This is a genomic window from Kitasatospora sp. NPDC091207, assembly GCF_044768625.1.
Taxonomy (GTDB): domain Bacteria; phylum Actinomycetota; class Actinomycetes; order Streptomycetales; family Streptomycetaceae; genus Kitasatospora.
The window spans coordinates 57,672-115,342 of record NZ_JBIVVS010000008.1 but is presented as its reverse complement, the minus strand read 5'-3'; the positions used below and the strand labels follow the sequence as shown (position 1 = coordinate 115,342).

The following is a 57,671-nucleotide window of genomic DNA, read 5'->3' as shown; positions in this document are numbered from 1 at the left end:
TCACCCGGGTGCACGGCCGGGGCGCGGCCGAGGTGCACGCGCTGCGCGGGGTGGACCTCAAAGTGCGGGCCGGCGAGTTCGTCGCCGTGATGGGCCCGTCCGGGTCCGGCAAGTCGACCCTGCTGGCGCTCGCCGGCGGCCTGGACACCCCGAGCACCGGCCAGGTCCTGGTCGAGGGCGTCGCGCTGGGCGGACTCAGCCGCAAGAAGCTGGCCGCGGCGCGGCGGCACTCGATCGGCTACGTGTTCCAGGACTACAACCTGGTGCCGGCCCTCACCGCCGCCGAGAACATCGCGCTGCCGCGCGAACTCGACGGCGCCCCGGCGAAGGTGACGCGCCGTGAGGCGCGGGCCGCGCTGGAGGAGCTCGGCATCCCCGAGCTCGCCGACCGCTTCCCCGACGACATGTCCGGCGGCCAGCAGCAGCGCGTCGCCATCGCCCGCGCCCTGATCGGCGACCGCCGCCTCGTCCTCGCCGACGAGCCCACCGGCGCCCTCGACTCCACCACCGGCGAGGCCGTCCTCGCCGTGCTGCGCGCCCGCTGCGACGCCGGCGCCGCCGCGATGATGGTCACCCACGAACCCCGGCACGCCACCTGGGCCGACCGCGTCGTCTTCCTCCGCGACGGGCTGATCGTCGACGAGGGCTTCGGCCGCAGCGCCACGAGCCTGCACACGATGGCCGCCCGCCACGGGAACCGGACGGAGGCCACCGGATGAAGCTCGGCCCCCTGAAGGTCGCCCTGCGGATCGCCCGCCGAGACGCCCTGCGCGCCAAGGGCCGCAGCGCCCTCGTCATCGCCATGATCTCGCTGCCCGTCCTCGGCGTCGCCGGCGCCGACATCGTCTACCGCAGCGGCCAACTCGCCCCGGCGGAGCGGGTCGAACGGCTGCTCGGCGGGGCCGACGCGCTCGTCACCGCCCACGAGCCGGGCAGCACGGTCGAACAGCTCCCCTTCGCCGAGGACGGCACGCTCGCCCTCGGCGTCCGGCCCGGCCAGGCACCGAGCGCGGAGCAGACCCGCAGCGCCGGCGCCGACCCGGCCGCCCTGCTGCGGGAGCTGCTGCCCGGCGCCACCCTGCTGCCGGCCGCCTCCGGGCTCAACGCGAGCGCCGGCTCGCCCAACGGCCTGCTGCGGACCGAGACCGCCGAGGCCGACCTCACCGATCCGGTCTGGAAGGGCCGGCTGGAGCTGGTCGAGGGCCGCACCCCGAACGCTCCGCACGAAGCGGCCGTCACCCGGGAGTTCCTCACCGAGTCCGGCCTGCGGCTCGGCGACACCACCACCCTCAAGGGGCTGGAGAAGACGCCGTTCACCGTGACCGGAGTCGTCGAGCACCCCGGTGACCTCGCCAAGGTCGAGATCGTCGGCCGCCCCGGCGAGGTCCTCGCCCAGCTCGTCGCGGCCGCGCCGGCCGCCGCCAAGCCCCCGACCGGGGCCGGCGAGCGGTCCACGCCGGGCAAGCCGGCCTGGCTGCTCCGGCTGCCCGGCGGGAAGACCCTCGACTGGGAGGGCGTCAAGGAGCTGAACCGCTACGGCTTCAGCGCGACCTCGCGCGCGGTGGCGCTCGACCCGCCCGCCGAGTCGCAGGTGCCGTACAACAACCACGCCCCGCTGACGTTCGGCTCCGGCAGCGCGCTGCGCTCCGACAGCACCGTCGTGGTGGCCACCGTCGCGGGGATGGCCCTGCTGGAGGTCGCCCTGCTCGCCGGGCCCGCCTTCGCGGTCGGTGCCCGCCGCTCCCGCCGGCAGCTCGCGCTGGTCGGGGCGAGCGGTGGCGACCGGGGCCACATCGCGGCCATCGTGCTCGGCTCGGGCGTGGTCCTCGGCACGGTCGGCGCGGTCGCCGGCGTGGTGCTCGGCACCGGCCTGGTCGCCGCCCTCCGCCCGTGGATCGAGGAGACCGCCGGCACCCGGTTCGGCCACTTCGGCCTCGAAGCGCCGGACCTGCTCGCGATCGCCCTCGTCGGCGTCCTCACCGCCCTGCTCGCCGCGGCGCTGCCCGCCCTGCAGGCCGCCCGGCAGAGCGTCGCCGCGGGCCTCACCGGCCGCGACACCGTCAAGCCGCCGAGCCGCTGGACCACCGCCGCCGGCCTGGTGCTCTTCGTCGCCGGCGCGGCCACCGCGCTGCTCGCGGTGGGCACCGACGACGGCACCGGACGCGGTCTGCCGGTCTTCGCCGGCCTGGACGCGCAGACCCTGATGGTGCTCGCGGGATCGGCCGTCGCCGAGTTGGGCCTGCTCGCCCTCACCCCGCTGCTGATCGCCCTGTGCGGCCGGCTCGCCCGCTTCCTGCCGCTCGGCGGCCGGCTCGCCCTGCGCGACTCGGCCCGTCACCGCGGCCGCACCGCCCCGGCGATCGCGGCCGTGATGGCCGCCGTCGCCGGCTCGGTGGCCGTCGGCCTCTACACCGCCAGCAGCGACGCCCGGGACGCGGCCGCCTACCGGCCGCACAGCCCGGTCAACTCCGTCTCGCTCGGCGTGCTCACCGACACCCCCCAGCTCCCCCGGCTGCGCGCGGCGATCGAGCAGGACCTCCCGGACCTCGGCGAGCGCGCCGATCTCTCCACCGCGGTCTACTCCTGGTGCGCCGAGTGCTCCAGCAGCGTCACCGTCAAGGACGGCCTGGGCCGCGGGCCGCGCCCCCTGGTGGTCGGCGACGCGGTCGTCCTGCGCAACGCCTTCGCCGTCCGTGACGCGGCCGCCGAACAGGCCCTGGCGGCGGGCAAGGCCGTGGTCTTCGACCGCGCCCAGCTCAACGGCGACAAGGTGCTGCTCCAGCTGACCGGCGGCTTCACCGCCCCGCCGCAGCCGGGTGTCAACCCGACCCAGGAGGTCCGCGAGATCGCCGTCGACGCCGTCCTGGTCGACAACCCGGCCGCCGCCCGGTACGGGGCCGCCGTCATCAGCCCCCGGACGATCACGGGCCTGCACCTGACCGTGCGGCCCACCGGCTCGGTCTGGCTGCCGGCCACCGCGCCGGACCGCAAGGCGACCCAGCGCGCCGGGGCCACCGCCGACCAGATCCTGCCGAGCGCCTCGTTCGACGTGGAACGCGGGTTCCAGTCGAAGAGCGACCTGCCGACCCTCGCCCTCACCGGCTTCGCCGCGCTGGTCGTGCTCGGCGCCGCCTGCATCGCCACCGGCCTCGCCGCCGCCGACTCCCGACGGGACCAGGCGACCCTCGCGGCCGTCGGAGCGCCCCCGGGGATCCGCCGCAGCCTCTCCGGCATCCAGTGCGCGCTGATCGCCGTGCTCGGCGCCGCCCTCGGCACCGTCAACGGGTTCGTCCCGGCGGTCGCCCTGCTCAAGGCCCGCGCCGTCGACTACCCCGGGGCCACCGACCCGATCGTGGTGCCCTGGACGGACATCGCGCTCACCACCCTCGCCGTCCCGCTGGTCGCCGGGCTGCTGGCCGTCCTCTTCACCCGCTCCGACACCCCGCTCACCCGCCGGCTCAGTTGAGTCCGCGGTCGCCCCGGGCGCCGTCCCCCCGCACGCCGCGGGGGCGACGGCGCCCGTCGTGCGTCCGCCTCCCGGACCGCCCGGCCACGCCCGGCCGCCCCGGCACCGTCGTACGCTGACGATCACCCTCTCCCGGCCTTCCGAAGGTGGCGCAGTGAACCGACCGACCCCACCCGTGACCGCCCGCACGGCGACGCCCGCCGACGTCGACGCGATCGTCGCCACCCTGACGACCGCCTTCTTCGACGACCCGCTCTGGGGCCCGCCGTTCCCCGACCGCGAGCGGCGCGCGGCCCAGGCCTCCGCGATGTGGCGGCTGTTCGCCACCTCGGCGCTCCGCTACCCCTGGACGCTGGTGACGCCGAACGTCGAGTCCGCCGCGCTCTGGATCCCGCCCGGCGGCACCGACCTCAGCCCGCGGGAGCAGGAGACCTTCGAGGAGTTCCTGGTCGGCATCACCGACCGGGCCACCGCCGACGGCCTGCTCGAAATCTTCGAGGTCCTGGAGGCGGCCCACCCGAGAACCGAACCGCACTTCTTCCTGAGCCTGCTCGCCACCCACGGCGACCATCGCGGCCACGGTCTCGGCATGGGCCTGCTCGCCGAGAACCTCGCCCGCGTCGACGCCCTCGGCGCCGCCGCCTACCTGGAGTCCTGCAACCCCGCCAACAACGAGCGCTACGCCCGGGCGGGCTTCCACGAGCTCGACCGGGTCACCGTGCCCTCGGGGCACGTCGTCTCCACCATGTGGCGCCCGGCCCGCCCCTGAGCCGGCCTCCGGGGGCCGGGCGCCGCCCACCGGCCCCCGGCGGCGGAGGCCGGCATCGAGCCGGAGAACCGGGCGGCCTCGGAGAGCGGGATGCCCCGGGTCACCCGGCCGAGACCATCGGCCGGGTGGCCCGGCGACGGCGACGGCGACGGCGACGGCGACGGCGACGAGTACATCGTCACCACCGGCGGTCCGAGGAATCCGCGCGGCCGCTTCTCCCGTGCCGCGAGCGGCACGGTCGGCGGGGTCGGCCTCGCCGGGCGTCAGTCCTCCCGGGTGCCGGCCGCCGGCCGGGACCGCGTCCGGCGGGACGCGGCTCCGGCCGGGCCCGGGGGCTGTGGCCCCACCCGCCCGGTGGTGGCAGAGTGGCGCCCATGTGCGGCCGCTTCGTCTCCACCACCACGCCCCAGGGCCTGCTCGGCCTGCTCGGAGCGGCGGGCCCGCCCCCGGCCGAGGCCCTCGCGCCGAGCTGGAACGTGGCCCCCACCGACCCGGTCTGGACGGTGCTGGAGCGGGTCGACCACGAGACGGGCGAACTCGCCCGCCGGCTCCGCCCGATGCGCTGGGGGCTGGTGCCCTCCTGGTCGAAGGACCCGGCCACCGGGGCCCGGCTGATCAACGCCCGGTCCGAGACGGTGCACGAGAAGCCCGCCTTCCGCTCCGCCTTCGCCAAGCGCCGCTGCGTCCTGCCCGCCGACGGCTACTACGAGTGGGTGCGGGTGGCCGCCGCCGACGGCCGGAAGGCCTACAAGCAGCCGTACTACCTCCACCCCCGTGCCGGCGGCCCGCTGGTGATGGCCGGGCTGTACGAGTTCTGGCGCGACCGCTCGCTGCCCGAGGACGACCCGGCGGCCTGGCTCACCACGGCGACGATCATCACCACCGACGCCACCGACGCGGCCGGCCGGGTCCACGACCGGATGCCGCTCACCATCGGCCCGGACGACCTCGACGCCTGGCTCGACCCCGAACACACCGACCCGGCGGGGCTACGGCGGCTCCTTCACACACCGGCCGGCGACGAACTCGCGGTGCGGCCGGTCTCCACCGCCGTCAACAGCGTCCGCAACAACGGCGCCGACCTGCTGGCGGCCGTGCCGGACCCGGTGGGCCACGGAGACGGACCGGGCTGACCGGGCCCGGCCCCCTCTACCCCGGACCTCCCTGCCCCGGACCCCTCTGCCCCGGCCCCCTCTGCCCCGGGACCTGCGGCCCGGCCGCGGCCGCGGCGCCCGGGACCGGACCCGGGCGCCGCCGGACCGGCGCCGGGCGGAAGAGACGACCCGTGCCCCAGGCGGCCGGGACAGCGGGCGGCGGACCTTGGGTGACAGGCCCGGTACGCCGGGCGACGTCATCCGTTCCCGCCACCCGATGGGGATCCCACCATGTCCGCACAGTCCCCGCAGCTCACCCGCCACGACACCCGCCGCGCCCGCTGCCTGCCCGACCTGCTCGACCAGCACGTGGCCGCACGGCCGGACGCCATCGCCGTGACCGGCGCCGGCCTGCCCCTCACCTACCGTGAACTCGGTTCCGCCGCAGCGGAGTTGGGTGCCCACCTGCACCACCTCGGGGTGGCGGCGGACGACTGCGTCGGCCTCTACGTCGAACCCTCGCCGGACCTGATGGTGGGCGCCTGGGGAATCCTGTACGCCGGGGCCGCCTACCTGCCGCTCTCTCCGGAGTACCCGGAGGACCGGATCCGCTACATGATCGAGGACAGCCGGACCGGGGTGATCGTCACCCAGGAGCGCCTCCGGACCAGGCTGGCCGGGCTCGCCCCGCCCGGCACCCGGATCGTCACCTCCGCCGACCCGTACGGCGTCCACGAGATCCGCGACGCCGGAGCCGACGGCGCCCGCCCGTTCCCGCACCAGAGCCAGGGCCCGGGCGACCCCCCGCCGAGCCCCCGACCGGAGTCGCTCGCCTACGTCATCTACACCTCCGGCAGCACCGGCCGCCCCAAGGGCGTGATGATCGAGCACCGCGCCATCGTGTCCCAACTGCGCTGGCTGATCGACTGCGGCCACCTGGGGACCGACACCGTCGTGCTGCAGAAGACCCCGATGAGCTTCGACGCGGCGCAGTGGGAGATCCTGGCGCCGGCCGGCGGCGCCCGGGTCGTCATGGGCGCGCCGGGCGTCCACCGGGACCCGGAGGCCCTGCTCGACACCGTCCGGGAGTACGGGGTGACCACGCTGCAGTGCGTGCCCACCCTGCTCCAGGCGCTGCTGGACACCGAGCGGCTGGGCAGCTGCGGCACGCTGCGGCGGCTCTACTCGGGCGGCGAGGCGCTCTCCCGCCGGCTCGCCCGCGCCCTCACCACCGAACTGCCGTGGGCCACGCTGGTCAACCTGTACGGACCGACCGAGTGCACGATCAACGCGACCGCCCACGCCGTCGACCCCGCCGCGGTGGACGGGGAGGCCGGGTCGGTGCCGATCGGGGTGCCGGTCGACCGCACCGGTTGCTTCGTCCTCGACCGGGAGCTGGCGCCGGTGGAACCCGGCGCGACCGGCGAGCTGTACATCGGCGGCGTCCAACTCGCCCGCGGCTACCTGAACCGGCCCGACCTGACGGCGGAGCGCTTCACCGCCTCGCCGCACCTCCCGGGCGAGCGCCTCTACCGCACCGGGGACCTCGCCCACTGGAACCCGGACGGCACGCTCCAGTGCGCCGGCCGGGTGGACAACCAGGTCAAGCTGCGGGGCTACCGGGTCGAGCTGGACGAGATCGCGCTCGCCATCGAGGAGCACACCTGGGTCCGCCGGGCGGCCGCGATCGTCACCGACGACCCGCGGACGGGCCACCGGAACCTGGTGGCGTGCGTGGAGCTGAACCCCAAGGAGGCGGCCCTGATGGACCAGGGCAGCCACGGCGGCCACCACCGGTCCAAGGCGAGCCGGCTGCAGGTCCGGGCGCAGCTGTCCGATCCCGGTGTGCGGGACGCCGACGAGTTGGCCGGCCGGCCGGTGGTGGCGCTGCCCGGCCGGCGGGAGAGCGGGCGGCAGCGGCGCGAGACCTTCGCCCGCAAGACCTACCGCTTCTACGAGGGCGGACCGGTGACCCGGGCGGACCTGCTGGCACTGCTCGCGCCGCCCACCGTCCCGGAGCCGGCCGAGCCGGGCGCCGCCGCACCGGGCCTGGCCGAACTGGGCGGGATCCTGCGGTGGTTCGGCCAGTTCCACAGTCCGGAGCGGCTGCTGCCGAAGTACGCCTACGCCTCCCCCGGCGCGCTGTACGCCACCCAGCTGTACCTGGAGACCGGCGGCGCCGACGGTCTCGACGCCGGGGTGTACTACTACCACCCGGTCGAGCACACCCTGGTGCGGGTCGGCGACGGTGCCGGGCGCCCCGGCCTGACCGTCCACTTCCTCGGCAAGCGGCGCGCGATCGCGCCGGTGTACCGGAACAACATCCTGGAGGTGCTGGAGTTCGAGGCCGGCCACATGGTGGGCGTGTTCGAGGAGGTGCTGCCCGCCTACGGGCTGGCCGTCCGGCCGCTCGGCATCCTGCCGTCCGTCCGGGCCGGGTTGGACGTCGCCGAGGAGGACCACTACCTCGGCTCGTTCGGGATCGGCCCCGCCGACGGCCGGCCGCGGCCGGACCGCACCGAGTTCTACGTCCAGGCCCACCCCGGGCGGGTCGTGGGCCTGACCGCCGGCCAGTACCGCTACGCGGACGGCGCGTTGACGCGGATCTCGGACGAGCTGGTGCGGTCGCGGCACGTGATCGCGATCAACCAGCAGGTGTACGAGCGGGCCGGCTTCGGCATCACCGCCGTCAGCCGGGCCGACGAACCGTGGCTGGAGTACATCGGCCTGGGCAAGGCACTGCACCGGCTGCAGCGCGCCGGGCTCGGCCTCGGCCTCGGGTTCATGTCCTCCGGCTACAGCTCGCGGACCGGGCACCCGCTGCCGTCCGCGCGGCGGATCGACTCCGTGCTGGCCTCCTGCGGGATCGAGCCGGGACCGTCGTACTTCTTCCTCGGCGGGAAGGTGAGCGAGGAGCAGATCCGCAGCGAGGGCATGATCGAGGACGCCGTCCACATGAAGGGTCCGGCCGAGATCGTCCGGGACGAACTGGGCGCCGTCCTGCCCGACTACATGCTCCCCAACCGGGTGCTCGTCCTGGACGGGCTGCCGCTGACCGCCAACGGCAAGGTGGACACGAAGGCGCTCGCCGCCGATCCCGCGGTCCGCGACGCGGGCCCGGGCGGCCCGGACGTCCCGCCGTCGACGCCGACCGAGCACCGGCTCGCCGCGGCCTGGGGCGGGGCGCTGAAGTACGAGAACGTGTCGGTGGCGGACGACTTCTTCTCCGCCGGCGGGAACTCGCTGATCGCCGTGGCGCTGATCAACCGGCTCAACCGGGAGTTCGGCACCCGGCTGCCGCTGCAGATCCTGTTCGAGAGCCCGAAGCTGGCCGATCTGGCCGCCCGGATCGACGGGGACGCCGGCGAGCCCGGCTCGCGGCTGGTGCCGCTGCACCGCGAGGGCGCCGGCGGCCCGGTGTTCTGCTGGCCGGGGCTCGGCGGCTATCCGATGAACCTGCGCCTGCTCGGGCGCACCGTGGGCCGGCCGTTCTACGGCGTCCAGGCGCACGGCATCAACGCCGGGGAGACGCCGTACCCGACGATCCGGGAGATGGCCGCGGCCGATCTGGCCGAGATCCGCCGGGTGCAGCCCACCGGCCCCTACACCCTGTGGGGGTACTCCTTCGGCGCCCGGGTCGCCTTCGAGACGGCCTGGCAGCTGGAGCGGGCCGGCGAGCGGGTGGCGGACCTGCTGCTGATCTGCCCCGGCAATCCGGAGCTGCGCCGGGTCGGCGGCGGGCGGCACGGGCGCGAGGCCTCCTACCGCAACCCCGCCTATGTCGCGATCCTCTACTCGGTCTTCGCCGGCTCGGTCGGCGGGCCCGGCCTGGAGGCGTGCCTGGCCGAGGCGCACGACGAGGACGGCTTCACCGCCGTCGTCCACCGCCTGATGCCGGAGCTGGGCGAGGAGCTGATCCGCCGGATCACCCGGATCGTCGGGGAGACCTACGAGTTCGACTACAGCTTCGGCGAGCTCGCGCGGCGGCGGCTGGACGCGCCGGTGACCATCGTCAAGGCCGCCGGTGACGACTACTCCTTCATCGAGGGGAGTTCCGGCTACTCGGCCGCGCCGCCGCTCGTGGTCGAACTGGCCGGCGACCACTACGGCGTGCTGAGGGAGCACGGCATCGCCGAACTGGTCGCCGCGATCCGGGCCCGGCCGGCCGGCTGAGCGGCCGCCGGCGCCTCCCGCTCCGCCGAGCGGGAGGCGCCGACACCGGGGAAACTAAACCGCTCAGTTCATTATGTCAACCAAACGGTTCAGTCTTGACAGTGAACTGAATCGTGTAGTTCATTGGAGCCATGACCACCACCACCGCCACGCGGTCCACCGTCCGAGTCGTCCGCCCCGTCCACACCTACGAGGGCGCGGGCTTCCCGGTCCGCCGCCCCTTCCCCACCGCCGACCTGCCCTTCCTCGACCCCTTCCTGATGGTCGACCAGGTCGGCCCGGTGGAGCTCGCCCCCGGCGAGGCCAAGGGCGCCCCGCCGCACCCGCACCGCGGCTTCGAGACCATCCAGTACGTCATCGACGGCGACATCGCGAACGCCGACTCGCGGGGCCACCACGCGGTCGTCCGCGCCGGCGGCGTGCAGTGGCTCACCGCCGGCTCCGGGATCGTCCACGAGGCGCTGCCCACCGAGGAGTTCCTCGCCGCGGGCGGCCGTCAGCACATGCTCCAGATCTGGGTCAACCTGCCGGCCGCCCTCAAGACGCTCCCGCCGCGCAGCCAGAACGCGGAGGCCGCCGACCTGCCCGTGGTGACCACCGACGACGGCGCCGAACTCACCGTGATCGCCGGCAGCACGCACGGCGCCACCGGGCCGTTCACGACCCACACCCCGGTCCTCGTCGTGCACGCCCGCCTGGCCGCCGGCGCCCTGGCCGAGTTCACCGCCCCCGCCGGGCACAACGCCCTGCTGTACGTCCTGTCCGGCGAGGCCGCGACCCCCGACGCGCAGTTGCCGGACGGCCATCTCGCGGTGCTCGCCCAGGACGGCGAGCGCTTCACCGTCGAGGCGCCGGGCCGGGCCGCCGAGGTCCTGGTGCTGGTCGGCGAACCGATCGGCGAGCCGGTCGCCCGCAGCGGTCCCTTCGTGATGAACACCGTCGCCGAGCTGCACCAGGCCCAGCGGGACCACAGCCTCGGCCTGATGGGGCGGCTCCCCCGGTGACGCGCCCCCGGCCCCCGGGCCGGCCGGCCCCGCCGTCTTTGCGTACCGAACGGTTCAGTTCATACACTGGGCTCCCCCGCATCCAGGACCAGAACCCGGAGGACACCGCCATGGGCGCCGACACAGCGGACGCGACGGACGAGTACGGCATCCCGGTCATCCCGGACCCGACCGACGCCGCCCAGCGCAAGCGCCGGGCGATCATCGAGGCGGCGCTCACCGAGTTCCTGGCCGAGGGCTACTCGGCCGCGTCCATGGACGCGATCACCGGTCGCTCCGGCGTCTCCAAGGCGACCATCTACAAGCACTTCGGCAGCAAGGAGCGCCTGTTCCTGGCCGTCATCGGCGGTGTCCTGCCGCAGACCTACGCCGGGCTCGAATCCAGCACCTCCACCCTGGTGGGCGCCGCCGACCTGCGGGCAGCCCTGGTCGACCTCACCACCGCGTGGGCCCACGTCCTGCTGCGCCCCGACATCATGTCCCTGCGCCGGCTGGTCATCGGCGAGACTGAGCGCTTCCCGCAGCTGGGCCGGCTCTGGTACCGGCTCAGCTACGACATGATCAACGGGCCGCTGACCGAGGCCTTCACCGAGCTCGACCGGCTCGGGCGGCTGACCGCCCCCGAGCCGGAACTCGCCGTCCAGCAGCTGGTGGCGGCCACCCTCGGCGTCCCGCAGCTGATGCGGACCTTCGCCCCCGACGAGGAACTCGACGACGCCCGGCTGGCCGTCCTGATCGGCTCCGGTGTGGACCTCCTGCTCGCCCGGTACGCGGGGCCCGGCCCGGCCTGACCGGGGCGGGTGACCCGGGACCGGTCCGCGGCACCCTAGGCGACCGAGGCCAGGTAGGCCGCGGTCGACTCCGGGGTGGCGAGCCAGGCGGCGTGGTCGGCCGGCTCGGCATAGGTGTTGGCGAGGCGGCGGGCGACCGCCGGGTACGCCGCGGCCGCGGCGAACACGCCCCGCAGGTGCTCCGGCATCGCCAGCATCGCGGTGGTGAAGTCGACGGTGTGGCGCGCGTGCTCCTGCCAGAACCGTTCGAAGGTGTCGTGCATCCACGCGGGCGTGAACGGCTCCCCGCCGTGCGCGGCGATCGCCCGCAGGTAGGCGTCGGCGGCCCGCGCGGCACTGTTGGCGCCCTGGCCGGTGATCGGGTCGTTCAGCACCACCGCGTCGCCGATGCCCAGCACATGGACCTCCCCGCCGCTCCCGTCCAGCCGGGCCACCGGCCGGCGCACCGTCGGGGTGAGCGCCCCGTACAGCCCGGCCCCCGCGTCGGTCGGCTCGGCGGAGCCCCACAGCTCGGCCTCCCACGGGAGGTACGCGCCCAGGACCTCGCGGATCCGGGCCAACTGCGCGGCGGGGCCCGGGCGGTCGGGGAAGCAGTCCAGCGGCCCGCCGGGAACCGCCTCCCAGAGCAGGATCTCGCACGGCCCCGAGAGGGTCAGCGCCGGCTGCAGGTACAACTCCCCCAGGCCGGGCAGCGCGTGCATCCGCGCACTGGGTTCCGTCGCCGGATCGGGCGAGCCGACCCCGTGCACGTAGAGACAGGACAGCGACCGCTGCGGCGCGTCGTGCGGCGAGCGCCGCCCGTCCCGCTCGAAGATCCCGGCGAGTCCGCCCCGGCCGGCGGCCACCACGGTCAGCTCGTGCCGCCCGGCCAACTCCCGCAGGGCCGCGCGGTCCAGGGTGCGGTACTCCACCCGGCCGCCGCGCTCGGCGACCAGCTCCAGCCAGCGGGCCGTCTTCAGCCGCTGGTCCACCGACTGGGCCGGGTCGTCCAGGGTCATGGTGAACTCCAGCGCCCGCACCCCCGGCGGCGCCGCGAGCACCGAACGGACCGCGGAGACCGCGGGCGCCCGATCGGCCCACAGGTCCAGCCCCGCCGCCCGCTCGATCCGCAGCGCCGGGCCGAACATCGCCTGGGTGGAGAGCACCCGGCCGCCGCGCACCTGCGCCGCGGTCCGCTCCGCCACCACCGTCACCTCGTACCCGCCCGCGAGCAGGCCCAACGCCAGCTGCAGACCCGCCTGGCCCGCTCCGACAACGGCGATCCGACGCATGAACACCCTCCGGGGACGAAGGCTCTGATGGTAGGTCAGCCCACCGCCCCGGGCCCAGTGGGCCGATCCCGGACGCCCGCGCCACCGGGCGCGGCGCCCCGCCCGGACAGGACCCAATGCGCTGGCGCGACCAGCCGCACACCTGATAGCAATGTGACATGCTACACACCACCAAGGTCGCCCTCCGGGCCAGACACGAGGCCGACGTCCCCGTTCTGCAGACCGAGCTGTACGACGACGTCGTCACCCGCTCCCGGGCCGACTCCCGCCCCTGGCAGCCCATCGCGCCGGGGGCGGCCGAGTCCCCGTACGCGGTGGCCGCGCCCTCGGAGGACGCGGCCTGCTTCTCCGTCACCACCCTCCCCTCGGGCGAACTGGCCGGCGAGGCCCTGCTGTGGGGCATCGACACCCACAACCGCACCGCCCACCTGGGCATCTCCCTGCGCCCGGCGTTCCGCGGCCGGGGCCTGGCCCGCGAGGTCGTCACCCTGCTGTGCCACTACGGCTTCACCGTCCGCGGCCTCCACCGCCTCCAGGTCGACACCCTCGCCGAGAACCTGCCGATGATCGCCACCGCGACCCGGCTCGGGTTCACCCTCGAAGGCACCCTGCGCCGCTCCGCCTGGTCGTACGGCGCCCACCGCGACGAGGTCGTGCTCGGCCTCCTCGCCGAGGAGTGGACCGCCCCGGGCGACGTGCTCTCCGGACCGGCCCGACCGGACCGCTGACCCCGTCGCCTCCCCGGCCTTACGGGCCCGGGCCCGGATGCGGTCCGGGGGCTTTGCTGCGAGGGTGCCACCGTGGGCCACGCCCGACCGGGCGGGTGGGCCCGGCAGCGCGCTGGAGGAGTCGGAGATGGACCTGCACCTGTCGGGCAGGACGGCCGTGGTCACCGGGGCGGGCAAGGGCATCGGCCTCGCGGTCACCCGGGCCCTCGCCGCCGAGGGCGTCGGCGTACTGGCCGCGTCCCGCACCCTGACCGAGGACCTCGCCGGGCTCGGCCGAACGGCCGACGTCCTGCCCCTGCAGGTGGACCTCACCGCCGCGGACGGCCCGGCCCGGGCGGTCGACGCGGCGGTCACCCACTTCGGCGGGCTCGACCTGCTCGTCAACAACGTCGGCGCCGTCCGCCCGCGCCCGAACGGCTTCCTGTCCGTCACCGACGCCGACTGGGAGCAGGCGCTGACGGTCAACTTCCTGACCGCCGTCCGCACCACCCGGGCCGCGCTGCCCCATCTCCTCGAACGGGGCAGCGCCGCCGTCGTGACCATCAGCTCGGTCAACGCCGCGCTGCCCGACCCGGCGGTCATCGACTACAGCGCCGCGAAGGCGGCACTGGCCAACTTCTGCAAGTCCCTCTCCAAGGAGGTCGCCGCGCGCGGCGTCCGGGTGAACACCATCAGCCCCGGCCCGGTCTCGACCGCCCTGTGGCTCGGCGCCGGCGGCGTCGCCGCGACCGTGGCGGAGGCCGGCGGCGGCAACGCCGAGGAGGTCGTCCGGCAGGCCGCCGCCGAGTCGGCCACCGGCCGTTTCACCCGTCCGGAGGAGGTTACTGGTATGCCCGGCTATTCGAAGTTGAGGAGTGTCTGGGTTCCGGGCTGCAAACGGACGGACCTATGCCAGCTCAGGGTGACTTGCCCACGCACTTCGGCGTCGATGCCGAGGACCTGTCCGGTCACTCGTTGACCCACCGTCACAGTCTCTCCGCAGGAGGAGAGCCACTTCCACGACACCTCCAGCGGCGGGATGACCCATCGCAGGCTCAGGTGCTCCAAGAATCGACAAAAACACCGAACTGATGGATGGAGGCAACCTCTCCCGAGCACGCGTCACCACGATGAAACGTCGCCAAAAAGTCCTTGACACAGAGAGGGAGCGGATAGGTTACGACCGTGGCCCTACGCGCCCTTGCCACCCAGGTCACGCTGTTCAACCCCGTACTCCCGGCACCTCCTGTGCAATCTGGACTCGATGCCCGTCTTGAACGAGCCAGGGAAATCAAAACTCGGCACTGTGGATCGCCTGGCAGCCTGCATGATGACTCCCCCTATATGGGCCCTGTTCCCGCATTAATCGATCGGAGAGAATGGGCGGGGTCGTGGTCGGCGCCGCCCTCGGCCTGGCTGGTGGTGAGGCCGTACAACGCGTCGATGACGCGAAGACCGCTGGCGCCCTTGTGACCCCCTCGGCCGCTCGCCTCGCCCTGGCAGGATAGGGCGAGGCAGCGGGTTGAACCAGTGCGGCAGCAGCCGGGCAGCCCCAGCGCCTAGGCCACTCAGCACCACTCCTTCGGGTGAAGGACCGGCGCGTTTGGCCCCGTCCTGGCGTGCGATCGAGTATTACTGTTCTTGCCGTGATCACTTCGTAATTGGAGGAGCCTCCATGTCCCAGCCCACGCTGGAGCAGGCCAAGAGCATGTTCGACCGCATCGATGCCGACAAGGACGGCCGCGTGACCTGGGACGAAGTCGGGGCGTTCTCTGAGACCTTTGCTGCGGCTGGCTTTGTGGTGAAGATGGGAATGGAAAGCAAGGGTGTGAAGAAGGACGAGGCGGTCACCTTCGAAGAGTTCAAGGCTTTCTTTGGGCTCTAGCCTCCTGCGCGACGGACCTCCCGCACCCTTCTGGGTGGCGGGGGGTCTTTGTCGTTCTGCGGTGGCGTTATGTTGCGGATTGCAAGAAGGGTCAGTTCTAGAGAACGGAACCCCGGTGCGAGGGGCGTCTTGTAGCCCGTTTGGGTGGCGTCCGCCCGGGGGTCCGTGCGTGGGATCGGCTCGGTGATCGGGTCGAGATCCGCGCCAGCGATGTCGCTGACCTAACCTATGAGCGCATCGTGAGTCAGGTCCGCGCCGCCGACTACTGACCGCGCAGTGACCGGCTCACCGGTTCGCCACCGTCGGGTCCTGGGGCGGGGTGCTGGTCGAGCAGCGCGCGGGGCCGCCCGTAGAAGAGGCGGGCCGGGCCGGTGTCCGGGCACGCGAGCCGTCTTCGAGGATCAGCGGGCGGCCCGCGCCGGCGGACAGAACCAGGTAAGGGCCCGCACCGGGCCGGGCGCTCAGCGGCCGGCCCGGCGCGAGAGCTCCGCTGCGTAGCCGGGGCGTGTGTTGCCCGCCTCCTGTGTCCAGCCGGTGGCGGTGCGGATGCTGATGCCGAGGAGGTCGCTGAGGACGGAGGCGGGTAGTTCGGCGGCCAGGTCCAGCAGGGCGGTGGACCGACCGGCCCGGGTCTTGATGCCGAGCTCGTACAGCCTCGCCGCTTGGCGCTGGGCGCTGAGGGGGCGTCCGGCGCGCACGCCGGGCAAGAGCCAGTGGTGGTCGTCGGTGTGTCCGAGGGCGCCGTAGCCGCGGCGGGTGCGGACCAGGTCGCGTATCAGGTCGCTCAGTGGTGAGGGGACCTCCAGTGGCTTGGTGCCAAGGCGCAGGCTGAGGACGGTGCCGTCGTCCTGGATGTGGCTGGTGGTCAGGTGGGTGATCCTGCTGACGGGCTGGCCATACAGGAGGACGAGGCAGCCGGCGACGCGGTCGCCGGTCGCCAGCTTGGTGTCGTGCAGCAGGCGCTTGCTGATGCTCCAACGCAGCTCCGCGTCGGCGAGCGTGTCCTGGGCACGTGTTCCCCGGCGGCCGGGGGCGGCCAGCCGGCGGCAGTGACCGTGCTGGGCGGACCAGATCAGGAAGTTCCGGACCAGAATCCGGCCTGCTTGGTCGGAGGTGAGCCAGCGGTCGATGTCGGCCTGGGTGCAGGCGGCCAGGGTGATGTCGTGCTCGCGCAGCCAGGTGAGCAGGCGGATGGCCGCCCGGATGTCATTCTTCGCTGTCTGGGGCTGGCCGTGGGTCAGCGGCCGTCGCCTGGCTCGTCGCCGGAGCTTGTTCAGGTGGAACCAGGTCGCGAAGCTCTTGATGACGACCCGGTCGTCGCGGTCGTCGATCGCGGCGAGGGCTCGGGGCAGCCACTGCTCGAAGGCGGCCAGGTGCTCGTCGCGGCTGGGCAGGACGCTGTGGGCTGTGAGTGCGGCCCGCAGGTGGCTGATGGCCTTGGGCGGCGTCATCTCATCGAGCGTGGCATGGGTGAGGGGCTGCGTCATGTCGCGCAGGCTCGCCACCAGCTCCCGGCCGCCGGGCCGTTTCAGCCACAGCAGCAGTGAGGACCCGGGGCCGGCGGTGAGAGCGGCGGCGATGGGCTCGTGGCGCGGGTGCACGTGGCCGTCCGGGCCGGCGAGCAGGGCGCGCAGCTGGCGCCTGGCGGCGCAGGCCGGGCAGAGTCCGTGGTGGTGGAGGCGCTCCAGGCTGCCGCACCGGGAGCAGTGCCGGAAGGAGATCGGGTCCTTGGCGTAGCAGGTCTTGCACAGGGCTTTGCCGTCGGCGCAACGTGCGCCGACGTACCGGAGGTGGCCGCACGCCGAGCACGCTTCGCGGCGGCGGATGCAGGGGGTGCACAGCGCTCCGCCGTCGGGTCCGCGCCCGGCGACGATCCGGTCGGTGCCGCAGTTTGAGCACTCGGTGCGGTTGTTCAACCGGGTGCAGTTCGCGCACCGCGGGGCGTCGGTGTCGGCGAAGTGGCAGGGCTTGCGGATCTGGCAGACGGAACACACCGCGAGAGGGGGCCTCTGGCACCTTCCGCACACGGCCTGGCCGTTCGCGTCGCGGTAGGTCAGGGTGACGCGGCCGCACGGGGTGCAGGTCTCGTGGTTGACCGGGTCGCGGCGTACGCACGGGGCGCACAGGGGCTCGCCGTCGGCGGTGCGGGTCGTCACCGGCGAGGGCACCTTGCAGGAGGCGCACGGCTGCAGTCTGGCCTGCTCGTAGCACCTGCGGCAGCAGCGCGCGCCCGCGCGGGCGTAGTTCAGCGCGACCACGCGCCGGCAGAGGGGGCAGGGCGGCACGATGATGTTGCGGGCGCCGCGCGAGGCCAGAGCGGTGATCAGGGCGAGCACGCGGGGGGAGCCGTCGGCGCCCTGCCCGGTCAGCAGTTCGGGCCGGCGCGTCAAGTCCCTGAGCATGGCACTCTGCTGGGCCGGGAGCGGTAGCACCTGCGCGACGACGGCGGCCAGCTCGTCGCCGTTCAGGCCGGTGCCGGCCCGGCCCAGCAGTCGGCAGACCTCGGCGGGTGCGTCCACCGGCGCTGGGCGGTGCCGCTCACAGCGGGGCTGGCCGTCCTGGTCACGGCCCGCGACTTTCCGCTTCTCGCCACAGACCGCGCACGGCTGCCGACCGCTGCCGGTGGCCTTGTTGCCGCACGTCGAGCACAACCGCCGCGCGCCGTCGACGCGGTTGAGGACGCTCTGCTTGCCGCACCCGGCGCAGCGGGGCAGTACCAGGCGGGTTGGGCCGTGCGGCAGCAGTTCGCGGACCAGCAGCTCGATCAGGCGCGGGCCCTGTGGGCGGCCCGAGGTCAGCAGGGCGGGATCGGCGGCGAGGGCCTGGGCGAGGCGGCGCTGCTTGGCCCTGGTGTCGGCGACCCGTTCCACGGCCAGGGTGATGGCCTGCGCCGGGAGGCCCGGGTCCGCAGCGGCGACCGCTTCGGCGATCACCGACGTCGGCTCGGTCAGAAACCGCGGAGCCGGTGCGGTGGCGGTCACTGCGGACCGGGAACGATACGGGCCCGCTTGGGCCGGAACGCGCCCACGCCGGACTCCGGCCCCTCCCCGCCCGGGACGGGGGCCGCGTCCGATGCCGTCCGGCGGCCGTGTGATGCGGCGCGGACCGGCTCGATCAGCTCGTCCATGCGGCAGCCCAGGATGTCCAGCACGGCCATGAGCGTCTTCATGCTCAGCCGCTCGGGCTTCTCCACCACCAGGCGGTAGGTCTGGCTCGGCGACAGGTCGACGCCGCGCTCGGCCAGCAGCGGCCGCAGGTCAGTCGTGGAGAACATGCCGCGGGCGGCCATGAGCTCCCGAAGGTGCCAGCGGTAGTCGAGCTTGGCGGTCATACCATCTCCCGTTCGGTGCTGAAGGCGCGATCCAGCGCCTTGCGCATCATCGTGTTCATGAAGTCGGTGCTGACCCCGGTGTAGATCGCGGTGGTGGAGGCGAACCGATGGCCGACCTGCTCCTGCACGAACTTCGGGTCGGCGCCGTCTTCGATCAGGTGGGTCACGTACGAGTGCCGCAGGCAGTGCGGGACAAGCTCTTTGTCCATGCCCAGCGCGTCCCGGTAGGCGGCGAACCGCTCCTCGATCTCTCTGGGCTGCAGCCGCCCGCCCCGCTCGGTCAGCCACACCGCCCGGTGGCCGGCGTGGTGCCGGAACCGGGGCCGGATGTTGAGCAGGTAGTCCTCCAGCGACTCGACCGCCCACGGCATCACGCTGGCCACCATCCGTCGCCGCGGCCCCGAGCCCTTGCTCGCCTTGCCGTACCGGACGTGCATGTTGCCGTAGCGGCCCAGCTCCGGGGCCTTCGGGTTGCGGTAGAAGTCCGTGACGTCCAGGCGCGACACCTCACGGCATCGCAGGCCCCAGCCGTAGATCGTCTTGAAGACGGTGGCGTCCCGGTAGGCCGGCAGCGCGCCCTTCCTGCCGAGCCGCACCGCCTCGTCCACACGGTCGTCCGCGTAGTCGAACAGGGCCTGGACCTCCTCCCTGGTCATCGGTCGCCGGTCCGGGTCTCCCTCGTAGTCCTCCAGGTGGACCGCGGTGTTCCACTCATGGCAGATCTGCACTGGGTGGGTCCCGAATCGGACCTCGCACTCCTGGGCCCAGGCGTAGTGGGGTGAGGTGATGAAGTCGCAGAACAGGCGTATCGCGCCCTGGTAGGAGCGGATCGTCGACTTCGCTCTCCCGTGCTCGGCTATCAGCGAGTCGGTCCACTCGTCCATGTGCGCGGCAGTCCACTGCCATGGGTACTCGCCGCTGAACACGGTGAACCGCCTGACGATGCGGCGCCGTTCCTTGATCGTGTCCGGCTCCAGTCGCCGGCCGTGCTGCTGTCGCTCCCAGCCGCTCAGCATCGCGTCGAGCACAGCGTCCTCGGGGTGCAGCAACGAGACACCGTCGACCAGCTCCAGGCGTGCGGAGCCCTGGGGTGCCTCATCCTGCTGAACCACTCGACCCTCCCTTGCATCAGATGGAAGGATCATGCATCAAATGACTGATCGATGTCATCTTGCCTGTTCAGGGGCCATTAGCTCATGCACTACGGGCTGCTACGGTGAGCCGCAGGTCACCCTGCTGCATGGCCCCAAGGCATGCATCCGATGCAATTCCCCGGCCTTCGCCGACCTGGTCCTGTTCCTCGCCGGGGACCGGGCCGGCAATGTCACCGGCGCCGACTTCCGGATCGACGGCGGGCTGATCACCACCCTCTGAACCCGCTCCGCCCGTCCGCCGTCCCCGGGGACGGGTGGCGGGCGACCGGCAGCAGGGGCGGGCCGTGGGCAGCCACCGCGGACGGCACAATCACTGCATGCAGCACATCTTCCTGATCGGCATCGGCGCGGGCGATCCCGACCACCTCACCCTGCAGGCGGCCAAGGCCCTCGCCCGCACCGACGTCTTCTTCATCCTCGACAAGAACCAGGAACGGCAGGAGCTGATCCGGCTGCGCCGGCAGATGCTGGCCGAACACGCCCGGCCCGGCCACCGCGTGGTCGAGGTCCCGGACGCGGAGCGGGACCGCACCACCCCCGCGTACACCGCGGCCGTGGACGACTGGCGCAGCCGCCGGGCGGACGTGGTCGAGCGGCTGATCGCCGACCACCTCGGGCCGGACGAGACCGGCGCGTTCCTGGTCTGGGGCGACCCGAGCCTCTACGACAGCGTCATCGCCGTGGTCGACGAGGTACTGGCCCGCGGCGGCGGCTTCGGGTACGAGGTGATCCCGGGCATCAGCAGCGTCTCGGCGCTGGCCGCCCGGCACCGCACCACCCTGACCCGGGTCGGCCGCCCGGTGCAGATCACCACCGGCCGCCGCCTCGCCGAGGGCTTCCCCGAGGAGGTGGACGACGTGGTGGTGATGCTGGACGGGCGGGCCGCGTTCACCGAGATCGACCCCGAGGGCCTGGAGATCTTCTACGGCGCCTACCTCGGCACCCCGGACGAGATCCTCGCCGCCGGACCGCTCGCGCGGACCGCTCCCCGGATCCGCGAGCTGCGCGAGGAGGCCCGCGCGCGCAAGGGCTGGATCATGGACACCTATCTGCTCCGCCGCTCGGAGAACTGACCCGGCGCGGTGCGGCGGACGGCGGGTGCGGCGGACGGCGGGCGGTCGGACGGCGGTTGGTAAGGCGCCGGGCGTTCAGACGCCGGCCGCGACCGGGCGGCGGGAGAGCGCCTCGGCGGCCTTCACGGTGGCGTAGAAGGAGACGGCCAGCGCGAGGGCCAGGGCCGCGCCGGCGGCGAAGACGCTGCCGGAGGAGACGGCCTTCGCGCTGCCGGCCTCGGTCCGGGCGGATCCGGCGATGAAGGGCACGACCACCAGCACGGCGACCCCGAGGACGACCTCGCCCCAGACGACCTTGGGGAAGTGCCGCAGGGTCAGGTGCAGCAGCGAGGAGGTGTCGTCGGCGCGGCGGGCCCGGACGATCCGGGGCATCAGCCAGAACTGGTTGAACGCGCCCGCGGTCACCAGGCCGGCGACCAGGAGGATCTTGACCAGCAGCGCGATGCCGTAGCCGGTCGTCCACAGCTGGGAGATCGCGCCGACGTGCTTCCAGCTGAGCCAGAGGCCGGAGACGGTGACCGCGCCGACGCAGACCAGGGCGACCAGGCTGAAGCGGCGCCACATCTCGGCCCAGAGCGCACCGGCGTCGTCGCCGAGGCGGCCGCGGGTGCCGGCGAGGGCGACCAGCAGGGCGAGGCCGCCGAGCCAGACGGTGCCCGAGACGATGTGGGTCTGGTCGAAGGCCAGGTCGAGCCACTTGTCCAGGTCGGCGGGCTTGGTGGCGGGAACGGCCGCGATCAGGGTGACGGCGAGGGCGAGCGGCAGCGCGGTGAGGGCCACGGCGCCGGTGTGGCGGCGGACGGCCGGCACGAACAGGGCGGCCAGGGCGGCGGCCGTCACCACCAGGACGGCGTTCTGGACCAGGTAGACGGTGCCCTGGGCGATCCAGGCGCCCTTGGCGGCCGGGGCCTGGGGGTAGTCCCAGAGCCGTCCGGGCGCGAGGGCGTCGCCGAACGGCATGCCCTTGCCGGCCCGGGCCAGGCGGGCGGCGAGCTGGAAGTAGCCGGCGATCAGCAGCACCACCCCCGCCCAGGCGAGGTAGGTCGCCGATCTTCTTCGCAGCACCTCGGCGTTCCGGCCGCCGGTTTCCGCGGCGCGCAGCGCCGGACGGACGGTGGTGGCGTAGGTGACGGTGGCACCGATGACGCCGCTGAGGCCGATGAAGTAGCCGGTCTTGGTGAGGATCCGCCAGGTCTGGGGCATGGCGTATCCGGCCGTGTTCGCGGCCAGAAGGGCGTGATTCATGAGGTGAGGCCAACCTAAATCAAGAGGTTGTAAGTCATCGGGGTGACATCCGTCGTTCCATCGTCATCTTCTGGTGAGCTACCGACCGGTCAGCGGACCGGGCTGTCCCCTCCACGACGTTCCACCTGGTGGGACGGGGGCGGGCGGCCCACCGCGGCCGGCCCCCACGAGCAGCGGGGGCCGGGTGGGTACGTCCCGGGGGCGCCGGGTCAGGCGCCCGCCGCCACGGCCTCGGCGGGCGCGACGGCTTCCTTGCGGCCGAGGGCGAGGCCGTAGCGGCGCAGCAGGAGCACCGCGGTGGTGGCGAGGCCGACGAGCAGGCCCAGCCAGAGGCCCCGGGTCCCCCCGTCGAGCGGGTAGGCGAACAGCCAGGCGGCGGGCAGGCCCACCAGCCAGTAGCCGATGAGGGTGATCCGGAAGCCGCTCCGGGTGTCGTCGAGGCCCCGCAGCAGGCCGACGCCGATGTTCTGGGCGCAGTCGAAGAACTGCAGGACGGCGACGACGACGAGCAGGCCGGTGGCGATCCGCAGGCCCGGCTGGTCGGCCGGCGAGCCGGGGTCGAAGAAGGGCCGCAGCACCAGCTCGGGCAGGACCAGGTAGACGATGCCCACCAGCGCGGTGACGGCGGCTCCGCAGGCGAGAGCGGTGTTCTTGATCCGGCGCGCGGCCGGGTACGCGCCGAGGGCCAGTTCCCGGCTGACGTTGATGGAGGCGGCGTGCGAGAGGCCGACCGCGACCTGGAAGACGATGTAGATCAGCTGGTTGACGGCGGTGTGCGCGGCGAGCGCGGCGGCGCCGAAGCTGCCCGCGAGCAGCGCGGTGACGGAGAAGAACCCTGCCTCGGAGCCGTAGGTGGCGGCGATCGGGGTGCCGAGGCCGAGCAGGCGCCGCACGGTGGGGACGTCGGCGCGCCAGAAGTCCAGGCTCAGCAGCGGCGCGAGCTGCGGGTCCCGGCGGGCGCTGGCGTAGAGGGCGAGGAAGGAGAGCAGGTAGACGCTGCTGGTGGCGACGCCGATGCCGGTGAGGCCGAGTTCGGGCAGGCCCCAGGTGCCGTGGATGAAACCCCAGTTGAGGGCGGCGTTGACGGCCACCGAGGCGATGGTGATCTGCAGCAGGGCCTGCGGGCGGCGCATGCCGACGCTGAACTGACGGATCGCCTGGAACCAGAGGCAGGGCAGCAGGCCCGGGGCGAGGGCGGCGAGCATGCCCTGCGCGCGGTCCGCGACGGCGGCGTCCTGGCCGAGCAGGCCGGCGGCCTGTCCGATCAGGACCATCAGGACGGCGCCGGCGAGGCCGGCCAGGGTGGCGACGGCCATCGCGGCCCGCACCAGGCCGCGCACCTCCGCGCCGGCCGCGTCGGGGCCGGTGTCCGCGCCGGTCTCGCCGGGGCCCGCCCCGCCGGCCCGTTCGGCCCGGGCGGCGGCCGCGGCGACCTGGTTGCCGACCGAGGTGACCAGGCCGACGCCCATCGTGCGCAGTTGGTTGAAGACGACCAGGGCGAGCCCGCCGGCCGCCAGGGCCTCGGTGCCGAGGACGCCCATCATGATGGTGTCGGTGGTGGTCAGGGCGACTTGGGCGAGTTGGGTGAGGGCGAGCGGGACGGCGAGGGCCGCGAGGGCCCGGCTGTCGCGGGCGAGGATGGCGAGCTGCTGCATGGCGGGGTCACGTTCCTGGAAGTCAGGGCCTGCGGAGTTTGGTGAGGGCCTCGTCGATCTCGGCCTCGACGGCCGGGACGAGAAGATCGCGGGCGTTCATCCACTCGTCGTTGAAGACGGTGTCCATGTACTTCTCGCCGCCGTCGTTGATGAACGCGACCATAACGGAGTCCGGTGCGAGGGCGGGCAGCCGGCTCAGGGCCTCGTGGACGACGCCGCCGGCGGAGCCGCCGATCAGCAGACCGGTGCGGCGGGCGACCACCCGGGCGGTGGCGAAGGCCTCGATGTCACCGACCTTGACGCCTTCGTCGATGAGGTCGTAGTCGACGAGCAGGCCGATGGTGGCGCCCTCGGGGGTGCCGGTGCCGGACTGGTAGTAGTCGTGGGCGGGCGGGCCGAAGGCGATGGAGCCCTTGGGTTCGACGCCGACCACGCTCAGGCCGGGGACGGCCTTCTTCAGTTCGCGGGCGGTGCCGCACAGGCCGCCGCCGGTGCCGACCGCGCCGACCAGCACGTCGACACGGTGGTCGAGGGCCTGGGCGATCTCCCGGCCCACGGCGTAGTACCCCACCGCGTTGCTGGGGTTGTTGTGCTGCTCGGTGAAGAAGGTGTTCTCCCGGCCGCGGGCCATGTCCTCGGCGAGCTCCTCGCGGGCGGCGGTGTGCAGTTCCTCCCCGCCGTCGCCGTCCACGTGGACGAGGTCGGCGCCCATGGCCTTCATACCGCGCAGCTTGTCGACGGCGGCGTGGTTGTCCACCACGGCACTGAAGCGGTAACCGCGTTCGGCGGCGACGACCGCCAGCCCCAGACCGGTGTTGCCGGAGGTCGACTCGATGATGTGGCCGCCCTCGCGGAGCTCGCCGCGCTCCTCGGCGTCGAGGACCATCTGGCGGGCCATCCGGATCTTGGCGCTGCCGGTGGGGTTGAACATCTCCAGCTTGAGCAGGAGGCGGGCGCCGTTGTCGGCGCGGGCGAGTTCGAACAGCGGGGTGTAGCCGATGAGGTCGGATATCCGGGTGACCACCGGCGGGCGGTTCAGGGCGTCGTTCATGCGGGGCTCCGTGGGGACGGCGAGAGCGGGGACGGCGGGGAGGACGGCGAGGGCGGGCCGGGGTCAGCGGTCGAGGCGCCAGCGCGGGCGGCCGCCGCCCTCCGGGTGGTCGATGACGACCTTCGGCGGCAGGGGCAGCTCGTGGAACGGGGACTCGTTGGAGTCCATCTGGTAGCCCGCGGTGTTGGGGTAGACGAGCAGGTCACCCACCCGGGGCCGGGCCGGGAACGCGATCTTGCGCCAGGTCAGCAGGTCGGAGTCCAGGCAGCTGGCACCGCCGACGCAGGCCGCGAACGGCTCCGCCGGGCCGTCGCCGGCGCGGTCACCCAGCAGGACCGGGTCGGGCAGGTACTCGCTGTTGAACCACTGCTCGGACAGGCTCAGGCTGGTGCCGTCGACGGTGACGATCCCGTAGCCGGCGCGGTCCTTGACGCCCTGGACCTGGAAGACGGACGATCCGGCGCGGTCCAGCAGGGCGCGGCCGGGTTCCACCAGCAGCCGCACCCCGGCCTGCCGCAGCCGTTCGGCCAGGCTCGGACCCGTACCGCCGGGGCTCGCGGCGAGGATCGCGCGCAGCGCGTCGGCCCCGGCGACCGGCGAGTGGTACGGGTAGAAGTCCTCCCGGGCGAAGGCCTTGCCGGCGTGGTAGTGCCCGGGGCCCTGCTCGGCGAGGAAGGTCTGCCAGGCGTCCGCGGCCACGTAGTCGACGGCGAAGCCGCCGCCGATGCTGATCCGGTCCGCCGGCAGGCCCAACACCCTGGCCTTGCCGCAGAGTTCGACGAGCTCACCGGCGAGGTCGGTGCGCGGCCGCACCTCGTAGCCGGAGAGGTGGAAGCTGAAGCCCTCCATCCGGACGGTGCCCGCGGCGGCGGCGCAGCGGCGCAGCGCCTCGTCCAACTGGGCGCCGTCGAGGCCGAACCGGCTGCGGGGCTGGGCCGGCGGGTGGCAGCGCAGCAGGATCCGGGCGGGGCGGGCGCCGCCGAGGGCCAGCACCCGGTCGAGTTCGTCGAGCGCGTCGACGGCGATCAGGGCGCCCTGCCGGGCGGCGACGCCGAGCAGGTGCCCGGTCTTGGCGGGGCCGGTGACCACCAGGTCCTCGCCGCGCACGCCGTGGCCGAGCGCGTCGCGCAGCTCGCCCGGGGAGGCGACGTCGACGCCGGCGCCGGCCGCCGCGCAGCGGTCCATGAACACCGAGGCCTTGTTGGCCTTCTTGGCGTAGTGGACCCGGCCCTCGACCCCGGCCTCGGCCAGGGCGGCGTGGAAGGCGGCGAGGTTGGCGTCGAAGCGTTCCGGCAGCAGGTAGTGGAACGGGCCGCCGAGGCCGTGGGCGAGTTCGGGCAGCAGGCCGGTGGCCTGGATCCGGTCGGTGAGCGGGTCGGCGTGGGCGGGCAGGGTCAGCGCCACAGGGCCACCTCGGTGCCGAGGCCCTGGGCGGTGGCGAGCTGGGCGAAGCGGTGGCCCAGCGCGATGTCCGTGACGACGAGGCCGCTGTTGTAGGCGAAGATCCGCTGCTCGGGTGCGGTGCGGGCCTTGGAGACCCCGGAGAGGACGACGGGCAGCTCAAGGTCCACCGCCGGGAAGGCGCCGTCCTCGTCGGCCATGTCGGTGCCGGTGACCCTCATCTGGGCCTCGCTGGTGGCGATCACCCGGTCGGCGCGGTGCAGCGTCGAGGGGGCGAGGCCGTGGCCGACCAGGATCGACACCGCGCCGGGCTTCAGCCAGTCCGCCTCCACGGCGGCGGCGGTGTGGCCGCCGGCGGTGGCGACGAGGACGTCGGCGTCCCGGGCGGCCCGCCGGAGGTCCTCGACGAGCTCGATCTCGCGGTCGGGGAAGTGCCGGGCGAGTTCGGCGCGGACGGCGGCGATGCCCTCGGGGTGGGTGCCGGACAGCAGCAGCCGGTCGAGCTTCGGCAGGGTGGTGAGCAGGAACGGCAGCGCGAGCCGGCCCTGGGTGCCGGTGCCGATCACCAGGGCGGTGCGCGCGTCCGGCGCGGCGCACTCGCGGGCCAGCAGGGCGGAGACGGCCGGGGTGCGCAGCGAACCGATCCGGGAGCAGTCCATCATCGCGACCGGCAGGCCGGTGACGTCGTCGTAGATGGTCAGCGTCGTGTAGTAGTGCTGGTTCTCGCGGCTCTCGTGCAGGCCGTGCTTGTAGGAGGTCTTGATCGCGACGACGTTGCGGGAGCCGTCGCGGCCGAGCATCGCGTAGGAGACGGAGTGGCCGTCGGCGGGCTTGACGGTGAGCTTGCGCGGGTTGTCGGACTGGCCGGCGGCCAGGGTGCGGTAGGCCTGTTCGACGGTGTCGACGACGTCGGCGAGGGAGATGTCCAGGCCGGCGAGGTCGCTGGTGGAGAGTACGCGCAGGGTGGTGTCGTCCCGGTCCACGGGGGTCCCCTTTCGAGGTGGTGGGGCTGAGGCTGGGCGGGGCCGGAGGTCCCGGCGGGCGGCCCGGTTCAGGCGGCCGCGGCGGCGGTCAGGCGGCCCAGGCGGTGAGGGCGGCCTGGCCGTAGCCGTGCTCGTCGTGCTCGGCGAGCGGCCGGGTGGGCCGGCCCTCGACGCGGACGGAGGCGCGCTTGAGCCAGCGGTCGGTGCCGTCGTAGCGGGCCCGGAACGGCACCCGGCCGTGGACGACGATGTCGTTGTCGACGACCAGGACGTCCCCCGGCTCCAGGGCGACGGCGACCGAGACGCGGGCCAGCTCCTCACCGAGGTGGCCGTAGGCCTCGCGCCACGCCTCGTCCGTCTCCTCCAGCGGGGTGTAGGCGGGGTCGTAACGCATGGTCAGGCCCTCGGGCGAGTCGAACAGGGTGGGCACCGGCGCGGGCCGGCCGGCGAAGTGCCGGGCCTGCTCGTAGGCGTCGTCGGGCAGGATCGGCGCGACGGGGCGCTTGAGCCGGGCGAGGTCGGCCCCGGCGAGTTCGGCCAGGCGCACGCTGGCCGCCGTGGTGGCGATCCCGTCGTGGTTGCGCAGGCAGCAGAGCAGCAGCAGGTGGGCGCGGCCGGGGTGGAAGGCGTCCTCGGTGTGCGGGGTGAGCAGGACGGAGCTGGAGGCGCCGGTCTGCTCGCTCTCGTGGCCGGGCGAGGGGATGATGTTGTGCACGAACCGGCCGTCCTGCTGACCGTCCCAGGCGATCGGGGTGCCCATCAGCGTGGAGACGAGCAGCAGCGCCACGTCGTACAGCGCGCCGGCGTCGCCGACGCCGGACCAGTGGCCCGGGGTCGGGCCCAGCCGCAGGTCGTCGACGTCCAGACCGCGGAGCACGAAGAGACCGTCGGCGGTGTCGACCGGGCGCAGCGCGTGGCGCAGCGGCTCGCTGAGCCCGGCGCACCGCGCGGGCAGGTCGGCCAGCAGGGCGGGGCTGGTCGAGGAACCGTGCAGGGCCAGCAACGTGGCCGCGGTGGCGGTGAGTTCCGCGGTGGCCCCGGCGTCGAGGCGGCGTACCGGGGCGGGGCAGGTGGGCACGGTGGCACCTTCCGTGGCAGGCAGGAGGAGCGCGGGCATGCGGCATCGCCGCACCGGCTTGAGGGGGGTGACGGGAGTAACGCGAGAGGCGTCGGTCCGGCGCGGGCTCGGGCTGCCGGACACCAGGAACGTAACAACGACTGTGAGGTTAGGCAACCCTCACTCGTGTGATTGTCTACATTTACGTAGTCTCAGTTCCATCGGTGCGTACACCCGGCGCACCGTGCCAACGCCCCAGGTCAGCACTCGGATTGACGATTTCCCGCGCGTGGCCGGATCTCATGTGCGCCCCGTCGCGCGGCTTGCGGAAGCCTCGGAACTTAGGATAGGTAACCCTAAGCACGTAAAGCTCAACCCGAATCGAGGAACGAACGTGGGCGTCACCAGACGACAGCTGCTGTGGGCCGGTGCCGGTTTCGGGGTGGCCGGTACGCTCGCCGCCTGCAGCAGCGGCACGGGCGGGTCCGAGGACACCGCGTCGACCGGCACGGTCTCCGAACAGCCCCGCACCGGTGGCACCCTGAAGATCGGCGCGCTCGGCAAGGCGTCCGCCGTCACCCGTGACCCGCACGGCACGCAGGCCAACGAGAGCGACTATCTGATCATCAGTCTGCTCTACGACACCCTGGCCGTCCCCGGGGACACCACGAACACCGCCCCGCGCCTGGCCGCCTCCTGGAAGCCCTCCGAGGACCTGAAGACCTGGCGCTTCACCCTCGTCGACGGTGCGACGTTCCACGACGGCACCCCGGTGACCGCCGACGACGTGGTCTGGTCGCTCCAGCGCCTGCGCAACACCCCCGCCGGCAAGAGCCGCCTGCCCGGCATCCAGCCCGAGGGCATCAGGGCCGAGGACGCGAAGACCGTCGTCCTGGTCTCCGACTACCCCAACGCCGACCTGCCGCTGCAGACCCGGCTCACCACCTTCGTGCTGAAGAAGGACACCAAGGACGACGCCCTCGCCGGCGCGCCCGGCACCGGCCCCTTCAAGCTCGACTGGTACCGCGACGGCAACGCCCGCCTGGTCCGCAACGACGACTGGTACGGCGGGAAGCCCCCGCTGGACGCCGTCGAGGTGCGGATCTTCGAGAGCCCGCAGGCCATGGCCAACGCGCTGCTGGCCGGTCAGATCGACGTCGCCTCCAACGTCGGCGCCGTCGCCGCCCGCACCGCCGAGGCCCGCAAGGACATCCAGATCCTGCGCCGCGGCAACGACATGGCGATGCCGATCGTCATGCGCACCGCCGACGGCCCGTTCGCCGACGTCCGGGTCCGCGAGGCGCTGCGCCTGGCCGTCGACCGCGACGCCATGGTCAAGCAGGTGCTGTCGGGCTACGGCACCGTCGGCAACGACATCCTCGGCACCGGCGACCCCGCGTTCGCCAAGGACATCCCCCAGCGCAAGCGCGACCTCGCGAAGGCCAAGCAGCTCCTCGCCGACGCCGGGTTCGACACCGCCCGGACGTACGACCTCGTCACCACCGAGGACATCGCGGGCCTGGCGGAGTCCGCGACCCTGTTCGCGACCCAGGTCCGCGAGGCCGGCGTGAAGATCAACGTGGTCAAGCAGGACTCCAAGATCTTCTGGGACGCCACCTGGCTCAAGGCCCCGCTCTACACCACCTACTGGGGCACCAACGACTCGGTGGTGTTCTTCGCCTCCAAGACGATGCTCTCCGACGCCGGCCAGAACGAGGCCGGCTGGCAGGAGCCCGCGTTCGACGAGGTCTACCGCAAGGCCATCGGCACCGCGGACGCCACCGAGCGCGGCAAGGTGCTGCACCAGCTCCAGGAGATCGAGTTCGCCGAGTCCGGCTACCTGCTCTGGGGCATGGCCGACGGCATCGACCTGGCCGGCTCCGCCGTCCGCAACCTGCCCAAGCTCCCCGGCTACGGCCGCGTCCAGCTCGAAAAGACGTGGCTGGCCCGTTGAGTGACACCCCGACAGCCGGGGGCGCCCTGGCGCCCCCGGCGTCCGCCGACGCCGCGCCGCCGGCCGCCCTCGGGCGGGCCGCGCGGCTGATCGCCAAGCGCCTGGTCCTGCTGGGCCTCCTGCTGGCCGCCGTGTTCGCCGCGGTCGCCCTGCTCCCCGGGGACGCGGCCAACGCCACCTCCGAACGCGGCGAGACCGCGGCCGACATGGCCGTGCGCCGCGCCGCGCTCGGCCTCGACCGCCCGCTCGCCGTACGGTTCTGGGACTGGGTGAGCGGCCTGCCCACCGGCGACCTCGGCACCACCGCCCACGGACAGCCCGTCACCGCCGTGCTGTCCGGCCCGTTCCCCAACACCCTGCTGCTGGGCGGCCTGGCGCTCGCGGCGAGCATCCTCGGCGCGCTCGCCCTCGGCTGCTGGACGGCGCTGCGCCCCGGCGGCCGCGCCGACCGCGCCGTCGCCGTGCTCGCCACCGCCGCCTTCGCCGTCCCCGAGTTCGTCCTCTCCATCGGCCTGCTGCTGGTGCTGTCCCAGTGGACCGGCTGGCTGCCCGCCGTCACCCTCACCGGGGCGGACGGCGCCCCCGCCTCCTGGGACATGCTCGTGCTGCCCGCCCTCGCCCTCGCGATCCCGCAGATCGGCTGGAACACCCGGATCGTGCGCGGCGCGCTCGCCGACCAGGCCGCCCTGCCCCACGTACGGGCCGCCGTCCTCGACGGTCTGCCGCGCCGGCGCGTCCTCACCCACCACATGCTTCCCGGCGCCCTGCCCGCCGTCGCGGTCGCCGTCGCCACCTCCGCCGGCATGCTGCTCGGCGGCGCCGTCGTCGTCGAGACCCTCTTCAACTACCCCGGGATCGGCGCCGTCCTGGCCGGCGCGATCGCCGACCGCGACACCCCCCTGGTCGCCGGCGTCGTCGCCGCCACCGGAGCCGCCATCAGCACCCTGCTCCTGTTCGCCGACCTCATCCGCGACCGCGTCCTGGGAGCACGTCCGTGACCAGCGCCCCCACCGCCCCCGCCACCCGCACCGCGGCGGGCCCGCCCCGCGCCGGCGCCCGGCGCCGGCGCGCCGCCCTGCGCGCCGCGCCCGCCGCCGTGCTGGTGCTGCTCGCCCTGACCGGCCCGCTGCTCGCCCCGCACGCCGTCGACCAACCGGTCACCGCGCCCTACGCCGCCCCCGACGACGCCGCCGCCCTCGGCGGGGACCAGCTCGGCCGGGACGTCCTCAGCCGGCTGCTGCACGGCGGCGCGCCCCTGATCGCCACCGCGCTCGGGGTCGCCGTGGTCGTCACCGGCGCCGCCGTCGTCATCGGCATCCTCGCCGCGCTCCGGCCGCGCCTCGGCCGGCTCGTCGAGCGCACCGCCGACCTCGCCATCCTGCTGCCCCCGGTCCTCGGCATCATGCTCGTCGCCCTGGCCTGGCCCGCCGACGGACGGCTGCCGGTGGCCGCCGCGGCCACCGTCCTCGGCATCCCCTACGCCGTGCGCATCGTCGCCGCGGCCGCCGCGCCCATCGCCGCCACCGGCTACGTCGAGGCCGCGGCCGCCGGCGGCGAGCGCCTCTGGTACCTGGCCGCCCGCGAGGTCCTGCCCAACCTGCGCGCCACCGTGCTCGCCCTGTTCGGGCTGCGCTTCGTGGAGGGCGTCTACGTCGTCTCGGTCGCGGCCTTCCTCCAGCTCGGACCCCAACCACCGGAAGCCGACTGGGCCCTGATGATCCGTGAGAACGCCGCCGGCATCATGCTCAACCCCTGGGCCGTCGCCGCGCCCTGCCTGGCCATCGGCCTGCTCGCGGTCAGCGTCAACCTCGCCGCCGACGCCCTCGCCCCCACCCGGACCACCCCGGAGACCGCGCTGTGAGCACCACCTCGCCCGACGACCGCGCCGTGGCCGCCCCCTCGCCCGGCGACCGCGCCGAGGACGCCACCACGGGCAGCTCCTCCCCCGCCGCCGCCCGGGTGAGCGGCCTGTCGATCGCCCTCCACGACACCCCGCTGCTGGCGGACGCCACGCTCATACTCGAACCCGGCCGCGTCCACGCCGTCACCGGCCCCTCCGGGGCGGGCAAGACCACCCTGCTGCACGCCCTGGTCGGCGCGCTCCCCGCGGGCGCGCGGGTCACCACCGGCAGCGTCGACGTCCTGGGCCACGACATCCTCGCCCTCCCGCCCGACCGCCTGCGGGACCTGCGCCGCCACCGGCTCGCCTTCGTCGGGCAGGACCCGGGCTCCGGCCTCAACCCGCGGATGCGGATCGGCCGGCTCATCACCGAGACCGCCGCCGACCGCGGCCGCGCCGCCCTGCTCGACCTGCTGCGCCAGGTCCGCCTCCCCGCCGACGAGCAGCTCGAACGCCGCCGCGCCGCCGCGCTGTCCGGCGGACAGCAGCGCCGCGTCGCGCTCGCCCGCGCGCTCGCCCGGCGCCCCGACATCCTCCTCCTCGACGAACCCACCGCCGGCCTCGACCCCGCCCTGCGCGACGACATAGCCGACCTGCTGCGCGACATCGCGGCCCGCGACAACCTCGCCGTCGCCTTCTCCAGCCACGACCCGGCGTTCGTCGCCCGCTGCGCCGACGACACCCTCGAACTGCGTCCCGCCGGCCGGCCCGGCCCCCCGGCCGCGCCCCGCGCGACAGCGCCCGGCCCGCGCCGGGACGCCGCCCCCGGCGGTGCCCCCGGGGCCCGCGCCGACGGCGGGAGCCCCGTCCTGACGGTCCGCGCGCTGGTCGCCCACACCGGCACCGGACGCGCCCGGCGCCAGGTCCTGTCCGGTGTCGACCTCGACCTCCGCCCCGGCACCCTGACCGGGATCACCGGTCCCTCCGGCTGCGGGAAGACCACCCTGGTCCGCACCCTGGCCGGCCTCCACCGGGCCAGCGGCGGCACCGTCGCCCTCGACGGCGAACCGCTCCGCGACTCCCACCTGCGGCGCAGCCGCGACCAGCGCCGCCGCATCCAGGTCGTCCCGCAGAACCCCCTCGGCGCCCTCAATCCCGCCCACACCGTCGGCGCCACCCTCACCCGGCCCCTGAAGCTGCACTTCGCACTGCCCTCGGCGCGGTGCGACGAACGTGTCGCGGAGCTGCTCGCCTCGGTCGGCCTGCCCGCCGCCCACGCGGCCCGGTACCCGCACGAACTCTCCGGAGGGCAACGCCAACGCGTCTCCGTGGCCCGGGCGCTGGCCGCCGAACCCGACGTCCTGCTGTGCGACGAGGTCACCTCCGCGCTCGACCCCGGGACGGCCGCCGGCATCATGGCGCTGCTGGCCGGGCTACGAAGCGACCGGGGCCTCGCCGTCGTCCTCGTCAGCCACGACCTGCCGCTGGTCGCCGACCACGCCGACGGCGTCCTCGCGCTCGACGGCCCAGCCCCTGCGGCGCTCGCGGGTCAGCACCCAGTCGTCGGTCCGGCGCGGAGCTGAGCGCGCCGCGCCGCCGCGGGCCGCGGTCGCGCACACCCGCCGCAGCAGGGAGTTCAGCTGGGTGCGCTCGCCGCGCGTCAGCGAGGCCAGCAGCTCGTCCTGCGCGGCCGACGCGTCGCTGTGCAGGATCTCCAGCGCGACCTGCCCGGCCGGGGTGAGCGTGAGCACTTCGTGCCGCCCGCCGACCTGGACGAACAGGGACTGCACCAGGCCCGCGGCCAGGAGGTCGTCGAGCGTCTGCGCGGTGTCGTCACCGGCGCCGCGAATCCGGTCGACGAGGTCGGGGCGGGCGTGCGGCCCCAGCCGGGCCAGGGTGGAGAGGGCGGTCAGGTGGGCCGGGCTCATCCCCCGGAACTCCAGGCGCTCCGCGAGCAGCGAGTCGGCCGCCCGGCCGGCCGCCGACAGGAGGTGAACGGTCTGCTCGAAGGGACTCGACGATCCCTTCCTCCTGTCGTACACGTCGCATCCAATCGCTGGGGGAGGGCCGCACCACCTCCGGCGGGGGTCCCGGGAACCACCGACGCCATGCCACGCTGCCGAACGCCGGTCGCGGTGAGGACCGCAGGACCCGCTCGCCCGCCGCGCCGAGCACGGCGCCGCGCTACAAGGTGAACCGAGCCCACCATAGCCGGGCCGGCGCCATCGGTCTACATCGATGTCGTCCGTCACCCCGGCGGCCGGGCCCGCTCCCCCGCCGCCCGTCACCCGCCGCCGCTCACCCGCCCCTCGTCACCGCCCCCGGACGGCCGCCGCGGCGTACTCCACGTACTCGTGCAGCCCGTACGCCAGCCCCAGGCTCACCAGCGCCACCGCCGTCACCGCCGTCAGACAGACCGCGCCGACCCGCCGCGCCCGCCCGCGCGGCCGGACCGGCACCGCCCCGAGCAGCGCCTCGACCCGCTGCGGCACCGGCCCCGCGCTCACCGACGGGAGCGGGTTCCGGCCGCCGCCCGCCCGCGCGGTGGCCGACCCGGCCAGCGCCGCCCGCGCGATCGCCGTCGCCGCCAGCCGGCGGTCGCCCACCGAGCCGGCCGCGGCCTCGTCCGCCCACCGCTCCAGGTGGAAGCCCAACGCCTCCCGCAGGCCCCGCAGCGCCGGGTGCACCCCGGCGGCGAGGTCGGTGACCGCGGACAGCAGGTGGTGGTGGCCCGCCAGGTGGGCCCGCTCGTGCGCGAGGAGCACCTCGCGCTCCGCCGGACCGAGCGCCCGCACCATGCCGGTGGTCACCACGACCCGGCCGCGGCGGCGGCGGAAGCCCGGCAGGGCGAACGCCTCCGCGTCCTCTCCCGGCACCACCAGCACATCGCCGTCGGCCACCCCGTCCCCGGTCGCCGCCCAGGCCCGCGCCAGCAGCGCGCGGTGGTCGAGCCACCGGCGCGCCAGCACCACGGCCTGGACCAGCAGCAGCACCCCGGCGACGCAGGACAGCGGCACGGCGGCCGGCCACTCGGTCAGCACGCGGGACAGCGGGATCCGCTCCAGGGCGGCGAGGAACGGCACGTGGAACAGCGCGACCAGGGCCGCCACCGTGCCGCCCGCCAGCAGCACGGCCGCACCGGTCAGCGCCAGGCACGCCTCGCGCGGCGGCAGCAGCGCGGCCAGCCGGCGGGCGGCCGCCGCCGCACCCCACGGGGCCGCCGTCGCCAGGACGACCAGGGCCAGGAAGACGGTCATTCGCGATCCTCGGATTCCATCAGGAGGCGCCGCAGCACCTCCTCGTCCCCCTCGGACAGTGACGACACGAACCGCTTCAGCACCAGCTCGCGCCGCGGGTCGCTCTCCAGCTCCCGGCGCATCCGCCCGGCCACCAGACCGGCGGCGTCGGCGAGCGGCGCGTAGGCGAAGCCCCGCCCGGGGCGGCTGCGCTCCAGCGTCCCGTTCTCGTGCAGCCGGCTCAGGACCGTCGCCACCGTCGTCCGGGCCAGTCCCCGGTCGAGCGCCTCGTTGACCTCCTGCGCCGTCAGCGGCCGGTCGGCCGCCCACAGCACGGCCAGCACGTCCGCGACCAGTTCGCCGTGCGGCCGTCTCGGGTCCCGGCCGTCGTCCCGGCTGTCGTCCACCATCTCCCGCTCCCTGCCGCGCCCCCGGATAGGCGTGCAGCGAACCCGGCGATGCCTGTGCCCCCGCCGGGTCCGGCCGCGCGAACGCGGGCGATCCGGTCGGATGTTCATAAGGTATGCCTCAGCTCACTGTACTGGTCGGGCGTGCCGGCCCCCGCCCGACGCCCCAGCGGCCCGGCCGCGTCATCCCGGACCCGGCACTCCCCCGCCGCACACCCCGCGCCGCTCCACCCGGGGGTGATCACGCCGGCGCCCGGTACTCCCCGGCGCCCGGCCCGGCCGGTGATCCGGTGCGCCGTGGGTGCGCCCTGCTGCGCACCTTCGGAGAATGGGTCACTGGGCACCTGCCGGGAGCGCGGAACGAAGGAGTGGCAGTGCTGGAGGAAATGCCGCCACGAGCGGGCCAGGTGCCCTCTGCCGTGGACCTGCCCCCGGGCCGGAGCGTGCTGTCGGTGCACGTGGCCAGGCTCGGCGCGGCGCCGGTCCGGACGCTGAACCCCGACACCGTCCACCTCGCGGCCAGCACGATGAAGGTGGCCGTCCTCGTCGCGCTGCACCGCAGCGGACTGGACCTCGACACCCCGGTACCGGTGCACAACTCGTTCGCCTCGGCGGCCTACGGGCCCCGGTTCGGCGTCCTGCGGGAGCGGGACGACGACGCCGGCCCCTGGCAGGCACTGGGGACGGAACGGACCCTCCGGTGGCTGTCCGAGCGCATGATCGTCCACTCGTCGAACCTCGCCACCAACCTGTGCCTCGCCCACGTCGGGCTGGACGCCGTCACCGAGGTCTGGCACCTGGCGCGGGCCCGGTGCAGCGCCACCGGCCGCGGCATCGACGACGTCGGCGCCCAGGCGGCGGGCATCAGCAACGTGGTGACGGCCGCCGACCTGGCCCGGCTGCTGCGCCTGCTGCCGCCGGAGCTGCTCGACGTGCTGGCCGCCAACGAACACCGGGTCGACCTGGCCGCCGGCCTGCCCCCCGGCACCCGGGTCGCCTTCAAGAACGGCTGGTTCCCCGGCGTGCGGCACAGCGCGGGCATCGTCTACCCGCCGGACGCGCCGCCCTACGGCATCGCGGTCTGCTACACCGGCCCGCTGGCCAGCGGGGACGCGGTCGACGACCCGGCCGCCCGGCTGCTGGCCCGGATCTCCGCCGGCTACTGGGCCCGGCGCCACACCCTGGCGCCGGGAGGCTCCCGTTGACCGGGCAGCGGTCCGCCCGCCCGGTCCGCGCGGTGACGACCGGCCGCGGCCCCGGCACCCCGGGGCGGTGCCGGTCGGTGACCGGCCCCGGCGCCGAACGGGGCGCCGAGGCCGGCGGGTCAGCGGGGCGTCAACGGCCCTGGAGGGACTTGACGTTGTCGCCGAAGGTCCAGCCCTTCGAACCGTCCCAGTTGGCCGACCAGGTCATGAGCCCCTTCAGCGCGCCGCCGAAGGCGTTCCACGACTGGCTCACCAGGCTCGGCGCCATGTAGCCGCCGCCCGCCCCGGGTTGGGCCGGCAGACCGGGCACCTGCTTGTCGTACGGCACCTTGATCGTGGTGCCCTGGATGACCAGGCCGTTGTTCAGGCAGGTGGTCTGCGCGGTGAAGCCCTGAACGGTACCGGCCTGGTAGGAGTCGCCGGAGCAGCCGTACATGCTGCCGTTGTAGTACTGCATGTTCAGCCACCACAGGCGGCCGTTGTCGACGTACTTCTTGATGATCGGCAGGTAGGAGCCCCAGATCGACCCGTAGGTGACGCTTCCGCCGGTGACGTACGCGGTCTCGGGGGCCATCGTCAGGCCGAAGCCGGCCGGCATCTGGGCCAGCACGCCGTCGATGATGCGGATCAGGTTGGACTGGGAGGCGGACAGCGTGGTGATGCTGCCGCTGCCGGACAGCCCGGTCTCGATGTCGATGTCGATGCCGTCGAAGTTGTACTTCTTGAGGATCGGGACGACGGTCGCCACGAACTTGTCGGCGACGGTGCTGGAGCTGAGGTCGATGCCGGCGGCGGCGCCACCGATCGACATCAGCAGGGTCGCCCCGGCCGCCTTCGCCTGGCACATCTCGGCGGGCGTGGAGACCTTGACGCCGGCGTCCATGCCGTCCTGCCACAGCACGGTGCCGTCCGAGAGGATCACCGGGAAGGCGGCGTTGATGACGTTGTAGCCGTGCGCGGCGATCCGGCTGTCCGTGATGGGCACCCAGCCCATCCCGGGGTGGACGCCGTTCGCGGCGCCGTCCCAGTTCTCCCAGTAGCCCTGGAGGACCTTGCCCGCCGGCTTGGGCTTCGTGGGGCAGGTGTCACCCGGCGGCGTGGTGGTCGGCGGGGTGGTCGTGGGCGGCGTGGTGGTCGGCGGGGTGGTGGTGGGCGGCGTCGTGGTCGGCGGAGCCGTGGTGGGCGGCGCGGTGGTCGGCGACGGGCTGGTGCCGCCGGGCCCGGCCAGTGCCACGTCGTCCGCGTAGAACGCGGGCTGCCCGTACCACCCGTGCAGGTAGACGGTCACCGAGGTGGTGTTCGCCCCGGTGCTGAAGGCGACGTTGAGCTGGCTGTAGGCCGGGCTGCTCGCCGTCCAGGTGGACGTGGTGCCGGTGATGCCGGTGCCGGTGGCGCCCAGGTAGACGTAGCTGCCCTGGACGTAGGCGCTCAGCGAGTACTGGGAGTTGGGCTGCACGCTGATGGTCTGGGCGCACTGGGCGGTGTCCTGGCCGGTCGGCGTGGCCTTGAGCGCGGCGGCACCGGCGTGGACCGGGCTGCCGACGACCGCGCCGGAACCGCCGGAACAGGTCCAGTCGGAGAGTCCGTTCTCGAAGCCGGCGTTGGCCACCAGATTGGGGGTGGCGGCCCCGGCCGTGACGGCTCCGGCGGCGGCGATGCCGGCGCCGATCAGGGCGGCGGCGCTCACCCCGGCGATGGAGCGCCGCAGGACGGCCGGTCCGCGCTCGGCGCGGTCGGCCCGGCGCACCCGGGCGGCGCGTTCCACGGCCGCCCGCTGCGGGCGGGGGGTTCGAAGCGGCTCGCTCCCGGCCCGGTCGCCGCCGGGGCGACCTGGCTCCGGGCTGGGGCGGACCTCGCCCGACAGACGTGGTGTACGGGACCTCCGACGGAACATGCTGTGCTCCCTTCCCGCCGAGCGCCATGGACATGACCGACGCGTGGGGGCGTGACGCCCGGCTCTGGGTGAGGTGGGGACATGTGGGGCTGTGCCGGTCCGGATCGTAGAAGGGGCGGCGGAGTCAGTCAATAGGTCTGGACCAATTGCGAGCGGCGCGCCCCGGCCGGACAGGCGTGAGGCAGGGGATTCCCGCACCTGGGAGGGCCTCTGACGTCCCGTTGCGGCGTCTGCGGTCCGGGTGGCCGAGCAAGGAGGCCGGGGGCGGGCCGACGGGGCCCGACGCGACGTCAGCCGGGCCGGAGCGATGCCTGCCGGGCGATGGCTGCCGGGCGATGACTACCGGGGTGTCAGCCGAGCTCGGACCCGGCGGTGCCGAGGGTGTCGCGCAGCCACTGCTCGACCCCGGCCACGTGGATCATGGCCCAGGCGTGCGCGAGGTCGGGGCGGCGGCCGGCGATGGCGTCGAAGATGGCGCGGTGCTGCTCGCGGGTCCGGGCGACCGCGCCCTCCTCGGTGAGGCCGCGCCAGATCCGGGCCCGTGCGGTCGGGCCGGACAGCCCGTCGATGAGCGAGCAGAGCACGGTGTTGCCCGAGCCCGCCGCGATTCTTCGGTGGAACTCCACGTCGTTGTCGATCAGCTCGTCGAGGGTCGCGTCCTCGCGCAGCGCCGCCAGGACCTCGCCGAGCGCGGCGATGTCCTCGTCGGACATCACCCGGGCGGCCATCGCCGCGGCGGCGGGCTCCAGGATGCGGCGGACCTCCAGGAACTCCAGCACCGTGTCGTCCCGGTGGAAGTCCAGGACGAAGCCGAGCGCGTCCAGCAGCAGGTGGGGTTCCAGGCTGGTCACGTAGGTGCCGTCGCCCTGGCGCACGTCCAGCACCCTGATCAGGGAGAGGGCCTTGACCGCCTCACGCAGCGAGTTGCGCGACAGGCCGAGCCGCTCGGCGAGATCGGCCTCCTTGGGCAGGCGCGAGCCGGGCCGCAGCTCACCGCTGACGATCATGGCCTTGATCTTCTCGATCGCCTCGTCGGTGACTGGCACGGTATTGCCTCCCTCTTCCTGATCTTCACAGCATAATCATCTCGCCCCCCCTGGGCCGAGGCTCCGTTCACCACGGAGGGCCGGGGCCGGTGGAGGGTGTCAGGCGTCCGCGCACGGTGGTCGGCTCAGCCCACCCGGCCGCCCGGAGCGGGAACGTCGAGGCCGTACACCCGGATCGCGTTGCGGCGGAACACCGCGTCCCGCTCGTCCGGGCCGAGCCCGTCCACCAGCTGCCCGGCGGTCCGGACGACCTCCGGGTAGCCGGCCCGGAGGGTGCACACCGGCCAGTCGGAACCGAAGAGGAGGCGCCGCGGGCCGAAGGCGTCGAGGACGGTGTCGGCGTACGGCCGGAGGTCCTCGGCCGCCCACCGGTCGGGCGCGGCCTCGGTGACCAGGCCGGAGAGCTTGCCCACGGTATTGGGCAGGGCCGCCAGGCGGCGCACCTCCGCCGCCCAGGGTTCGAGTGCCCCGGCGGCGACCGGCGGCTTGCCGAGGTGGTCGAGGACGAAGGTCAGGCCGGGGAGGCCGGCCGCCGCGGCGGTGGCGGCGGGCAGTTGGCGCGCCGTGACCACGAGGTCGTAGGCGAGACCCGCCCCGGCGACCGCGAGCAGTCCGCGCCGGACGTCGGGGCGGAGCAGCCACCCGGGGTCGGGTTCCTCCTGGACCTGGTGGCGGATGCCCACCAACCGGTCCCCGCCGGGCAGTTCGCGCAGGGCGGCGAGCGCGTCGGCGACATCGGGGGCGGTGAGGTCGGTCCAGCCGACCACGCCGGCGATCAGGCCGCCGCCGGCGGCGAGGGCCAGCAGTTCGGGGGTCTCCCCGGGGACGCAGACGGTCTGGACGACGACGGTGGCGGTCACGCCGGCGGCGCGGGCCCGGGAGGTGAGCTCGTCGACGCCGAAGGAGCGGGCGAGCGGCGCGAGGGCCGCGCCGGTGATCCAGGGCTGCGGCCGCACCGCGAGGTCCCAGAGGTGGTGGTGCGCGTCGATGATCCCGGGGCCGGTCACAGCTCCCACACCGCCGCGAGCCCGGCCCCGGCACCGTCCTCGGTGTAGTCGTGCGCGACGTCGAGGAGTTCGCCCATCCGCGCCTGCCAGGCGACGTTGACCGGGAGCCGTTCCAGTTCGCCGAGCAGCCGGCCGTAGTCCTCGCATTCGAGCAGGTGGAACAGCTCGCGGCCGCTGCGCCAGATGGTCCAGGAGGTGACGCCGGCGGCGCGGATGGCGGCGGTCAGCTCGGCGGGCACCGCGCGGTGGGCGGCCTCGTACTCCTCGATCCGGTCCTCGCGGACGCGCGTGTGCAGGGCGATCCTCATGACGGCTCCGGGTCGGGTCGGGTGGGGTCGACGATGATGACGTCCAGGACACGGGGGCCGTGCACGCCCTCGACCCGGTCGAGTTCGATGTCGCTGGTGGCGGACGGGCCCGAGACGAAGGTCAGCGGCCGGGTCGGGTCGAGACGGGCGAGGGCGTCGGGGACGTCGTCGGCGATCTGTCCGGCCCGGATGACGCACAGGTGGTAGTCGGGGATCAGGGTGAGGGCGCGGCGGCCCTGGCCGGGACCGGCGTCGAGCACGATGGTCCCGGTGACGGCGATGCCGACGGCGGCGAGGGTGACGGCGCCGTCCAGGGCGTCCAGCGCGGCGATGTCCAGTGGTTCCTCGTGCCACTCCCGGTCGCCGGGCGGCAGCAGCTCGGCGGGGAAACCGGCGGGCAGCGCCAGCCGGACGGCGGCCCGGGCGGTGAGGGCGGCGCCGATGGCGGCCGGCAGGCCCGCCCGGTCAGTACGGGTGACGGTGGCCCGGTAGTCGGCGACGCGCTCGGCGAACAGGGCGACGGTGTCCTCGCCCGGTGCGGTGTGGCGGCGGCGGTAGGCGCGCGGGACGGGGACGTCGTCCGGGGTCTCGTCGGCGGGGACGTCGGCGAGGGCCGCCCGGATGCGGCCGAGGACCGCTTCGCGGCTGCTCATCGTTCACCTTCCTTGTTCTCGCGCCACCAGGTGCGGAAGGACTCGGCCGGCGGCACGGGGGTGTCGCGGGTGTCGGACCAGCCGCGCAGCGGGCCGGGCAGCCGGCCGATGCGCCCGCGCCGGGCCAGGAGCCGGCCCCCCGCGGCGGCGGCCCGCTGGGCGGCGGAGAGCAGCCGCGGCGAGTCGAGGACCGTGGCGGCGGCCTTCATGGCCAGGGCCTCCGGGTTCAGCGGCCCGCGCCCGGCCTCGACGGCCTCGGCCCGCAGGTGCGCCAGTACCCGCGGGATGTCGATCTTCACCGGGCAGGCGTCGTAGCAGGCCCCGCAGAGGGTGGAGGCGAACGGCAGGGAGGCCGCCTGTTCGATGCCGACCAGCTGCGGGGTGAGGACGGCCCCGATCGGTCCGGGGTAGACCGAGCCGTAGGCGTGGCCCCCGGTCCGCTCGAAGACCGGGCAGACGTTGAGGCAGGCCGAGCAGCGGATGCAGCCGAGCACCTGCCGGCCGACCTCGTCGGCGAGGGTGTCGGTGCGGCCGTTGTCGAGCAGCACCAGGTGGAAGGCGCGCGGGCCGTCGCCCTCGGTGGTACCGGTCCAGGTGGAGGTGTAGGGGTTCATCCGCTCGCCGGTGGAGGAGCGCGGCAGCAGTTGGAGGAAGACCTCCAGGTCGGACCAGGTGGGGACGACCTTCTCGATGCCCATCACGGTGATCAGGGTCTCGGGCAGGGTCAGGCACATCCGGCCGTTGCCCTCGGACTCCACGACGACGACCGTACCGGTGTCGGCGACGGCGAAGTTGGCTCCGGAGACGGCCACCTTGGCACCGAGGAACCTGCTCCGCAGGTGCAGCCGGGCGGCTTCGGCGAGCTCGCGCGGGTCGTCGCCGAGGCCCTCGGGGGCGGGCCTGCCCCAGCGGCCCATCTCGGCGGCGAACAGGTCGCGGATCTCGGTTCGGTTGCGGTGGATCGCCGGAACGAGGATGTGCGAGGGGCGGTCGTCGCCCAACTGCACGATCAGCTCGGCGAGATCGGTCTCATAGGCGGTGATGCCGGCCTCGGCGAGGGCCTCGTTGAGGCCGATCTCCTGGGTCGCCATCGACTTGACCTTCACCACCGTCCGCTCGCCGGTGGCCCGGACCAGCCCGGTGACGATCCGGTTGGCCTCGACCGCGTCCGCGGCCCAGTGCACGGTACCGCCCGCCGCGGTGACGGACTCCTCCAACCGCACCAGGTAGCGGTCGAGATGGCGCGAGGTGCGGTTCTTGATCGCGGCGGCCGCGTCCCGCAGTCGTTCCCAGTCGTCCAGTTCGGCGGCGACCGCGAGCCGCTTGTCCCGGATGGTGGTGGTGGCCCGTTTCAGGTTGGCGCGCAGCTGGGTGTCGGCGAGGGCCTCGCGGGCGGCCTCGGGGAAGGACGGCGAGCCCAGCCAGACCACGCCCCGCCCGTTCACCGGGCGCCCCCTTCGGTGGCGGCCAGGATCTCGGCCAGGTGCAGGGTCCGCACGGCGGCGCCCTGCCGGGACAGTCCGCCGCCGATGTGCGTCAGACAGGAGTTGTCGGCGGCGCACAGCACCTCGGCGCCGCTGTCGAGCACCGCGGCGTTCTTGTCGGCGAGCATCGCGGCGGAGGTGGCGGCGTTCTTGACGGCGAAGGTGCCGCCGAAGCCGCAGCAGGAGTCGGCGGCGGGCAGGTCGACCAGCTCGATGTCCTCGACCGCGCGCAGCAGGCGGGCGGGGCGGTCCCCGAGGCGCAGGCAGCGCAGCGAGTGGCAGGTGGGGTGGTAGGCGACCCGGTGCGGGAAGCGGGCGCCGACATCGGTGACCCCGAGCACGTCGGTCAGCAGTTCGGTGAACTCGTGGACCCGGGGGACCACCTCGGCGACCCGCTGCTGGAGCTCGGTGTCCCCGTACTCCCCGGCCAGCAGCGGGTGGTTGTCGCGCACCATGCCGGCGCAGGAGGCCGAGGGGGTGACCACCGCGTCGTACCCGGCGAAGGCCCGGGCGAAGCGGGCCACCAGGGGGACGGCCTCGGGGCGGTAGCCGGTGTTGAAGTGCAGCTGCCCGCAGCAGCTCTGCTCCGGCGGGAACTCGACGGTGTGACCGAGGCGTTCGAGCACGGTCAGCACGGCGCGGCCGGTGTCCGGGAAGAGCGTGTCGTTGAGGCAGGTGATGAACAGGGCGATGCGCATCAGCTCGGCTCCGCGGGGGTCGGGACGTCCGCGGGCAGGAGACCACGCTCCTTGAGGTCTGCCCAGAGCGCGGCCGGAACGGGGTGGTGGAGCATGGCGGCGGCGTCCCGGACCTCGTCGGCGTCGCGGGTGCCGACCAGGACGCTGGTGACGGCCGGGTGCCCGAACGGGAACCGCAGGGCGGCGGCGCGCAACGGCACGCCGTGCAGCTCGCAGACGGCCTTGAGCTCGGCCGCGCGGGCGAGCAGGTCGGCGGGGGCCGCAGTGTAGTCGAAGGTCGCGCCGGGGCGCGGGTCGGCGAGCAGGCCCGAGTTGAACACTCCCCCGATCACGACGCCGACGCCGCGCCGGTGGGCCAGTGGCAGCAGGTCGGCCAGTCCGCGCTGGTCGAGCAGGCTGTAGCGGCCGGCCAGCAGGACGGCGTCGAGGTCCGTCTCACGGATGAAGCGGGCCAGCGGGTCGGCCTGGTTCATGCCGACCCCGATCGCTCCCAGGACGCCCTCGGCGCGCAGGCGTTCCAGTTCGGGGTAGGCCTCGGCGAGTGCCTGGTCGACGTGGTCGTCGGGGTCGTGCAGATAGGCGATGTCGATCCGGTCCAGGCCGAGCCTGCGCAGGCTGTCCTCGATGGACCGGCGCACTCCCCGGGCGCTGAAGTCCCAGCGCCGACGGTGGCGGGCGGGCACGGCGAAGCCGTTGGCCAGGTCGTCGCCGCCGCCGGCGGGGGCCGGCTCCAGCAGTCGTCCGACCTTCGTGGACAGGGTGTACTCGTCCCGGGGCAGTGCGCGCAGCGCGTCGCCGAGCCGGCGCTCGGACAGGCCCAGGCCGTAGTGCGGGGCGGTGTCGAAGTACCGCACGCCGGATTCCCAGGCGGCGGCGACGGCCTGTGCGGCCTGCGCGTCGGTGACCGGGGTGAACAGGTTGCCGATGCCGGCGGCGCCGAAGGCGAGTTCGGTGACCTGGACCGGGGTGCGGCCGAGGGGGCGGTGGCGCGGCGTCACGGGCGGGGCTCCGGTCGCGTCCGCAGGCCGGCCATGCCGCCGTCGACCGCCAGGGCGGTGCCGGTGACGCTGGCGGCCGCCGGGGAGGCGAGGTAGGCGATGGCGGCGGCCACCTCCCCGGCGGTCACCAGGCGCCCGGTCGGCTGACGGCCGTTCAGCGCGGCGCGTTCGGCCGCCGGGTCGTCGGCGGCGTCCAGCAGGCGGGCGACCCACGGGGTGTCGACGGTACCCGGGTTGACGCAGTTGACCCGGATGCCCTCGCGGACGTGGTCGGCGGCCATCGCCAGGGTGAGCGAGAGGACGGCGCCCTTGCTCGCCGAGTACAGCGCGCGCGCCGGAAGGCCGGCGGTGGCGGCGATGGAGCAGGTGTTGACCACGGCGGCGTCGGCCGAGCGGCGCAGGTGGGGCAGGGCGGCGCGGGTGGTGCGGACGATGCCGAGCACGTTGACGTCCAGGACGCGGTGCCACTGCTCGTCGGGGTTGTCCTCCACCGTTCCGGTGGCGCCGATGCCGGCGTTGTTGACCAGGATGTCGATGGCGCCGAGCGCTTCGGCCGCCGCCTGGACGGCCGAGCGCACCGAGCGGTCGTCGGCGACATCGGCGGTGAAGCCGCGCAGCGGTCCGCGGACCCCGCTCGGGTCGAGGTCGAGGACGGCGACGTCCGCGCCGCGCTCGGCGAGCAGTCGGGCGGTGGCCAGGCCGATGCCGGAGGCACCGCCGGTGACCAGGGCGGTGAGCCCGTCGAGGTCGGTGGTCATACCCGGTCCTCCTGGTCGGTCGGGGCGGTCAGGTCGGCCTGGTCGGTCGGGGCGGCCGGGGCGGTCAGGTCGGTCGGGGCGGCCGGGGCGGTCAGGTCCTTCAGGTGGTCCTTCGCCTCTGCCGGGTTCGCCAGGTCGGCCGCCCAGAACGCGCCGTCCGGGTAGGTGTAGGTGTCGATGGTGGCCTGGTGCATGGCCGCGGAGAATCCGGGCGCGGTGGGCGCCCGGTAGTGGCCGCGGTCGATCACCACCGGGTCGAGGAAGTGCTGGTGGAGGTGGTCGACGAACTCGATGACGCGGTTCTCGACCGTGCCGGACAGCGCGACGTAGTCGAACATCGACAGGTGCTGGACGAGTTCGCACAGGCCCACGCCGCCGGCGTGCGGGCAGACCGGAACGCCGAACTTGGCGGCGAGCAGCAGGATCGCGAGGTTCTCGTTGACGCCGGCCACCCGGGCGGAGTCCAGTTGGAGGATGTCGACGGCGCCGGCCTGGAGCAGCTGCTTGAAGACGATCCGGTTCTGCACGTGCTCGCCGGTGGCGACCTTGATCGGGTGGACCCCCCGCCGGATGGCGGCGTGGCCGAGCACGTCGTCCGGGCTGGTGGGCTCCTCGATCCAGTACGGGTCGAACTCGGCGAGGGCGTTGGTCCATTCGATCGCCTCGGCGACGTCCCAGCGCTGGTTGGCGTCGATCGCCAGCCGGATGTCCGGGCCGACGGCCTCGCGGGCGGCGCGGCAGCGGCGGACGTCGTCCGCCAGGTCGGCGCCGACCTTCAGCTTGATCTGGGTGAAGCCGTCGGCGACCGCCTGCTCGGCGAGGCGGGTGAGCTTGCCGTCGCTGTAGCCGAGCCAGCCGGGCGAGGTGGTGTAGGCGGGGTAGCCGCGGCGCAGCAGCTCGGCCGCCCGGTCCGGGCCGCCCTGCCTGCCGCTTCGCAGCAGTTCCAGCGCCTCGTCGGGGGTCAGCGCGTCCGTGAGGTAGCGGAAGTCGACCTGGGAGACCAGCCACGCCGGGTCGGCGTCGGCCAGCAGCTGCCACAGCGGCTTGCCCGCGCGCTTGGCGGCGAGGTCCCACACGGCGTTGACGACGGCGCCGACGGCCATGTGCATCACGCCCTTCTCGGGGCCGAGCCAGCGCAGTTGGCTGTCGCCGATCAGGTCGCGGTAGAGGGAACCGGGGTCGGCGCACAGCTCGGTGACGGACCGTCCGACGACGTGGTCGCGCAGCGCGTCGATCGCGGCGACCTGGACGTCGTTGCCGCGCCCGATGGTGAAGGCGAAGCCGTGACCCTCGTCGCCGTCCGCGCGGGTGCGCAGGACGACGTAGGCGGCGGAGTAGTCGGGGTCGGGGTTCATCGCGTCGGACCCGTCCAGTTCCCGCGAGGTGGGGAAGCGGATGTCGTAGGTGTCGACGGCGGTGATCCGCGCCGTGGTTGCGGACAACTCGGTGCCTTTCACGCGTGGGAGAAGGTCTGGCGCTGCGTGCCGAGGCCGTCGATCGCGAGTTCGACGGTGTCGCCGGCACGCAGGTAGGGATTGCCGGGCAGGCCCAGCGCCACGCCGGCCGGGGTGCCGGTGTTGATGACGTCGCCGGGCCGCAGCACCATGTACTGACTCAGGTACCAGACCAGGTACGGCACATCGAAGATCATGTTCTTGGTGTCGCTGTCCTGCCGCGGCTCGCCGTTGACGGCCAGGCGCAGCCCCAGCGACCCCACGTCGCCGACCTCGTCCGGGGTGACCAGCCACGGCCCCAGCGGGTTGAACGTCTCGCAGGACTTGCCGAGGTCCCACTGGGCGGAGTACTCCAGCTGGAACTCGCGCTCGGAGACGTCGTTGCTGATCGCGTACCCGGCGATGTGGCCGGACGCCTCGGCCGGGCTCGCCAGGTAGCGGGCCTCGCGGCCGATGACGACGGCGAGTTCGACCTCCCAGTCGGTCTTGGTCGAGCCGCGCGGGATCAGCACCTCGTCGTAGGGGCCGACCACGGTGGCGGCGTCCTTCAGGAAGACCACCGGACGGGCGGGGACGGCCGCCCCGGTCTCCTCGGCGTGGTCGCGGTAGTTGAGGCCGACGCAGACGACCTTGCCGGGGCGGGCGACGGGCGCGCCGATCCGCAGCCCGGCCGGGTCGAGGGGCGGCAGGTCTCCGGCGGCCAGGGCCGCCCGGACGCGGTCGGTCCCGTCCGCGGCGAGGAATGCCCCGTCGATGTCACCGGTCAGGCCCGAAAGGGCAAACACGCGGCCGTCCTGGCCCAGGACGGCCGGAACCTCTTCTCCCGCCGGCCCGATCCGCAGAAGCTTCATGTCGCGTCTCCCGTAGTCACTCCGGAGGCCGGGTCACTGCACCGGCCTATACATCGGATGAATCAATGAGGCCCCGACGATACGGAGCGGCCTTGCATATCGCAAGAAGTCCTCCGATGTTTTCCCGGGCAGGCCCATTCCGGTCCTCTCAGCTGTCGCCAAAGTTCGCAGCTCAGAGGTGGTATGACGGTCAGTCTGGGCTCGGTTCGGAAGCTCGGATGTCACGGTTGGGAATCATCCGAGGTTTCCTCTTGTCAGGCAGGTGTCAGGCTCGTAGGGTCCTCGATATCGCAAGCCATCCGATGACTAGGGGATGCGCGATCCGGTGCCGTCTGCCTTTTCATCGCCGCGCCCGGGAACCGGCCTCCCTCCGGGCGAGGTCCGGACGGGGAAGCCGGCCTCCCCTCCCCGTCGCACCGCACGGGGACGGGCCGCCCACCCCTCCCGCCGCGCCGGCTCCCTCCCCCCGACAGCGACCGGTCCGTCCCAGCCAAGGAGATCAGCACCATGACGTTCCGCTCCTCCAGAATTGCGGCCACGGCCGCCGTCGTCGTCGTCCTGGCGGGGTTCGCCACAGCCTGCAACCGCGGTAGCTCCTCGGACTCCGCCGGCGGCGGCAAGCCGGCGCTGGGCATCGACCTGCCGCGCGCGGACTCCGACTTCTGGAACTCCTACGCGCAGTACGTCAAGCAGGACGCCTCCGCCCAGGGCCTGAACACCCTGCCGGTGAGCAACTCCCAGAACGACGTCACCAAGCTGGTCGCCAACGTCCAGGTGTTCCAGAACACCGGCGCCAAGGCCGTGGTGATGGCCCCTCAGGACACCGGCGCGATCACCTCCACCCTGGAGCAGCTGTCCGCCAAGAAGATCCCGGTGGTCAGCGTCGACACCCGCCCCGACAAGGGGAACGTCTACATGGTGGTGCGCGCCGACAACAAGGCGTACGGCACCAAGGCCTGCGAGTTCCTCGGCAAGCAGCTCGACGGCAAGGGCAAGGTCGCCGAACTCCAGGGCGCGCTCAGCTCCATCAACGGGCGCGACCGCTCCGAGGCGTTCGCCTCCTGCATGAAGGAGAAGTTCCCCGGCATCGAGGTCATCGAGCTGGCCACCGACTGGAAGGGCGACGTCGCCTCCGCCAAGCTCCAGTCCACCCTGGCCGCCCACCCCGACCTGGGCGGCGTCTACATGCAGGCCGGCGGGGTGTTCCTGCAGCCGACCCTGGCCCTGCTCCAGCAGAAGGGCCTGCTCAAGCCCGTCGGCCAGCCCGGCCACATCGCCATCGTCTCCAACGACGGCATCCCGCAGGAGTTCGACGCGATCCGCAAGGGCGACATCGACGCGACGATCTCCCAGCCCGCCGACCTCTACGCCAAGTACGCGCTGTTCTACGCGCAGGCCGCGGCCGAGGGCAAGACCTTCCAGGCCGGTCCCACCGACCACCAGTCCACCATCATCTCCCTGCCCAACGGCCTGGAGGACCAGCTCCCCGCCCCCCTGGTCACCAAGGACAACGTCGACGACAAGAGCCTCTGGGGCAACAGCGTCGGCAAGTAGGCCCCGCCCTCCCGTGGTGAACGGCGGCGCCGGCCGGGCGCCCTGCCACCGGCCGCCGGCCGCCGTTCACCGTTCACCGGAGCCCTCGGAAGGGAGACCGCCACCGGCGGGAGCCCTCGGAAAGGACACCCGCCATGGCGGACCCCAGCCCCGTCGTCGAGGCCGACGGGATCAGCAAGCGCTTCGGCGCCACCGTCGCCCTCAGCGACGCCCGCATCTCGGTCGCACCCGGCGAATCGCACGCCCTGGTCGGCCGCAACGGCGCGGGGAAGTCCACCCTCGTCTCCATCCTCACCGGCCTGCAGCACCCCGACACCGGCACCCTGCGGTTCAACGGCGAGAAGGCCCCGGCCCCCGGCGACACCGACGCCTGGCGCGCCCGGGTCGCCTGCGTCTACCAGCGCTCCACCGTGATCCCCGCGCTCACCGTCGCCGAGAACCTGTTCCTGAACCGGCACAGCGTCGACCGGCGGAGCGGCGGCGCGCTGCGCCCGATCAGCTGGAAGCGGCTGCGCCACCGGGCCACCGAACTGCTCGCCGAGTACGGCGTCGACGTCGACCCCACCGCACGCGCCGAGGACCTGACGGTCGAGCAGCGCCAGTTCGTCGAGATCGCCCGGGCGCTGTCCTTCGGCGCTCGCTTCATCATCCTGGACGAACCCACCGCCAAGCTCGACGCCCGCGGCATCGAGCGGCTCTTCGACAAGCTGCGCGCGCTCCAGGAACAGGGCGTCGCGTTCCTGTTCATCTCGCACCACCTCCAGGAGGTCTACGACCTCTGCGCCACCGTCACGGTCTACCGCGACGCCCGGCACATCGTCACCGCCCCGGTCGCCGAACTCGACCAGCGGGCCCTGGTGGAGGCGATGACCGGGGACGGCGCCCGGTCCGACGGGCCCACCTGGTCGGTGACCGGCCGGGCGCGCCCCGACAGCGCCCCGCTGCTGGAGGTCACCGGCCTGAGCCTGGCCGGCGCCTACCAGGACCTGAGCCTGACCGCGCGGGCCGGCGAGGTCGTCGGCCTGGCCGGCGCGGCCGCCAGCGGCAACGTCCGGTTCGGCGAGACCATCGCCGGCCTGCACCGCCCGCAGGCCGGCACCGTCACCGTCGCCGGCCGGCCGGTGCGCACCGGGCACGTCCCCGCCGCCCTCGCGGCCGGCATCGGGTTCGTTCCCGAGGACCGGCACATCCAGGGCCTCGTCCCGCAGCGCAGCGTCGCCGAGAACGCCACCCTGACCGTCACCGACCAGCTCGGCCCGTTCGGCACGGTGCTGCCCTCGCGCACCCGGGCCTTCGCCCAGCGGATGATCGGCGAGCTCGACATCAAGACGCCCGGCCCCGCCGCCCCGGTGTCCGCCCTGTCCGGCGGCAACCAGCAGAAGGTCGTCATCGCCCGGGCGCTGGCCACCGGCCCGCACGTGCTGGTCGCCATCCGGCCCACCAACGGCGTCGACGTGAAGTCCAAGGAAGCCCTGCTCGGCACCGTCCGTGAGGTCGCCGACGCCGGCCGGAGCGCCCTGATCGTGTCCGACGAGCTCGACGACCTGCGGGCCTGCGACCGCGTCCTGGCCATGTTCCACGGCCGCGTCGTCGCCGAGTTCGCACCCGGCTGGAGCGACGAACAGCTGGTCGCAGCCATGGAGGGCATGGCCGGCCCGACCGACCCGAAGGAACGCAATGTCTCCCACCACTGAGGTCCGCGCGCACCCGGCGATCGCCGTCACCGCGCCCGCCGGCCGCCGCTTCGACCTCGCCCGCTACCGCGACCTGTCGCTCGTACCGGTCCTGCTCGTCCTGGGCGTCATCGGCTTCGCCGTCTCACCCGCCTTCCTCACCTCCGACAACCTCCTGGGCGTCGGTCAGCAGGCCACCGAGCTGAGCCTGCTCGTCCTGGCCGAGGCGCTGATCCTGATCGCCGGCCGGATGGACCTCTCCCTGGAGTCCACGATCGGCGTGGCCCCGGTCATCGCCGTCTGGCTGGTCCTGCCCGACCACGGCGCGCGCTTCAACGGCCTCGGGCTCTTCCCCTCCTGGACGGCCATCCCGCTGTGCCTGGCGGTCGGCGCGCTCATCGGCGCGGTCAACGGCTTCCTGATCCTCAAGCTGCGTCTGAACGGCTTCATCGTCACCCTCGGCGCGCTCACCCTGCTCCGCGGACTCCAGGTCGCCGTCTCCCAGGGCCAGTCGATCGTCAACCTGCCCGGCTCCTTCACCTACCTGGGCGGCGCCCGGTGGCTCGGCGTCCCGGCGGCGATCTGGATCTGCGCGCTGCTCTTCCTCGCCGGCGGGTGCGCGCTCGCCTGGCTGCGCCACGGCCGCGCCCTGTACGCGATCGGCGGCAACCCCGAGGCCGCCCGCGCCGCCGGCATCCGGGTCGACCGGATCACCTGGGTCGTGCTGATCCTCGGCGGTCTGGTGGCCGCCTTCGCCGGTGTCCTCTACACCGGACACTACGGCTCCATCTCCGCCGACCAGGGCAACGGCTGGATCTTCCAGGTGTTCGCCGCCACCGTCATCGGCGGCGTCAGCCTCAACGGCGGACGCGGCACCCTGTTCGGCGCGCTCACCGGTGTGCTGACCCTCCAGCTCGTGGTCAACGTGATGACCCTGGCGGGCGTGCCGCCGCTGTGGAACCAGTTCCTCAACGGCGCGATCATCATCGTCGCGCTGATCATCTCCCGCTTCGCCTCCGGCGAGAAGCAGGAGTGACCGGACCGACCACCTGGGGGCCGCCGGCCGCGGCGCGCCCGTCCTCCCCCCGCGCCCTCCCTCCCCCGTCCCCCGCAGGCCCGAACACCCGACCACAGGAGGCGACCACCATGGGGGTGACCGACGAGGCCATCGAGCGGATCAAGGACATGATCGTCTCCGGCACCCTGCAGCCCGGTGCCCGCCTCCCCAACGAGGCCGACCTCGCCGACCAGCTCGGGCTGTCGCGCAACTCGCTGCGCGAGGCCGTGCGGGCGCTCACCGCGATGCGGATCCTGGTCCCCAGGCAGGGCGACGGCACCTACGTCTCCGGCCTGGAACCGCACCTCCTCCTCGAAGCCATGGCCTTCGCCGCCGACGTCTCCCACGGCCGCACCGCCCACCAGCTCCTCCAGGTCCGGCGGTTGCTCGAACCACAGGTGACCGCCCTGGCCGCCGGACGGCTCACCGACGACCAGTTGCGGGCGCTGCGGTCCATCCTCGACCGCAGCGCCGCGGACATCGGCATCGAGGCGTTCGTCGAGCTGGACATCGAGTTCCACCGGACCATCGCCGACGCCGTCGGCAACCCCGTCCTGTCCACCCTGCTCGGCATCCTCTCCACCCACACCCAGCGGCTGCGCATCGTGCGGGGCACCCTCCCCCCGCCCTCGGCCGGCGGCGCCGCGATCTCCCCCGCCCGGGAACAGGCCCACCTGGAGCACGAGGCCATCTGGCGGGCCCTGGTCGACCGCGACGCCCAGCGCGCCGCCAGTGCCAGCACCATGCACGTCGCCGCCGTCGAGGACTGGCTGGCCGGCGGAACCACCACCGACCCCCGGGGCCCCGGCAGCACCGCCTGACAGCGGAGTGCCGGGGCCCCGGACCCGCGCGCCCCACCTCCCGATGCGCGCGGCCCCTACCACCCAGGACGTTCTGACCCATGAAAAGCCGAACCATCCGGATCACCTGCTCGGGCGGCATCGTCGTCCTCCTCGCCGGGTGCCTCACCGCCTGCGGAAGCTCCGACGACCCGAGCAGTGCGCGACGGCAGATCGGTATCGACATCCCCCGCACCGACTCCGACTTCTGGAAGGCGTACGCGAAGTACCTCCAGCGGGAGATCGACAGCCAGCAGTTAGACGTCCTGCCGCTGACCCACTCCAACGGCGACGAGGCGAAGTTCACCGCCAACATCCAGTCGCTGCAGAGCCGCCACCCCAAGTCCATCGTCATGGCGCCGCAGAACACCGTCACCACCGACGTGACGCTCTCCGGGCTGTTCGCCGCCAACATCAACGCGATCAGCGTGGACACCGAACCGGAACACGGCAACGTGTACATGGTGGTGCGCACCGACAACAAGGCCTACGGCACCATGGCCTGCCAGTTCCTCGGCAAGCAGCTCGGCGGCAAGGGCAAGATCGCCGAACTCCAGGGCGCGCTCAACTCCGTCAACGGCTACGACCGTTCCGAGGCGTTCTCGATGTGCATGAAGCGGAACTTCCCCAAGATCCAGGTCATCGAGCTGCCCACCGACTGGAAGGGCGACGTCGCCGCCGCCAAACTCCAGGCCACCCTCGCCACCCACCCCGATCTGAACGGCATCTACATGCAGGCCGGCGGGGTGTTCCTCCAGCCCACCCTGGACGTCCTCCGGCAGAAGGGCCTGCTCAAGCCCGCGGGCCAGCCCGGCCACATCGCCATCGTCTCCAACGACGGCATCCCGGCCGAACTCGCCGCCATCCGCGAGGGCCAGATCGACGCCACCGTGTCCCAGCCCGCCGACCTCTACGCCAAGTACGCCCTCTTCTACGCGCAGGCCGCGGCCGAGGGCAAGACCTTCCAACCCGGTCCCACCGACCACCAGTCCACCATCATCTCCCTGCCCAACGGCCTGGAGGACCTACTCCCCGCCCCCCTGGTGACCAAGGACAACGTCGACGACAAGAGTCTCTGGGCCAACCAGACCACGGGCTGACGCACGGTGCCGGCACACCCGGGCCGGCACCGGCACACCCGCGAACAGGTCGACGGCCGCCCCGACGGCCCCGCGCGACACCACCCGTACGCGCTCCCGGGAACCGGCCGTTCGCCGGCCCGCGCGCCAACCCGCGCGCCAACCCGCGCGCCGGCCGTCGTTCGCCGTCCCGCCGTTCGCCGGCCTGGGCGTCGACCCGCCGCTCGCCGTCCGGGCCCTGCTCCGGACGGCCCACCCTCAGGCGACCTCGCTCCCCCACCCGAAGGAAAGTCCCGGAGATGACACCCACCCCGTCCTCCCACCCCGCCGATCGCGACGCGCCGCCGCAGCGATCGCGCCGCGACGTCCTGAGATTCGGCGGGTCGCTCGGCGCTCTGCTGACCCTCGGCACCCTCCCGGTCTTCACCGCTCCCGGCGCGGTGACCAGGAGGGCCGAGGTGGCCTTCGCGTCGGACCCGACGACGCTCTGGTACACCGCGCCGGGGCGCGAGAGCGACATCATCTCCGAAGGCCTGGCCATCGGGAACGGGCGGATCGGCGCCCTGGTCGGCGGGGACCCCTCGAACGACTTCCTGTACCTCGCCGACGCGACCCTCTGGACCGGCACCCGCAACAGCACGCTCGGCGACGACGGGCAGTGGCCGTACGACACCACGCGGTTCGGCGCGTTCCAGCTCCTGGCCAAGCTGTACCTCGGCATCCCGGCCCACACGCTCGCCTCGGTGACCGACTACCGGCGGCAGCTCGACCTGAGCAACGGCTACCTGTCGGTGTCCTACCGGAAGGGCGGCGTGACCTACACCCGCGAGGTGTACGCCAGTCACCCCGACGACGTGGTGGTCGTCCGGCTGCGCCAGAGCGGCGGCGGCACCTACACCGGCACGGTCTCGCTCAACGGCACGCACGGGGAGACCACCGCCGCCACCGGGCCGACGGCCTCGTTCGACGGGACGCTCGCCAACGGCCTGAGGTACGCCGCGGCGGTGAAGGTCGCGCACACCGGCGGGTCGGTCGGCCCGTCCGGGAGCTCGCTGACGTTCACCGACTGCTCCGACGTCGTCATCGTGCTGACCGGCGGCACCGACTACACGCCGGACCCGGCGAAGTCGTACCTGGACGCGGCGATCGATCCGAAGGCCGTCGCCGCCGCCCGGGTAAGTGCCGCCGCGGCCGTGCCCGGGAACACCCTGCTCACCACCCACGTGGCGGACTACCGGTCGCTCTACAACACGATGACGGTCGACCTGGGCACGTCGACGGCCGCGCAGCGGGCGATGGACACCGTGTCGCGCCTGAACGCCCGCGGCTCGTCCACCGCCCCCGCGGCCGCCGACCCCGAACTGGAGGCCTGCTACCTCCAGTTCGGCCGCTACCTCACGATCACCGGATCGCGCGGCAGCCTGCCGACCAACCTGCAGGGCCTGTGGACGGACCGCAACGACACGGATCAGTGGCTCGGCGACTACCACACGGACGTCAACCTGCAGATGAACTACTGGCTGCCCGACCGGGCCGGCCTGTCGTCCTGCTTCGACGCGCTCACCGACTACTGCCTGAGCCAGGTGCCGTCCTGGACGGAGCTGACCCAGCAGCGGTTCAACGACCCGAGGAACACCGCCTACCGCAACTCCTCGGGGAAGGTGGCGGGCTGGACCACCGCGATCTCGGCGAACGTCTTCGGCGGTCTCGGCTGGGAGTGGCACCCGGCCGGCAACGCCTGGCTGTGCAACTCGCTCTACGAGCACTACGAGTACACCCAGGACCCGGCCCACCTGCGGCGGATCCACCCCCTGCTCAAGGGCGCCTGCCAGTTCTGGGAGGCGCGACTGGTCAGCAGGACGGTCACCGCGCAGGCGACGGGCCTGCCGGTCACCGTCCTCGTCGACGACGCCGACTGGTCGCCCGAACAGGGCGGCCACGCGCAGCAGGGCATCACCTACGCGCAGGAACTGGTCTGGCAGCTCTTCGAGAACTACCGCAAGGCGTGCAACGTCCTGAGCACGGACGCGACCTACGCGGCGACGGTCAAGGACCTGCAGGACAGGCTCTACCTCCCCGAGGTCAGCACGAACCCCGCCACCCCCTACCTGGAGGAGTGGATGCAGGCCCCGAACACCTGGGAGGACCTGGGGCACCGCCATCTGTCCCCCCTCGCCGGCCTGTTCCCGGGCGACCGGATCAACACGGACACGAGCCCGGCCGCCCTGCTCGCCGGCGCGCGGGGGCTGCTCACGGCCCGGGGGCTGAACAGTTTCGGCTGGGCGACGGCGTGGCGGTCCCTGTGCTGGTCCCGGCTGAAGCACGCGGGCAACGCCTACCAGACCGTGCTCAACGTGATCGGGACGCCCTCCACCGGGGCGAACTTCTTCGACATGTACGACAGCGGGACCTTCCAGATCGACGCGAACTACGGCACGCCCGCCGCGATGCTCGACATGCTCCTCTACTCCCGCCCGGGACTCGTCGAGCTGCTGCCCGCGCTCCCGGACGCCTGGTCCACCGGGGCGGTCAGCGGCATCGGCGCCCGCGGCGGGTTCACCGTCGACCTCGCCTGGAGTGCGGGAGCGGTCACCTCGGCGACCCTGCACAGCGTCGGCGGCACCTCGACCGTCGTGCGCTCCGGGTCGTGGAGCCAGGTCGTCGTGGTCCCGGCCGGGGGCTCGGTCACCGTCACCCCCTCCGGGGCCTCCACCGTCTGCTTCCTGACCAACCGGCAGAGCGGCAAGGTGATCGAGGTACCCGGCTCGTCCACCGAGCCCGGCCGGCCACTGGTCCAGTCCGCCAAGCAGGGCACGGCCAACCAGAAGTGGGCCTTCACCCGGGCCGACGGCGTCCACTTCACCGTCACCGGCGTGGCGGGCAACCTGCCGATGGACGTCAGCGGGGGCTCCACGGACGACGGCGCCCCGATCGTCCAGTGGACCGCCACCGGGGCCACCAATCAGCGGTGGCGGCTCGACGACGCCGGCGGCGGCTACGTCAAGATCGTCAGCGCGCGAAGCGGCAAGGTGATCGGCGTCGACGCCGGGTCGAACCTCACCCAGCAGACCGACACCGGCGCCACCGGCCAGCACTGGCTGCTGACCTCCGGCTGACCGGCTCGCGGCTCGCGGCCGACTTTCGGCCGAGGACGGGTAGGTGGGTGGGTGACGGGCCGGCCTCGCCACCCACCTGCCGGACCTGCCGGACCTGCCGACGACCGCCGCCCCGCCGTTCCGACGCCCCGGCGCCTCGGAGCCCAGCGCGAGGAGCGCGCCCGCGTCCGCGCCGGGGCGGCCGACCCCGCCCTCGCCCGGTGATCGTACGAACCCACGACCACTGCCGACCGAGCATCGGGACGCTGTCACGACTGCTGGTGGACCGCCTCAGCCGCGGAGCGGCAGACTCGCCGGCATGGTGACTCTGCGGGTCCTCACGACGGACGACTGGCCGCTGTGGCGGACACTCCGCCTCGCGGCACTGGCCGATGCGCCGGACGCGTTCAAGCCCCGGCTCGCCGACTGGCACAGCGGCGAGCGGGAACGCTGGCGTGCCCGGCTGGGGAT

The 57,671-nt window shown here is 73.8% G+C and carries 47 protein-coding genes (2 of these 47 cut by a window edge); 24 read left to right on the top strand and 23 right to left on the bottom strand.

The features are described from left to right. From ACIQTO_RS16300 to ACIQTO_RS16270, 7 genes are all read left to right on the top strand, one after another. On the top strand, positions 1–719 hold the 3' portion of the coding sequence (locus ACIQTO_RS16300) for an ABC transporter ATP-binding protein (RefSeq protein ID WP_402388251.1). 58 nt of this gene lie to the left of the window's left edge; the window shows 719 of its 777 coding nt (coding positions 59–777); its start codon lies off the left edge, out of view; it ends in the stop codon at positions 717–719. Continuing rightward, positions 716–3,466 (top strand): FtsX-like permease family protein, encoded by a 2,751-nt coding sequence (locus ACIQTO_RS16295; RefSeq protein WP_402388250.1) that lies wholly within the window; start codon positions 716–718, stop codon positions 3,464–3,466. The genes ACIQTO_RS16300 and ACIQTO_RS16295 overlap by 4 nt, the downstream gene beginning before the upstream one ends. A 154-nt stretch (positions 3,467–3,620) precedes the next feature. After that, the gene (locus tag ACIQTO_RS16290) at positions 3,621–4,235 is read left to right on the top strand and encodes a GNAT family N-acetyltransferase (RefSeq protein WP_402388249.1); all 615 of its coding nucleotides are present in this window, start codon (positions 3,621–3,623) and stop codon (positions 4,233–4,235) included. A 374-nt stretch (positions 4,236–4,609) separates the two neighbouring features. Further along, positions 4,610–5,368 (top strand): SOS response-associated peptidase, encoded by a 759-nt coding sequence (locus ACIQTO_RS16285; RefSeq protein ID WP_402388248.1) that lies wholly within the window; start codon positions 4,610–4,612, stop codon positions 5,366–5,368. A 252-nt stretch (positions 5,369–5,620) separates the two neighbouring features. Further along, complete coding sequence (locus ACIQTO_RS16280) at positions 5,621–9,502, top strand: amino acid adenylation domain-containing protein (RefSeq protein ID WP_402388247.1); 3,882 nt, start codon at positions 5,621–5,623, stop codon at positions 9,500–9,502. A gap of 131 nt (positions 9,503–9,633) precedes the next feature. Then, positions 9,634–10,506, top strand: a complete 873-nt coding sequence (locus ACIQTO_RS16275; protein WP_402388246.1) for a pirin family protein — start codon at positions 9,634–9,636, stop codon at positions 10,504–10,506. A gap of 110 nt (positions 10,507–10,616) precedes the next feature. Then, positions 10,617–11,297, top strand: coding sequence for a TetR/AcrR family transcriptional regulator (locus ACIQTO_RS16270; RefSeq protein ID WP_402388245.1), 681 nt, complete (start codon positions 10,617–10,619; stop codon positions 11,295–11,297). Positions 11,298–11,332: 35 nt separating this feature from the next. Here ACIQTO_RS16270 and ACIQTO_RS16265 read toward each other — a convergent pair whose 3' ends face one another. Then, entirely contained in the window at positions 11,333–12,568 is a 1,236-nt protein-coding gene (locus ACIQTO_RS16265; protein WP_402388244.1) for a styrene monooxygenase/indole monooxygenase family protein, read from the bottom strand. 158 nt (positions 12,569–12,726) lie between these two features. Here ACIQTO_RS16265 and ACIQTO_RS16260 point away from each other — a divergent pair, with 158 nt between their 5' ends. From ACIQTO_RS16260 to ACIQTO_RS16250, 3 genes are all read left to right on the top strand, one after another. Further along, positions 12,727–13,296 (top strand): GNAT family N-acetyltransferase, encoded by a 570-nt coding sequence (locus ACIQTO_RS16260; RefSeq protein WP_402388243.1) that lies wholly within the window; start codon positions 12,727–12,729, stop codon positions 13,294–13,296. Positions 13,297–13,423: 127 nt separating this feature from the next. Then, positions 13,424–14,254 (top strand): SDR family NAD(P)-dependent oxidoreductase, encoded by an 831-nt coding sequence (locus ACIQTO_RS16255; protein ID WP_402388242.1) that lies wholly within the window; start codon positions 13,424–13,426, stop codon positions 14,252–14,254. Positions 14,255–14,950: 696 nt separating this feature from the next. Continuing rightward, a complete protein-coding gene (locus ACIQTO_RS16250) occupies positions 14,951–15,160 on the top strand; it encodes a hypothetical protein (protein WP_402388241.1) in 210 nt (69 codons plus the stop codon). 461 nt (positions 15,161–15,621) lie between these two features. On the opposite strand, the gene ACIQTO_RS16245 is transcribed toward ACIQTO_RS16250, so the two are convergent. The 3 genes from ACIQTO_RS16245 to ACIQTO_RS16235 are packed head-to-tail and all read right to left on the bottom strand — an operon-like array spanning position 15,622 to position 19,603. Next, entirely contained in the window at positions 15,622–18,141 is a 2,520-nt protein-coding gene (locus tag ACIQTO_RS16245; RefSeq protein WP_402388240.1) for a hypothetical protein, read from the bottom strand. Continuing rightward, entirely contained in the window at positions 18,138–18,491 is a 354-nt protein-coding gene (locus ACIQTO_RS16240) for a helix-turn-helix domain-containing protein (RefSeq protein WP_402388239.1), read from the bottom strand. The genes ACIQTO_RS16245 and ACIQTO_RS16240 overlap by 4 nt, the downstream gene beginning before the upstream one ends. After that, positions 18,488–19,603 (bottom strand): tyrosine-type recombinase/integrase, encoded by a 1,116-nt coding sequence (locus ACIQTO_RS16235; RefSeq protein ID WP_402388238.1) that lies wholly within the window; start codon positions 19,601–19,603, stop codon positions 18,488–18,490. Before ACIQTO_RS16235 ends, ACIQTO_RS16240 begins: the two co-directional genes overlap by 4 nt. 40 nt (positions 19,604–19,643) lie before the next feature. On the opposite strand from ACIQTO_RS16235, the gene ACIQTO_RS16230 reads away from it, so the two are divergent. After that, positions 19,644–19,865 carry a hypothetical protein gene (locus tag ACIQTO_RS16230; RefSeq protein WP_402388237.1) on the top strand — a complete coding sequence of 74 codons (222 nt, stop codon included), beginning with the start codon at positions 19,644–19,646 and terminating at the stop codon, positions 19,863–19,865. Between the two features lie 97 nt (positions 19,866–19,962). After that, complete coding sequence (gene cobF, locus ACIQTO_RS16225; protein WP_402388236.1) at positions 19,963–20,718, top strand: precorrin-6A synthase (deacetylating); 756 nt, start codon at positions 19,963–19,965, stop codon at positions 20,716–20,718. A gap of 75 nt (positions 20,719–20,793) precedes the next feature. On the opposite strand, the gene ACIQTO_RS16220 is transcribed toward cobF, so the two are convergent. The 6 genes from ACIQTO_RS16220 to ACIQTO_RS16195 form a co-directional block, all read right to left on the bottom strand. Continuing rightward, positions 20,794–21,963: a copper resistance D family protein gene (locus ACIQTO_RS16220; protein WP_402388235.1), complete on the bottom strand. Its 1,170-nt coding sequence runs from the start codon at positions 21,961–21,963 to the stop codon at positions 20,794–20,796. A 209-nt stretch (positions 21,964–22,172) separates the two neighbouring features. Next, positions 22,173–23,618, bottom strand: a complete 1,446-nt coding sequence (locus ACIQTO_RS16215; protein ID WP_402388234.1) for an MATE family efflux transporter — start codon at positions 23,616–23,618, stop codon at positions 22,173–22,175. Between the two features lie 22 nt (positions 23,619–23,640). After that, positions 23,641–24,669, bottom strand: coding sequence for a cysteine synthase family protein (locus ACIQTO_RS16210; RefSeq protein ID WP_402388233.1), 1,029 nt, complete (start codon positions 24,667–24,669; stop codon positions 23,641–23,643). Between the two features lie 63 nt (positions 24,670–24,732). Beyond that, positions 24,733–26,073 carry a Y4yA family PLP-dependent enzyme gene (locus ACIQTO_RS16205; RefSeq protein ID WP_402388232.1) on the bottom strand — a complete coding sequence of 447 codons (1,341 nt, stop codon included), beginning with the start codon at positions 26,071–26,073 and terminating at the stop codon, positions 24,733–24,735. Next, positions 26,064–27,053 carry an ornithine cyclodeaminase family protein gene (locus ACIQTO_RS16200; protein ID WP_402388231.1) on the bottom strand — a complete coding sequence of 330 codons (990 nt, stop codon included), beginning with the start codon at positions 27,051–27,053 and terminating at the stop codon, positions 26,064–26,066. The genes ACIQTO_RS16205 and ACIQTO_RS16200 overlap by 10 nt, the downstream gene beginning before the upstream one ends. Positions 27,054–27,141: 88 nt before the next feature. Beyond that, complete coding sequence (locus ACIQTO_RS16195) at positions 27,142–28,131, bottom strand: TauD/TfdA family dioxygenase (protein ID WP_402388230.1); 990 nt, start codon at positions 28,129–28,131, stop codon at positions 27,142–27,144. Positions 28,132–28,504: 373 nt separating this feature from the next. Between ACIQTO_RS16195 and ACIQTO_RS16190 the strand changes: the two genes are divergently transcribed. From ACIQTO_RS16190 to ACIQTO_RS16175, 4 genes are read left to right on the top strand one after another with little or no spacing between them, the layout of a single operon-like run. Continuing rightward, positions 28,505–30,064, top strand: coding sequence for an ABC transporter substrate-binding protein (locus tag ACIQTO_RS16190; RefSeq protein ID WP_402388229.1), 1,560 nt, complete (start codon positions 28,505–28,507; stop codon positions 30,062–30,064). Further along, positions 30,049–31,062 (top strand): ABC transporter permease, encoded by a 1,014-nt coding sequence (locus tag ACIQTO_RS16185; protein WP_402388228.1) that lies wholly within the window; start codon positions 30,049–30,051, stop codon positions 31,060–31,062. The genes ACIQTO_RS16190 and ACIQTO_RS16185 overlap by 16 nt, the downstream gene beginning before the upstream one ends. Beyond that, the gene (locus tag ACIQTO_RS16180) at positions 31,059–31,925 is read left to right on the top strand and encodes an ABC transporter permease (protein WP_402388227.1); all 867 of its coding nucleotides are present in this window, start codon (positions 31,059–31,061) and stop codon (positions 31,923–31,925) included. Before ACIQTO_RS16185 ends, ACIQTO_RS16180 begins: the two co-directional genes overlap by 4 nt. Beyond that, positions 31,922–33,487, top strand: a complete 1,566-nt coding sequence (locus tag ACIQTO_RS16175; RefSeq protein WP_402388226.1) for an ABC transporter ATP-binding protein — start codon at positions 31,922–31,924, stop codon at positions 33,485–33,487. The genes ACIQTO_RS16180 and ACIQTO_RS16175 overlap by 4 nt, the downstream gene beginning before the upstream one ends. Positions 33,488–34,216: 729 nt before the next feature. On the opposite strand, the gene ACIQTO_RS16170 is transcribed toward ACIQTO_RS16175, so the two are convergent. Both ACIQTO_RS16170 and ACIQTO_RS16165 read right to left on the bottom strand, forming a co-directional pair. Beyond that, complete coding sequence (locus ACIQTO_RS16170) at positions 34,217–35,161, bottom strand: M48 family metalloprotease (RefSeq protein ID WP_402388225.1); 945 nt, start codon at positions 35,159–35,161, stop codon at positions 34,217–34,219. Continuing rightward, positions 35,158–35,550 carry a BlaI/MecI/CopY family transcriptional regulator gene (locus ACIQTO_RS16165; RefSeq protein WP_402388224.1) on the bottom strand — a complete coding sequence of 131 codons (393 nt, stop codon included), beginning with the start codon at positions 35,548–35,550 and terminating at the stop codon, positions 35,158–35,160. Before ACIQTO_RS16165 ends, ACIQTO_RS16170 begins: the two co-directional genes overlap by 4 nt. 416 nt (positions 35,551–35,966) lie before the next feature. Between ACIQTO_RS16165 and ACIQTO_RS16160 the strand changes: the two genes are divergently transcribed. Beyond that, positions 35,967–36,752, top strand: coding sequence for a serine hydrolase (locus ACIQTO_RS16160; RefSeq protein WP_402388223.1), 786 nt, complete (start codon positions 35,967–35,969; stop codon positions 36,750–36,752). A 130-nt stretch (positions 36,753–36,882) separates the two neighbouring features. On the opposite strand, the gene ACIQTO_RS16155 is transcribed toward ACIQTO_RS16160, so the two are convergent. From ACIQTO_RS16155 to ACIQTO_RS16105, 11 genes are all read right to left on the bottom strand, one after another. After that, entirely contained in the window at positions 36,883–38,517 is a 1,635-nt protein-coding gene (locus ACIQTO_RS16155; RefSeq protein ID WP_402388222.1) for a carbohydrate binding domain-containing protein, read from the bottom strand. Between the two features lie 479 nt (positions 38,518–38,996). After that, positions 38,997–39,692: a FadR/GntR family transcriptional regulator gene (locus ACIQTO_RS16150; RefSeq protein WP_402388221.1), complete on the bottom strand. Its 696-nt coding sequence runs from the start codon at positions 39,690–39,692 to the stop codon at positions 38,997–38,999. A gap of 125 nt (positions 39,693–39,817) precedes the next feature. Then, a complete protein-coding gene (locus ACIQTO_RS16145) occupies positions 39,818–40,699 on the bottom strand; it encodes an amidohydrolase family protein (protein WP_402388220.1) in 882 nt (293 codons plus the stop codon). Continuing rightward, positions 40,696–41,007, bottom strand: a complete 312-nt coding sequence (locus ACIQTO_RS16140) for an L-rhamnose mutarotase (RefSeq protein ID WP_402388219.1) — start codon at positions 41,005–41,007, stop codon at positions 40,696–40,698. The genes ACIQTO_RS16145 and ACIQTO_RS16140 overlap by 4 nt, the downstream gene beginning before the upstream one ends. Then, positions 41,004–41,660: a lactate utilization protein C gene (locus ACIQTO_RS16135; RefSeq protein WP_402388218.1), complete on the bottom strand. Its 657-nt coding sequence runs from the start codon at positions 41,658–41,660 to the stop codon at positions 41,004–41,006. Before ACIQTO_RS16135 ends, ACIQTO_RS16140 begins: the two co-directional genes overlap by 4 nt. Continuing rightward, a complete protein-coding gene (locus ACIQTO_RS16130) occupies positions 41,657–43,105 on the bottom strand; it encodes a LutB/LldF family L-lactate oxidation iron-sulfur protein (protein WP_402388217.1) in 1,449 nt (482 codons plus the stop codon). The genes ACIQTO_RS16135 and ACIQTO_RS16130 overlap by 4 nt, the downstream gene beginning before the upstream one ends. Beyond that, positions 43,102–43,842 carry a (Fe-S)-binding protein gene (locus ACIQTO_RS16125; RefSeq protein WP_402388216.1) on the bottom strand — a complete coding sequence of 247 codons (741 nt, stop codon included), beginning with the start codon at positions 43,840–43,842 and terminating at the stop codon, positions 43,102–43,104. Before ACIQTO_RS16125 ends, ACIQTO_RS16130 begins: the two co-directional genes overlap by 4 nt. Further along, positions 43,842–44,840: an aldo/keto reductase gene (locus ACIQTO_RS16120; protein WP_402388215.1), complete on the bottom strand. Its 999-nt coding sequence runs from the start codon at positions 44,838–44,840 to the stop codon at positions 43,842–43,844. Before ACIQTO_RS16120 ends, ACIQTO_RS16125 begins: the two co-directional genes overlap by 1 nt. Next, a complete protein-coding gene (locus ACIQTO_RS16115) occupies positions 44,837–45,598 on the bottom strand; it encodes an SDR family NAD(P)-dependent oxidoreductase (protein ID WP_402388214.1) in 762 nt (253 codons plus the stop codon). The genes ACIQTO_RS16120 and ACIQTO_RS16115 overlap by 4 nt, the downstream gene beginning before the upstream one ends. After that, positions 45,595–47,040: an L-fuconate dehydratase gene (locus ACIQTO_RS16110; protein ID WP_402388213.1), complete on the bottom strand. Its 1,446-nt coding sequence runs from the start codon at positions 47,038–47,040 to the stop codon at positions 45,595–45,597. The genes ACIQTO_RS16115 and ACIQTO_RS16110 overlap by 4 nt, the downstream gene beginning before the upstream one ends. An 11-nt stretch (positions 47,041–47,051) precedes the next feature. Next, on the bottom strand, positions 47,052–47,903 hold the full coding sequence (locus ACIQTO_RS16105) for a fumarylacetoacetate hydrolase family protein (protein WP_402388212.1): 852 nt from the start codon (positions 47,901–47,903) through the stop codon (positions 47,052–47,054). Positions 47,904–48,410: 507 nt separating this feature from the next. On the opposite strand from ACIQTO_RS16105, the gene ACIQTO_RS16100 reads away from it, so the two are divergent. The 7 genes from ACIQTO_RS16100 to ACIQTO_RS16070 all read left to right on the top strand — a co-directional run. Further along, the gene (locus tag ACIQTO_RS16100; RefSeq protein WP_402388211.1) at positions 48,411–49,457 is read left to right on the top strand and encodes a sugar ABC transporter substrate-binding protein; all 1,047 of its coding nucleotides are present in this window, start codon (positions 48,411–48,413) and stop codon (positions 49,455–49,457) included. 134 nt (positions 49,458–49,591) lie between these two features. Next, positions 49,592–51,151 (top strand): sugar ABC transporter ATP-binding protein, encoded by a 1,560-nt coding sequence (locus ACIQTO_RS16095; protein ID WP_402388210.1) that lies wholly within the window; start codon positions 49,592–49,594, stop codon positions 51,149–51,151. Then, positions 51,135–52,166, top strand: a complete 1,032-nt coding sequence (locus ACIQTO_RS16090) for an ABC transporter permease (RefSeq protein ID WP_402388209.1) — start codon at positions 51,135–51,137, stop codon at positions 52,164–52,166. The genes ACIQTO_RS16095 and ACIQTO_RS16090 overlap by 17 nt, the downstream gene beginning before the upstream one ends. Before the next feature lie 110 nt (positions 52,167–52,276). Further along, complete coding sequence (locus ACIQTO_RS16085; RefSeq protein ID WP_402388208.1) at positions 52,277–53,008, top strand: FadR/GntR family transcriptional regulator; 732 nt, start codon at positions 52,277–52,279, stop codon at positions 53,006–53,008. Between the two features lie 80 nt (positions 53,009–53,088). Next, entirely contained in the window at positions 53,089–54,126 is a 1,038-nt protein-coding gene (locus tag ACIQTO_RS16080) for a sugar ABC transporter substrate-binding protein (RefSeq protein ID WP_402388207.1), read from the top strand. A gap of 278 nt (positions 54,127–54,404) precedes the next feature. Continuing rightward, positions 54,405–57,221 carry a glycosyl hydrolase family 95 catalytic domain-containing protein gene (locus tag ACIQTO_RS16075; RefSeq protein WP_402388206.1) on the top strand — a complete coding sequence of 939 codons (2,817 nt, stop codon included), beginning with the start codon at positions 54,405–54,407 and terminating at the stop codon, positions 57,219–57,221. Between the two features lie 298 nt (positions 57,222–57,519). Beyond that, positions 57,520–57,671, top strand: the start of a protein-coding gene (locus ACIQTO_RS16070; RefSeq protein ID WP_402388205.1) for a GNAT family N-acetyltransferase. The gene runs 337 nt beyond the window's last position; the window shows 152 of its 489 coding nt (coding positions 1–152); it begins with the start codon at positions 57,520–57,522; its stop codon lies beyond the right edge, outside the window.

Coding starts and splice junctions, on each gene's coding strand:
- ACIQTO_RS16295 (WP_402388250.1), top strand. CDS start 716: ATGAAGCTCGGCCCCCTGAAGGTCGCCCTGCGGATCGCCCGCCGAGAC.
- ACIQTO_RS16285 (WP_402388248.1), top strand. CDS start 4,610: ATGTGCGGCCGCTTCGTCTCCACCACCACGCCCCAGGGCCTGCTCGGC.
- ACIQTO_RS16280 (WP_402388247.1), top strand. CDS start 5,621: ATGTCCGCACAGTCCCCGCAGCTCACCCGCCACGACACCCGCCGCGCC.
- ACIQTO_RS16275 (WP_402388246.1), top strand. CDS start 9,634: ATGACCACCACCACCGCCACGCGGTCCACCGTCCGAGTCGTCCGCCCC.
- ACIQTO_RS16270 (WP_402388245.1), top strand. CDS start 10,617: ATGGGCGCCGACACAGCGGACGCGACGGACGAGTACGGCATCCCGGTC.
- ACIQTO_RS16265 (WP_402388244.1), bottom strand. CDS start 12,568: ATGCGTCGGATCGCCGTTGTCGGAGCGGGCCAGGCGGGTCTGCAGCTG.
- ACIQTO_RS16260 (WP_402388243.1), top strand. CDS start 12,727: ATGCTACACACCACCAAGGTCGCCCTCCGGGCCAGACACGAGGCCGAC.
- ACIQTO_RS16255 (WP_402388242.1), top strand. CDS start 13,424: ATGGACCTGCACCTGTCGGGCAGGACGGCCGTGGTCACCGGGGCGGGC.
- ACIQTO_RS16250 (WP_402388241.1), top strand. CDS start 14,951: ATGTCCCAGCCCACGCTGGAGCAGGCCAAGAGCATGTTCGACCGCATC.
- ACIQTO_RS16240 (WP_402388239.1), bottom strand. CDS start 18,491: ATGACCGCCAAGCTCGACTACCGCTGGCACCTTCGGGAGCTCATGGCC.
- ACIQTO_RS16230 (WP_402388237.1), top strand. CDS start 19,644: ATGACTGATCGATGTCATCTTGCCTGTTCAGGGGCCATTAGCTCATGC.
- cobF (WP_402388236.1), top strand. CDS start 19,963: ATGCAGCACATCTTCCTGATCGGCATCGGCGCGGGCGATCCCGACCAC.
- ACIQTO_RS16220 (WP_402388235.1), bottom strand. CDS start 21,963: ATGAATCACGCCCTTCTGGCCGCGAACACGGCCGGATACGCCATGCCC.
- ACIQTO_RS16215 (WP_402388234.1), bottom strand. CDS start 23,618: ATGCAGCAGCTCGCCATCCTCGCCCGCGACAGCCGGGCCCTCGCGGCC.
- ACIQTO_RS16210 (WP_402388233.1), bottom strand. CDS start 24,669: ATGAACGACGCCCTGAACCGCCCGCCGGTGGTCACCCGGATATCCGAC.
- ACIQTO_RS16170 (WP_402388225.1), bottom strand. CDS start 35,161: ATGACCGTCTTCCTGGCCCTGGTCGTCCTGGCGACGGCGGCCCCGTGG.
- ACIQTO_RS16165 (WP_402388224.1), bottom strand. CDS start 35,550: ATGGTGGACGACAGCCGGGACGACGGCCGGGACCCGAGACGGCCGCAC.
- ACIQTO_RS16140 (WP_402388219.1), bottom strand. CDS start 41,007: ATGAGGATCGCCCTGCACACGCGCGTCCGCGAGGACCGGATCGAGGAG.
- ACIQTO_RS16135 (WP_402388218.1), bottom strand. CDS start 41,660: ATGAGCAGCCGCGAAGCGGTCCTCGGCCGCATCCGGGCGGCCCTCGCC.
- ACIQTO_RS16125 (WP_402388216.1), bottom strand. CDS start 43,842: ATGCGCATCGCCCTGTTCATCACCTGCCTCAACGACACGCTCTTCCCG.
- ACIQTO_RS16115 (WP_402388214.1), bottom strand. CDS start 45,598: ATGACCACCGACCTCGACGGGCTCACCGCCCTGGTCACCGGCGGTGCC.
- ACIQTO_RS16105 (WP_402388212.1), bottom strand. CDS start 47,903: ATGAAGCTTCTGCGGATCGGGCCGGCGGGAGAAGAGGTTCCGGCCGTC.
- ACIQTO_RS16100 (WP_402388211.1), top strand. CDS start 48,411: ATGACGTTCCGCTCCTCCAGAATTGCGGCCACGGCCGCCGTCGTCGTC.
- ACIQTO_RS16095 (WP_402388210.1), top strand. CDS start 49,592: ATGGCGGACCCCAGCCCCGTCGTCGAGGCCGACGGGATCAGCAAGCGC.
- ACIQTO_RS16090 (WP_402388209.1), top strand. CDS start 51,135: ATGTCTCCCACCACTGAGGTCCGCGCGCACCCGGCGATCGCCGTCACC.
- ACIQTO_RS16085 (WP_402388208.1), top strand. CDS start 52,277: ATGGGGGTGACCGACGAGGCCATCGAGCGGATCAAGGACATGATCGTC.
- ACIQTO_RS16080 (WP_402388207.1), top strand. CDS start 53,089: ATGAAAAGCCGAACCATCCGGATCACCTGCTCGGGCGGCATCGTCGTC.
- ACIQTO_RS16075 (WP_402388206.1), top strand. CDS start 54,405: ATGACACCCACCCCGTCCTCCCACCCCGCCGATCGCGACGCGCCGCCG.